Source organism: uncultured Stenotrophomonas sp. (assembly GCF_945952405.1).
GTDB lineage: Bacteria > Pseudomonadota > Gammaproteobacteria > Xanthomonadales > Xanthomonadaceae > Stenotrophomonas.
On the sequence record NZ_CAMFIA010000029.1, the window covers coordinates 1 to 40,478 of the forward strand.

At 67.1% G+C, this 40,478-nt stretch carries 33 protein-coding genes; 17 read left to right on the plus strand and 16 right to left on the minus strand.

The genetic code is table 11. The features are described from left to right. A partial coding sequence (locus Q0P60_RS19290) for a DUF3011 domain-containing protein (RefSeq protein ID WP_294997174.1) occupies positions 1-342 on the plus strand: 342 nt, incomplete at its 5' end. 99 nt (positions 343-441) lie between these two features. Here Q0P60_RS19290 and Q0P60_RS19295 read toward each other — a convergent pair. From Q0P60_RS19295 to blaL2, 3 genes are all read right to left on the minus strand, one after another. Continuing rightward, complete coding sequence (locus Q0P60_RS19295) at positions 442-1,083, minus strand: hypothetical protein (RefSeq protein ID WP_294997176.1); 642 nt, start codon at positions 1,081-1,083, stop codon at positions 442-444. Positions 1,084-1,136: 53 nt separating this feature from the next. Continuing rightward, positions 1,137-2,351 carry a cation:proton antiporter gene (locus Q0P60_RS19300; RefSeq protein ID WP_294997178.1) on the minus strand — a complete coding sequence of 405 codons (1,215 nt, stop codon included), beginning with the start codon at positions 2,349-2,351 and terminating at the stop codon, positions 1,137-1,139. An 86-nt stretch (positions 2,352-2,437) separates the two neighbouring features. Then, positions 2,438-3,349, minus strand: coding sequence for a L2 family extended-spectrum class A beta-lactamase (gene blaL2, locus Q0P60_RS19305; RefSeq protein ID WP_294997180.1), 912 nt, complete (start codon positions 3,347-3,349; stop codon positions 2,438-2,440). A 177-nt stretch (positions 3,350-3,526) separates the two neighbouring features. Here blaL2 and ampR point away from each other — a divergent pair, with 177 nt between their 5' ends. Then, a complete protein-coding gene (gene ampR / locus Q0P60_RS19310; protein ID WP_294997182.1) occupies positions 3,527-4,390 on the plus strand; it encodes a LysR family transcriptional regulator AmpR in 864 nt (287 codons plus the stop codon). Between the two features lie 118 nt (positions 4,391-4,508). Here the strand turns inward: ampR and Q0P60_RS19315 are convergent, their stop codons facing one another. Further along, entirely contained in the window at positions 4,509-6,374 is a 1,866-nt protein-coding gene (locus Q0P60_RS19315; RefSeq protein WP_294997184.1) for an ABC-F family ATP-binding cassette domain-containing protein, read from the minus strand. A gap of 336 nt (positions 6,375-6,710) precedes the next feature. On the opposite strand from Q0P60_RS19315, the gene Q0P60_RS19320 reads away from it, so the two are divergent. Both Q0P60_RS19320 and ybaL read left to right on the plus strand, forming a co-directional pair. Continuing rightward, complete coding sequence (locus Q0P60_RS19320) at positions 6,711-9,098, plus strand: TonB-dependent receptor (RefSeq protein ID WP_294997186.1); 2,388 nt, start codon at positions 6,711-6,713, stop codon at positions 9,096-9,098. Positions 9,099-9,301: 203 nt separating this feature from the next. Next, positions 9,302-10,999: a YbaL family putative K(+) efflux transporter gene (ybaL, locus tag Q0P60_RS19325; RefSeq protein WP_294997187.1), complete on the plus strand. Its 1,698-nt coding sequence runs from the start codon at positions 9,302-9,304 to the stop codon at positions 10,997-10,999. Positions 11,000-11,217: 218 nt separating this feature from the next. Here the strand turns inward: ybaL and Q0P60_RS19330 are convergent, their stop codons facing one another. After that, positions 11,218-12,504 (minus strand): aminotransferase class V-fold PLP-dependent enzyme, encoded by a 1,287-nt coding sequence (locus Q0P60_RS19330; protein WP_294997189.1) that lies wholly within the window; start codon positions 12,502-12,504, stop codon positions 11,218-11,220. Positions 12,505-12,686: 182 nt separating this feature from the next. Between Q0P60_RS19330 and Q0P60_RS19335 the strand changes: the two genes are divergently transcribed. The 3 genes from Q0P60_RS19335 to Q0P60_RS19345 all read left to right on the plus strand — a co-directional run bounded on the left by Q0P60_RS19335 (position 12,687) and on the right by Q0P60_RS19345 (position 15,669). Beyond that, positions 12,687-13,424, plus strand: coding sequence for a response regulator transcription factor (locus Q0P60_RS19335; RefSeq protein ID WP_294997191.1), 738 nt, complete (start codon positions 12,687-12,689; stop codon positions 13,422-13,424). Continuing rightward, positions 13,421-14,716: an ATP-binding protein gene (locus Q0P60_RS19340; RefSeq protein WP_294997193.1), complete on the plus strand. Its 1,296-nt coding sequence runs from the start codon at positions 13,421-13,423 to the stop codon at positions 14,714-14,716. The genes Q0P60_RS19335 and Q0P60_RS19340 overlap by 4 nt, the downstream gene beginning before the upstream one ends. A 140-nt stretch (positions 14,717-14,856) precedes the next feature. After that, on the plus strand, positions 14,857-15,669 hold the full coding sequence (locus Q0P60_RS19345) for a MipA/OmpV family protein (protein ID WP_294997195.1): 813 nt from the start codon (positions 14,857-14,859) through the stop codon (positions 15,667-15,669). A 37-nt stretch (positions 15,670-15,706) separates the two neighbouring features. On the opposite strand, the gene Q0P60_RS19350 is transcribed toward Q0P60_RS19345, so the two are convergent. After that, positions 15,707-16,264 carry a hypothetical protein gene (locus tag Q0P60_RS19350; protein ID WP_294997197.1) on the minus strand — a complete coding sequence of 186 codons (558 nt, stop codon included), beginning with the start codon at positions 16,262-16,264 and terminating at the stop codon, positions 15,707-15,709. 382 nt (positions 16,265-16,646) lie between these two features. On the opposite strand from Q0P60_RS19350, the gene Q0P60_RS19355 reads away from it, so the two are divergent. The 4 genes from Q0P60_RS19355 to Q0P60_RS19370 all read left to right on the plus strand — a co-directional run bounded on the left by Q0P60_RS19355 (position 16,647) and on the right by Q0P60_RS19370 (position 20,330). Then, on the plus strand, positions 16,647-17,291 hold the full coding sequence (locus Q0P60_RS19355; RefSeq protein ID WP_294997199.1) for a hypothetical protein: 645 nt from the start codon (positions 16,647-16,649) through the stop codon (positions 17,289-17,291). Then, complete coding sequence (locus Q0P60_RS19360; RefSeq protein ID WP_294997201.1) at positions 17,288-18,478, plus strand: hypothetical protein; 1,191 nt, start codon at positions 17,288-17,290, stop codon at positions 18,476-18,478. The genes Q0P60_RS19355 and Q0P60_RS19360 overlap by 4 nt, the downstream gene beginning before the upstream one ends. 119 nt (positions 18,479-18,597) lie before the next feature. Further along, positions 18,598-19,737, plus strand: a complete 1,140-nt coding sequence (locus tag Q0P60_RS19365) for a hypothetical protein (RefSeq protein ID WP_294997203.1) — start codon at positions 18,598-18,600, stop codon at positions 19,735-19,737. A 17-nt stretch (positions 19,738-19,754) separates the two neighbouring features. Further along, complete coding sequence (locus tag Q0P60_RS19370) at positions 19,755-20,330, plus strand: relaxation protein (protein ID WP_294997205.1); 576 nt, start codon at positions 19,755-19,757, stop codon at positions 20,328-20,330. A 21-nt stretch (positions 20,331-20,351) separates the two neighbouring features. Here Q0P60_RS19370 and clpB read toward each other — a convergent pair whose 3' ends face one another. Beyond that, entirely contained in the window at positions 20,352-22,937 is a 2,586-nt protein-coding gene (gene clpB, locus Q0P60_RS19375; protein ID WP_294997207.1) for an ATP-dependent chaperone ClpB, read from the minus strand. Between the two features lie 180 nt (positions 22,938-23,117). Beyond that, positions 23,118-23,933: a DUF3014 domain-containing protein gene (locus tag Q0P60_RS19380; protein ID WP_294997208.1), complete on the minus strand. Its 816-nt coding sequence runs from the start codon at positions 23,931-23,933 to the stop codon at positions 23,118-23,120. Between the two features lie 171 nt (positions 23,934-24,104). On the opposite strand from Q0P60_RS19380, the gene Q0P60_RS19385 reads away from it, so the two are divergent. Then, complete coding sequence (locus Q0P60_RS19385; RefSeq protein ID WP_294997210.1) at positions 24,105-24,815, plus strand: glutathione S-transferase; 711 nt, start codon at positions 24,105-24,107, stop codon at positions 24,813-24,815. A 78-nt stretch (positions 24,816-24,893) separates the two neighbouring features. Here the strand turns inward: Q0P60_RS19385 and Q0P60_RS19390 are convergent, their stop codons facing one another. From Q0P60_RS19390 to Q0P60_RS19405, 4 genes are all read right to left on the minus strand, one after another. Next, positions 24,894-26,498, minus strand: coding sequence for a hypothetical protein (locus Q0P60_RS19390; protein ID WP_294997212.1), 1,605 nt, complete (start codon positions 26,496-26,498; stop codon positions 24,894-24,896). A 165-nt stretch (positions 26,499-26,663) separates the two neighbouring features. Continuing rightward, positions 26,664-28,382 carry a thiamine pyrophosphate-dependent enzyme gene (locus tag Q0P60_RS19395; RefSeq protein ID WP_294997213.1) on the minus strand — a complete coding sequence of 573 codons (1,719 nt, stop codon included), beginning with the start codon at positions 28,380-28,382 and terminating at the stop codon, positions 26,664-26,666. 129 nt (positions 28,383-28,511) lie between these two features. Then, complete coding sequence (locus tag Q0P60_RS19400; protein WP_294997215.1) at positions 28,512-29,369, minus strand: SH3 domain-containing protein; 858 nt, start codon at positions 29,367-29,369, stop codon at positions 28,512-28,514. Positions 29,370-29,405: 36 nt separating this feature from the next. Next, on the minus strand, positions 29,406-29,888 hold the full coding sequence (locus tag Q0P60_RS19405) for a DUF3574 domain-containing protein (RefSeq protein ID WP_294997217.1): 483 nt from the start codon (positions 29,886-29,888) through the stop codon (positions 29,406-29,408). A 214-nt stretch (positions 29,889-30,102) separates the two neighbouring features. Here Q0P60_RS19405 and Q0P60_RS19410 point away from each other — a divergent pair, with 214 nt between their 5' ends. The 4 genes from Q0P60_RS19410 (at position 30,103) to otsA (ending at position 36,626) form a co-directional block, all read left to right on the plus strand. Continuing rightward, positions 30,103-32,538 carry a TonB-dependent receptor gene (locus Q0P60_RS19410; protein ID WP_294997219.1) on the plus strand — a complete coding sequence of 812 codons (2,436 nt, stop codon included), beginning with the start codon at positions 30,103-30,105 and terminating at the stop codon, positions 32,536-32,538. Positions 32,539-32,684: 146 nt separating this feature from the next. Next, positions 32,685-33,443, plus strand: coding sequence for a trehalose-phosphatase (gene otsB / locus Q0P60_RS19415; RefSeq protein WP_294997221.1), 759 nt, complete (start codon positions 32,685-32,687; stop codon positions 33,441-33,443). A 40-nt stretch (positions 33,444-33,483) separates the two neighbouring features. Next, positions 33,484-35,265, plus strand: a complete 1,782-nt coding sequence (locus Q0P60_RS19420; protein WP_294997223.1) for a glycoside hydrolase family 15 protein — start codon at positions 33,484-33,486, stop codon at positions 35,263-35,265. Then, on the plus strand, positions 35,262-36,626 hold the full coding sequence (gene otsA / locus Q0P60_RS19425) for an alpha,alpha-trehalose-phosphate synthase (UDP-forming) (protein WP_294997225.1): 1,365 nt from the start codon (positions 35,262-35,264) through the stop codon (positions 36,624-36,626). The genes Q0P60_RS19420 and otsA overlap by 4 nt, the downstream gene beginning before the upstream one ends. A gap of 67 nt (positions 36,627-36,693) precedes the next feature. Here the strand turns inward: otsA and Q0P60_RS19430 are convergent, their stop codons facing one another. Genes Q0P60_RS19430 through rluD form a run of 4 tightly spaced genes read right to left on the minus strand, consistent with a single transcriptional unit; the run spans position 36,694 to position 39,392 of the window. Continuing rightward, entirely contained in the window at positions 36,694-37,131 is a 438-nt protein-coding gene (locus Q0P60_RS19430) for a thiol-disulfide oxidoreductase DCC family protein (protein ID WP_294997227.1), read from the minus strand. Continuing rightward, complete coding sequence (locus Q0P60_RS19435) at positions 37,106-37,612, minus strand: DUF4166 domain-containing protein (protein ID WP_294997229.1); 507 nt, start codon at positions 37,610-37,612, stop codon at positions 37,106-37,108. The genes Q0P60_RS19430 and Q0P60_RS19435 overlap by 26 nt, the downstream gene beginning before the upstream one ends. Before the next feature lie 20 nt (positions 37,613-37,632). Next, positions 37,633-38,403, minus strand: coding sequence for a peptidoglycan editing factor PgeF (gene pgeF / locus Q0P60_RS19440; RefSeq protein WP_294997230.1), 771 nt, complete (start codon positions 38,401-38,403; stop codon positions 37,633-37,635). Further along, entirely contained in the window at positions 38,403-39,392 is a 990-nt protein-coding gene (rluD, locus tag Q0P60_RS19445) for a 23S rRNA pseudouridine(1911/1915/1917) synthase RluD (RefSeq protein ID WP_294997232.1), read from the minus strand. The genes pgeF and rluD overlap by 1 nt, the downstream gene beginning before the upstream one ends. Before the next feature lie 113 nt (positions 39,393-39,505). On the opposite strand from rluD, the gene Q0P60_RS19450 reads away from it, so the two are divergent. Continuing rightward, positions 39,506-40,393, plus strand: a complete 888-nt coding sequence (locus Q0P60_RS19450; protein WP_294997234.1) for an outer membrane protein assembly factor BamD — start codon at positions 39,506-39,508, stop codon at positions 40,391-40,393. Positions 40,394-40,478: the final 85 nt, after the last annotated feature.

Here is a 40,478-nt window from a genome sequence, read left to right on the forward strand (position 1 = left end):
CTGGTCCGCCAGCTGTCCGGCAGTCCCTGCGACGAGGGCCGGACCTGGGGCGTGCGCAATGGCGCGGTCTGGGTCAGCAACGGCTGCCGGGCCGAATTCGCCGAAGCCCGCGGCTGGGGTGGCGGCGGCGGTGGCTGGGGCGGCGGCAACAGCAACTACTCGGTCACCTGCAGCAGCAACAACAACCGCTCGCAGACCTGCGACTGGGACGACCGCCAGGGCCGCCCTGTGCTGCAGCAGCAGCTGTCCGGCAGTGCCTGCCAGGAAGGCCGCAGCTGGGGCTATGCGCGCGGCCAGGTATGGGTGAGCAACGGCTGCCGGGCTCGTTTCGGAACGCGTTGAGGCCAGGGTCGGCCCCCTGGCCGAGGGCCAGGGCGCTGGCCCCATGATTCACACAGGGCCAGGGTCAGAGCCCTCTTCGGAAGGGCTACTGCCCCGGGGTCAACGCGCTGCCGGGGCCTCGTCGCCCCACGGCGGCGGCGGCAGGTCAACCGGCTTGCTGAGATCGAACTGCACGCGGAAACGGCGGCCGCCCGGCCGGGTCAACTCGTAGACGAAGGTCTGGTCGGGGTCGATCTCCATCGCCCACGTGTTGTGCGTGGACGCCAGCATGTCGGCCCGGCGGAACATCGCCACCGAATCGGCATCGGCCGGGAACTGCTGGCGGCCGGCGGTTCCCGGCGGCGTGCTGTCGCCGCCATACAGGCTGATCGCATCCGCGCTGCCATCTGCATGGCGATGGTCGTGCTTCAGGCGCACGCCGGTCGCGGTGCGGGTCAGCACCCAGGTACGCGAGTGGTCATCGCCGACATGGAACGGGATGCGCAGCTCGTGCGCCGGATCGGCACAGCCACGCACGTGCATGACCAGGCGCTGCCCGGCGAACGGATCCTTGCCGGTCGGTGCCGGCGTGTCCTCCACCACCTTGCCGGCGTAGGCCTGGCCGCAATGCGCGGCGATGGCGGCCATGAACGCATCGGCCGGCGCGGTCGCCAGATCGTGGGCAACCGTGTCAGAGCGCTGCGAACACGCAGCAAGGCTGAGCAGGAGGGCGGAAGCGGTGGCAACGGCGGGCAGTCTCATACCCCAACCCTAACGGCCACGGGCGAGCGGCGCAAACCGCTCGCCACCTCCGCTCAGCGTTCGGCAGCCTGTGCTTCCGGCAGCGTCTCGGTGGCCGCCACCGGTGCGGCAGCGCCCTCGCCCGCCGGCTCCTGCTCGACCGGATCGACATCGAACGGGGTGCGGAACACCAGCGAAGGCAGCAGCGTGGTCAATGCCGCGTAGAGCAGCAGCGCGCCGAACAGCACGGCCGGAATCTGGAAACGCTCGCGCATGATCGCCGCCAGCACCAGGGTGAAGATCAGCGTCGGCGCCAACGCCAGCGAGACCCGCAGGCTGCTGCGGAAACTTTCACCGAACATCACCCGGCGCTGCAGCCAGACCACGCCGATGCGCAGCGGCAGCACCACCAGGGTGATCACGATGCCCAGGCCCAGCGCTTCGAAGCTGAGAGCTTCGCTGGGCACCTTGGTACCGGCATTGAAGAAGTAGAACGGCACGAAGAACGAGGCGAACAGGCGCAGCGCATGCAGGTTCTCGTGCGAGGCCAGCAACGGCATCCGCTGGTGCAGCAGGCGCGCAACCAGGCCGGCGATGAATGCACCGACCAGGTAGTACACGCCCAGCAGGTAGGTGATGTAGGCCGCGACCATGCCGACCATCACCAGCAGCGAGAACTCCGAGCCGGGCGCATGCGGCGCCACCCAGCGGCCCAGCGCGATGAACAGCAGCGGCAGGCCGATCATCATCGCCAGCAGGGCCAGGCTGGACAGCGCCATGTGGCCCGGATCACCGGCCTGCAACACGATGAACAACGCCGCCAGCGCCAGCAGTTCGCCGGCAATGGCCTTGCTGGTGACCCAGAACCGCTCGTCGTCGCTCAGGCCCAGTCGCGACAGCGAATCCATGATGAAACCAGTGGACGGGGTCAGCAGCGCCAGTGCCAGCAGGCCGGCGGCCTGCCACGGCAGCCCCGCATAGCGCCAGGCCAGCCAGCCGACGCCGAACAACGTGCCGGTACGGATCACCAGGTGCGCCAGCAGCGGCCACATGCCGCGGCGCAGGGCCTGCAGGTCCACCTCCAGCCCGGCAAACAGGAACAGCGAGGAAATCCCCAGCGTCGCCAGCAGGCCGATTACGGCATCGTGCGCCTGATCGCCCAGCCAGAGCATGCCGATGATGCCGAACAGCAGGCAGGTCAGTGGCGCGGGCAGGCTGAAGCGCTGCAGCGCGCGCGGGATCACCAGCAGCGCGAAGATCAGCAGCAGGTAGATCAGTTCATGGCTCATGCGGGGCTTCCGTGGGGTTCGAACGCGCGCAGGATGCGCGCGCCGCACCGATCCGGCAAGCCGCGTGTGGATGGCTCCCGGTTACCTCACCCGATCAGCCGATCGGCAATCCGCCCCACCTGTGCCAGCACCGTGGCGCGCTGTTCATTGCTGATCGCCGCGGCCTGCAGGTAGGCGGTCAGCACCCACGGCGAGCCCCCGGCCAGCGGCCACAACACGGCAATGTCATTGCGTGCGTCTTCGCCGTTGCTGCCGGTCTTGTCGCCGACCCGCCAGCGCTTGCCCAGGCCGGCACGCAGGCAGGCATCGCCGGTCTCGTTGTCGATCAGCCAATCGGCCAGCTGCTGCCGCGAGGCCGGCTGCAGCACCTCGCCCAGCACCACCCGCTGCAGCGATGCCGCCATCGCCGCCGGCGTGGTGGTGTCGCGCGGATCGCCCTCGACGAAGCTGTTCAGTTCCGGCTCCAGGCGGTCGCTGCGGCTGACCGCATCGCCACTGGCGCGCAGGAAGGCGGTCACCGCGGGCGGGCCTCCGACCACGCCGAACAGCAGATTGGCGGCGGTGTTGTCACTGGTGATCAACGTTGCCCGGCACAGATCACGCACGGTCATGTCCTTGCCGGCATGGCGCCGCGCAACTGGCGCATGCGACAGCAGGTCTGCCTGGCGCACCGCCACCCGACGGTCCAGCAGCCCGGGCGTGCGCTCGGCCTGGCTGAGCACGGTGGCCGCCAGCATGCTCTTGAAGGTGCTGCACATCGGGAAGCGTTCGTCCTGCCGATGACCGATGCGACGGCCGCTGCCGGTGTCGAGCAGGGTCACGCCGAGGCGGCCGGCGCAGGCCTTTTCCAGTGCGGCAAAGTCGTTGGCGGCGGTCAGCGCGGCATCGGTGGGCGCGCGGCCAGTGGCCTTGCCCGCGGCCTGCGCCAGCAATGGCAGGGCCAGCGAGGACGCAACCGCGGCACCACTGAATTTCAGGAATCGGCGTCGAGCGAGCATGGGGAGTACTCCTGGGGAACGACCCGATTATTGAAGCGCCGGCCCGGGGCGACCAGCGCGAAATTTCAGCACCAGCCATGAGGTTAATTCATGCCTTTCGTAATCAACTCGTTGAGATGTACGTAAATTCCCGCAGGAGAGGTAGGATCACCCATCACCCTGGCTCACGGCTTCCCGATGCTGCACCCCACCCTGCCGCTGAACGCGCTGCGTGCCTTCGAGGCGGCCGCGCGCCACCAGAACTTCACCCGTGCCGCGCTGGAGCTGTGCGTCAGCCAGGCCGCGCTGAGCCACCAGATCCGCGGGCTGGAGGACCGTCTCGGCATCCGCCTGTTCCATCGCCTGCCGCGCGGCGTGGCGCTCACCGACGAAGGCGCGGCGCTGTACCCGGTACTCAACGAATCGTTCGAACGCATCTCGGCCAGCATCGCGCGCTACACCGGCGGTCCGGCACGCGAAGTGCTGACGCTGGGCGTGGTCGGCACCTTCGCCACCGGCTGGCTGCTGCCGCGGCTGGCCGCGTTCGAGGCCGCGCACCCGGACATCGAGCTGCGCCTGCAGACCCACAACAACCGCATCGATCTTGCCGGCGAAGGCCTGGACCTGGCGATCCGCTTCGGCGATGGCGACTGGCAGGGCCAGGCCTGCACGGCGATCATCGATGCGCCGTTCGCGCCCCTGTGCGCACCAGCGCTGGCGCGGCGGCTGAAACAGCCGCGCGATCTGGGCACGCTGCCGCTGCTGCGTTCCTACCGCGGCGACGAATGGCCGCGCTGGCTGCAGGCGGCCGGAGTGAGCGGCGTGGAAGCACGCGGCCCGGTGTTCGATTCGTCACTGACCGTTGCGATGGCGGCGGCCGGGGGCGCCGGCGTGGCCTTGCTGCCGCTGCGCATGTTCGAGCAGGAACTGGCCGAGGGCCGGCTGCTGCAACCATTCAGCACCACGCTGGATCTGGGTCGCTACTGGCTGACCCGGCTGCGATCGCGCACCGAGCGCGAACCGGCCAAGCGCTTCCGCGAGTGGCTGCAGACCCAAGGCTGAGGTAGCGCCGAGCCCACAACAAAAAAGGGGACGGAGGGAATTAAGTCGTTTGTGCATATACGACTTAATTCCCTCCGTCCCCTTTTTTGGTTGCCGGGCAGCGGTCGGCGCTAGCCGATCACGATTCCAGCAGTTCCATCCACGTCGCTTCGGCTTTTTCCAGCTGCGCTGCGGCGGTTTCGCGGTCACGACCGATCACGGCCATCCGGGTGGCATCGGCGTAGTTGGCCGGGTCGGCCAACTGGCGATCCAGCTCGGCCAGCGCCGCTTCCAGCTCGGCCACCTTGGCTTCGGCCGCGGCCAGCTTGTGCGGGTTCACCGGCTTCTTCTGCACCACCTGCGCCACCGGCGCGGTCTTGACCACCACCGGTTCTTCCACCTGCTCCATCCGCGCCTTGGTGCCCTGTGCCTGCGGACGGGTACGCAGCCACGCGGCGTAGGCATCGAGGTCGCCGTCGAACGGCTCGACCACGCCATCGGCGACGCGCCAGTAGGTGTCGCAGACCAGGCCGATCAGGTGGCGGTCATGCGAAACCATCACGATCGCGCCTTCGAAGGTGGCCAGTGCCTCGGCCAATGCTTCACGCATTTCCAGGTCAAGGTGGTTGGTCGGTTCGTCCAGCAGCAGCACGTTCGGCTGCTGCCAGGCGATCAACGCCAGCGCCAGGCGGGCGCGCTCGCCACCGGAGAAGCCGTCGACCGGCTCGAAGGCGCGGTCGCCCGGGAAGTTCCACTTGCCGAGGAAATCGCGGAACGACTGGTTCGGTGCGTCCGGGGCGATCTCGCGGAAATGCTCCATCGGCGACTGGCCTTCGTGCAGCGACTCCACCGTGTGCTGGGCGAAGTAGCCGATCTTCAGGTCCGGGTGCGCCATGCGCTCGCCGACGATCGGCGCGAGCTCACCGACCAGGGTCTTGACCAGGGTGGTCTTACCGGCACCGTTCGGACCCAGCAGGCCGATGCGCTGGCCCGCCTCCAGGCCGAAGCCGACGTTGTGCAGGATCACCGCGTCCTTGCCGTAACCGGCCTCGACATGGTTGAGGCGGATCAGCGAGAACGGCAGCTTGGCCGGCGGCGCGAACTCGATGCGGAACTCGCGCTCGGCACGCACCGCCTCGGTACCGGCCAGCTTGGCCAGGCGCTTCATCCGGCTCTGCGCCTGCGCGGCCTTGCTGGCCTGCGCCTTGAAGCGGTCGATGAAGCTCTGCAGGTGGGCGCGCTCGGCCTGTTCCTTCTCGTGCGCGATCTGCTGCTGGCGCAGCTGTTCGGCGCGCTGGCGCTCGAAGTCGGTGTAGCCGCCCGGATACAGCTTGGCGCCGCCACCGTGCAGGTGCAGCGTGTGGGTGGCCACGTTGTCGAGGAATTCGCGGTCATGCGAGATCAGCAGCAGCGTGCCCGGGTACTTCAGCAGCCACTGTTCCAGCCAGTACACCGCGTCCAGGTCCAGGTGGTTGGTCGGTTCGTCGAGCAGCAGCAGGTCGCTGGGCATCATCAGCGCGCGTGCCAGGTTCAGGCGCACGCGCCAGCCGCCGGAGAACGAGGACACCGCGCGGTGGTGGGTCTCGGCCGGGAAGCCGAGGCCGTGCAGCAGCTTGCCGGCGCGCGCTTCGGCGTCATAGGCATTGAGCTCGGCCATTCTGGTGTGCGCCTCGGCCACGGCCTCCCAGTCTTCGCGGGCGGTCGCCTCGGCCTCGGCGGCCAGCACTGCGGCCACCTCGATGTCGCCGCCGAGCACGAAGCTCAGCGCCGGGTCCGGCAGCGACGGAGTTTCCTGGGCCACGCTGGCAATACGCACCTTGCCGGGCAGGTCGACGTCACCCTTGTCGGCCTCCAGCTCGCCCTTCACTGCCGCGAACAGGCTGGACTTGCCAGCACCGTTGCGGCCGACCACACCCACCCGGTATCCGGCGTGCAGGGTCAGGTCGACATTGGACAACAGCAGCCGCTCGCCGCGGCGCAAGGCGAAATTACGAAGGGAGATCATCGGGGGAGGTGTCCATATAACCGAATGGAATGTGCTGGTGAGCACTGTTCCTGCGACGCAATTCTAGCGTTAACGAATACTTGACGCGCCCCGGGATGCGCGGCGGCCGGCGTTCCTCTCTCCCACGTCCTCACCGCACGCGTCCCGGGTCCCCTACCCGCCAGTGCCGGCTGCGGCTAAATGGTTGCTTCTGCAACGTTTTTTTCCGATGACCGGCATTTGACAGGCACTGAATATCCCGTTAATTCCTGCTTTGCGCACCGCAACAACCGCCGTCCGCCTCACCCCCGTGATGTCGATTCCGGTGCCACCCCCGCCAACCGGAGCCCCATCCCGATGACCCGCAAGACCAGCCTGATCGCCGCCGCCGTCGCTGTCGCACTCGGTGGCTCTCCGTTCGTTGCCGCCGCCCAGCAGGCCGGCACCGCCGCCAACACCCTGGATACGGTGATCGTCACCGGCACCCGCGTGGCCGACCGCACGGTCGCCGAGTCGCAGTCACCGATCGACATCATCACCCCCGAGGCCCTGCAGTCCACCGGCACCAGTGAACTGGCCACGGCGCTGTCGCGCGCCCTGCCCTCGCTGAACTTCCCGCGCCCGGCGCTGACCGACGGCACTAGCGGCGTGCGCCCGGCGCAACTGCGCGGCCTGTCGCCGGACCAGGTGCTGGTGCTGGTCAACGGCAAGCGCCGCCACACCTCGGCGATGATCAACGTCAACGGCAGCATCGGCCGTGGCGCGTCGGCGGTGGACATCAACGCGATCCCGATCGCCGCCATCGAGCGCGTGGAAGTGCTGCGCGACGGCGCCTCGGCGCAGTACGGCTCGGATGCCATCGCCGGTGTCATCAACATCGTGCTCAAGGGCAGCGGCAGTGGCGGCAGCCTGGCCGTGGACTACGGCCAGTACTCCGCTGGCGACGGCAAGAAGTACCAGCTGTCCGGCGACACCGGCATCGAGTTCGGCAATGGCCGCGGCCGCGTGCACGTGGCTGGCCAGATCAGCCAGCAGGACGAAAGCAACCGCGCCGGCCCGTATCGCGGCACCACCCCGAACACCGGCAATTACCCGAGCATCGGCCAGACGACCTTCATCGTCGGCGACCCGCGCGTGGATGCCACCGCCGCTTCGGTCAATGCCAGCTTCGACTTCAGCGACCACGTGACCGGCTACGCCAGCGCACTGCTCAGCAACCGCGACATCACCTCGTTCGCGTTCTACCGCTCGCGCAACCACAACGGGCAGAGTGCGCTGCTGGCGCAGACCTATCCGGACGGCTTCGTGCCGGAGATCAACCAGTATTCCAAGGATCGCTCGCTGGTGGCCGGGGTCAAGGGCAACACCGACAATGGCTGGACCTGGGACCTGAGCCTGAACCACGGCGAGAACACCCTGGATTTCCACACCCGCAACAGCATCAACTACAGCCTGGGCGCGACCAGCCCGCGCTCGTTCTACGACGGCACGCTGAAGTACCAGCAGGACATCTTCAACGCCGACCTGACCAAGTCGCTGGACTGGGGCCTGGCCTACCCGGTCACGCTGTCCTTCGGTGGTGAGTACCGAAAGGAGAAGTGGGACCAGAACCCGGGCGAGCTGAACTCGTACACCGGCAGCGGCGCACAGGGCTTCGGCGGCTTCACCCCGACCAACGAAGTGCATGCCGACCGCCACAACTACGCGGTCTATGCGGGCCTGGAAGCGGACCTGACCGAGAAGTTCTCGGCCGGCATCACCGGCCGCTACGAGGACTACTCGGACTTCGGCGACCGCTTCTCCGGCAAGCTGTCGGCGCGCTATGCCTTCACCGACAAGGTCGCACTGCGGGCCACCGCCTCCAGCGGCTTCCGTGCGCCGTCGCTGGCGCAGCAGGGCTACCAGGCGGTCACCAGCCAGTTCACCAACGGCGTGTTCGTCGAGCGCGGCACCTTCCCGACCACCAGCCAGGCCGCACAGGCACTGGGAGCCTCGCCGCTGAAGGCCGAGACCTCCACCTCCTACAGCCTGGGCCTGGTGCTGCAGCCGGTGGATCGCCTGTACATCACCGTCGACGCCTACCAGATCGACATCGACAACCGCATCGCGCTGTCCTCGAGCATCACCACCAATGCCGCCAGCAGTGCGCTGCTGAGCAGCCTGGGCCTGCCGCAGGTGACCGCGTTCTCGTACTTCACCAACGGGCTGGATACGCGTACCCGTGGCGTCGACTTCGTTTCCAGCTACACCGTGCCGTTCAGCGCCAGCAGCCTGGAACTGACCGCCGCCTACAGCTACAACGACACCGAAGTGCGCCGCGTCGGCGGCACCCCGGCGGTGTTCGGCACGCTGGGCCTGACCCAGTCGCTGATCGGCCGCGATGAAATCGGCCGCATCGAGGACAGCTACCCGCGCGACAAGGCGATCCTGAGCGGCACCTGGCGTTCGGATCACTGGGAACTGGGCCTGGCGGCGACCCGCTACGGCAAGTTCACGGTACGCAACTCCGCCACCGCGCTGCGCGACCAGACCTACGGCGATGCCTGGGTGGTGGACGCCTCGGCCAGCTACAAGCCGAGCAGCAACTGGACCCTGACCGTGGGTGCCGACAACCTGCTGGACAAGTACCCGGACCGCACCGAAGACCTGCAGAACTCCACCTTCGGCATGCTGCCCTACAGCAACTACTCGCCGTTCGGCTTCAACGGCGCCTACGTCTACGGCCGCATCAAGTACACCTGGTAAGCGCTGCCCGGCGGCTTCCTGGTGGTGCCGGCCGCTGGCCGGCAACCCCGGGGGCATCCCCCCAGCAGGGTCAGATCCCTTTTCCTTCTGGAAAAGGGATCTGACCCTGCTGGGTTGCCGACCACGGCACGTGGCCGGCGGGTTTGCCGTATCTGGCCGCATCGGTGAAAATCGGAGCATCCCCCCGACTGCTGCGAGTGCCGATGCACCATGACACCGACCTGATCAACATCGTTGCCGTTGGCCTGGGGCTCGCCTTCATCTTCGGCGCGCTGGCCAACAAGCTCCGCTTGTCTCCCCTGGTCGGTTACCTGGTTGCTGGCATCTGTGTAGGCCCGTTCACCCCCGGCTTCGTCGCCGACCAGGCGCTGGCCAACCAGCTGGCCGAGCTGGGCGTGATGCTGCTGATGTTCGGGGTCGGCCTGCACTTCTCGCTGAAGGACCTGATGGCGGTCAAGGCCATCGCCATTCCCGGCGCCATCGGCCAGATCGCGGTCGCCACCCTGCTGGGCTGGGGCGTGGCCTCGCTGATGGGCTGGCCCGCCCTGCACGGCGTCATCTTCGGTTTCTCGCTGGCCACCGCCAGTACCGTGGTGCTGCTGCGGGCGATGGAGGAACGGCGCCTGCTGGAAACCATGCGTGGCAAGATCGCGGTCGGCTGGCTGATCGTGGAAGACCTGGCCTGCGTACTGGCGCTGGTGATGATGCCGGTGATGGCCGGCGTGTTCGGCCCCGATGCGGCGAAGGAATCACATTCGCTGGGCAGCGTGCTGGCCGACATCGGCTGGACCTTCGTGCAGCTGGGCCTGTTCGTGGCGGTGATGCTGGTGGTCGGGCGCCGGGTCATTCCGTGGATCCTCGAGCGCATTGCCGGGACCGGTTCGCGCGAGCTGTTCACCCTGTCAGTGCTGGCGATCGCGCTGGGCGTGGCGTTCGGTTCGGCGATGCTGTTCGGCGTCTCGTTCGCGCTGGGCGCGTTCTTCGCCGGCATGCTGCTCAACGAATCGGAACTGAGCCACAAGGCCGCGCATGACTCGCTGCCGCTGCGCGACGCGTTCGCCGTGCTGTTCTTCGTCTCGGTCGGCATGCTGTTCGATCCCAACATCCTCATCCAGCACCCCTGGCAGGTGCTGGCCACGGTACTGATCATCATGTTCGGCAAGTCGGCCGCCGCGTTCTTCATCGTGCGCGCATTCGGGCATCCGACCAGCACCGCACTGACCATCTCGGCCAGCCTGGCGCAGATCGGCGAGTTCGCCTTCATCATCGCCGGCCTCGGTGTTGCGCTGCAGATCCTGCCGAAGGAAGGCCAGTCGCTGGTGCTGGCCGGTGCGCTGGTGTCGATCATGCTCAATCCGCTGGTGTTCGGCCTGCTGGATCGCTGGCAGGCCAAGCAGGACCAGCAGCCGCAGCCGGCCGAGCCGGAAGAGGCGATCGGTCCATCGCGCGACCTCAACGCGCATGCGATCGTGATCGGCTACGGCCGGGTCGGCAGCGAGCTGGCGCAGGTGCTGCGTGATCGCGGCGTACCGGTGCTGGTGATCGACGACAACAAGGACCACGTGGAACGTGCGCATGCCAACGGCATCGCCGCGATCCGCGGCAGTGCCGCCGCCGACCGGGTGCTGGCCGAGGCCCATCCGGAGCGTGCCAAGATCGCGGTGCTGGCGATCCCGCAGCCACTGGAAGCCGGCGAGGCGCTGGCCAAGCTGCGTGCGATCAATCCCGAGCTGACCCTGCTGGCGCGTGCGCACAGCGATGCCGAAGTGAAGCACCTGCTGGAACACGGTGCCGACGGCACGGTCATGGCCGAGCGCGAGCTGGCCTATTCGCTGGCAGAGATGGTGATGTCCACGCCGCCGTATCGCGGGCTGGGCCAGCACAGCATTCCGGTGGTGTGAGGTGGCACTGCGGGGCGGCGCCCTGCACCGGCCGGAACACGGTCAATGGGCAAGCAGGATCTGACCCCGTTGCTGCAGCCATAAAAATCCCCGGTCGACCCGCATCGACCGGGGATCGGTAACGCCACGTTGCCACGCCTTGGAGAGGCAGTTCCACCGTAGCGCATCGCGTGGCCGGTGGTGATCGCCGATGGCGATGACGACCAAGCACGTGGCTATCAGGCGCCGGCCAGGGCCTGCTCCAGGTCCGCGCGCAGGTCGCCGATGTGCTCGATGCCGATCGACAGCCGCACGGTGTCCTCGCTGACCCCGGCCTTGGCCAGTTCGGCCGCATCCAGCTGGCGATGGGTGGTCGAGGCCGGATGGGTGGCCAGCGACTTCGCATCGCCCAGGTTCACCAGGCGGGTGAACAGCCTCAAGGCATCCAGGAAGCGCGCGCCGGCCTGGCGTCCGCCGGGCAGGCCGAAGGTCAGCACGCCCGAACCGTGGCCGCCCAGATAGCGCTGCGCAGCGGCATGCTCGGGATCGTCGGCGAGACCGGCATAGCGCACCCAGGCGACCTTTGCGTGCGACTTCAGGAACTGCGCAACCGCCAGCGCGTTGGCATTGATCCGCTCCATGCGCAGCGCCAGGGTCTCGATGCCCTGCAGGATCAGGAAGGCATTGAACGGCGACAGCGCGGCTCCGGTATTGCGCAGCGGCACCACCCGCGCACGGCCGATATACGCCGCCGGCCCCAGTGCTTCGGTGTAGACCACGCCGTGGTAGCTCGGATCGGGCTGGTTGAGCCGCGCGAAGCGCTTGGGCTGCGCCGCCCAGTCGAAGCGTCCGGAGTCGATGATGGCGCCGCCCAGGCTGTTGCCGTGCCCGCCGAGGTACTTGGTCAACGAATGCACCACGATATCCGCACCGTGCTCGAAAGGGCGCAGCAGGAAGGGCGTGGCCACCGTATTGTCGACGATCAGCGGCACACCGGCGGCGTGCGCGACCTCGGCGATCGCCGCGATATCGGTCACATTGCCACGCGGATTGCCGATCGATTCGACGAATACGGCCTTGGTCCGCTCATCGATCAGGGCCGCGAACGCGGCCGGATCGGCCGGGTCGGCAAAACGCGCCTGGATGCCGTACTGCGGCAACGTGTGTGCGAGCAGGTTGAGGCTGCCACCGTACAGCGCGCTGGAGGCGACGATGTTGTCGCCAGCCTCGGCGATGGTCTGGATGGCATAGGTGATCGCCGCCTGCCCGGACGCCAGCGCCAGCGCGCCGATGCCGCCTTCGAGCGCGGCCAGGCGCTGCTCCAGCACATCGGTGGTGGGATTCATGATGCGCGTATAGATGTTGCCCGGCACCTTCAGGTCGAACAGATCAGCGCCGTGCTGGGTGTCATCGAAGGCATACGCCACCGTCTGGTAGATCGGCACCGCCACCGCGCGGGTGGTCGGGTCGGGACGGTAGCCGCCATGCACGGCCAGGGTTTCCAGTTGCCACTGCGGATCGCTCATTGCGCCAGGCTCCATCCGGGGAAACCGCCACCATAGGCCAGCCGGGAACCGCCGCTGAGAGCCGCTGGCGATGACGCCAGTACCGGCGGTTATCAGGTTGGCCGCGATTCAGGCAGTCGTCATGGACCGTTGCTAGGCTTCGCCGCCGGGCGCTCCTGCCCGGGCACGGAGGCCCAACGCGCATGCAGCCATCCCCCTGGACACCCACCCGCCGCGACACGCCGACGCCGGTCCTGCTGGTGGAAGACGACCGTCGCCTCGCAGAACTGGTCAGCGACTACCTGCACGAACATGGCTTCGCCGTGCAGCATGTGGCGCGTGGCGACCTGGCCGGCGCAGCCTGCCGCCAGCACGCACCGGAGCTGGTGGTGCTGGACCTGATGCTGCCCGGCCTCGGCGGCATCGACGTATGCCGGCAGATCCGCAGCTTTTCCGATGTACCGATCCTGATGCTGACCGCCTGCGAAGACGACATCGAGCAGGTACTGGGTCTGGAATCAGGCGCCGATGACTACGTGCACAAGCCGATCGAGCCGCGCCTGCTGCTGGCCCGGCTGCGTGCCCTGCTGCGCCGCCGGCATGGCAGCAGCAACACCGGCACTCCGTGCCGGCTGATGCATGGCCAGCTGCTGATCGATCGCATGCAGCGCGAGGTCCAGCTGCACGGCCAGCCCGTGGAACTGGGCACGACCGAGTTCGAGATCCTGTGGCTGCTGGCCAGCCAGCCGGGGCAGATCCTCTCGCGCGACCAGATCCTGCAGGCGGTGCGCGGCATCGGCTTCGACGGCCTGGACCGCAGCGTCGATGTCAGCATCGGCAAGCTGCGCCGGAAGCTCGGCGACGACGCGCGCGAACCCCGCCGGATCAAGACCGTGTGGGGCCGCGGCTACCAGTTCAACCCCTCGGCCTGGTCGGCGTGAAGCGGCTGTTCCTGCGCCTGTGGCTGGTGGTCGCGGCGAGCTTCCTGGTCACCCTGCTGCTGATCAACGTGATCTTCGACCGCATCTACCTGCCGATGCAGCAGCGTGTGTTCGCAGAGCAGGTGCGTGGCCAGCTGTATGCCTTGCGGCAGGGCCTGCAAGGCAAGGATTCCGCCGCCCAGCAACAGCAGCTGGCACAGTGGCAGCCGCACTATGGCATCGCGCTGTCGCTGCTGCCGGCGCCACCGGCGCTCGCCGCGGATGAACAGGAGCAGCTGCAGCGCAGCGGCATGGTATCCCGGCAGAAGTTCGAGATCGTGCTGGCCCCGCTCGACCCGCTGCATGCGGACGGCCCGTGGTTGCGCCTGCACCTGCCGGGCGAACCGTCGGTGACCCTGTACCTCACCCTGGCCGCGTACTCGGTGATGCTGGCCCTGTTCGGGCTGTGCCTGTACGCCTGGGTGCGGCTGCTGTGGCGTGACCTGGACGCCCTGCGCGTGCATGCCGACCGCATCGGTGCCGGTGACCTGCAGGCGCGGGCACAGGTGTCGCCGCGCTCGCAGATCCGCGTCATCGTCGATCACTCCAACCGGATGGCGGCACGCGTGGCCGAACTGGTGCAGCGCCAGCGTGACCTGACCCATGCGATCTCGCACGAACTGCGCACGCCGATCGCCCGTGTGGCCTTCGGCCTTGACCTCATGCAGGACAGCGATGATCGCGAGCGCCGGGCACGGCTGGCGCAGGGCCTGCATGGCGACCTGGCCGAACTCAATCGACTGGTCAGCGAACTGCTGGCCTATGAACGCCTGGAACACCCCAGCGAAGGCGAGCCACTGCAGCGCATCGAGGCCAACGACTGGCTGCAGGCCTGCCTGGCCGATGCGCGCCGCGACGCCGAACGGGCCGGGCTGGCGCTGCGCGTGCAGCCCAGCGCGTTGCCGCGTGTGGATGCGGAACCACGCCTGCTGCAGCTGGCACTGAGCAACCTGGTCGGCAACGCGCTGCGCCATGCACGCTCGCAGGTGGAAGTCTCGCTGGTCGGTGTTGGCGGCCGCGCCTGCCTGCGCGTGGACGACGACGGCGCCGGCATCGCCGAGGCCGATCGCGAAAAGGCGATGCGCCCGTTCACCCGCCTGGACGACAGTCGCAGCCGGGATACCGGCGGCTTCGGGCTGGGCCTGGCCATCGTCAACCGGATCGCGGTCCGGCACGGCGGCGAACTGCGGATCAGCCGCGCCTCGTTCGGCGGCGCACGCCTGGAAATGCACTGGCCGCTGGCTGCCAGCTGAACGCCCCCCGGCGTGATTACAGTTGATTACAACTCCCGCACAACTACGGACGGATCGGCCGCTGGCATATCGCCACGCTAGCGACCCTGCAGCACGCGCCGGATGCGCGTGCTGCCTTCCTCCCATTGCCGAGAGTTCCCATGTCCCAGCGTCACCGCAGCACCCTGCCCGCCCCTACCCTGCTCTGCTTCGCCCTGCTGACCCTGTTCGCGGCGCCGATCGCCCAGGCCAAGGACGACCACTGGACCTTCGAGCTCGCCGCCGGTGGTGGCGTGACCCCGCGCTACAGCGGCAGCAAGGACTACCAGGCAAGCCCGACACTGTCCTTCGATGCGCGCTCGCCCGGCGGCTGGTTTCTCGGCACCAGTGGTGTGGGTTGGGGCACGGCGATCGGCGAGCACGCCCATGTGCGTGCCTACATCGGCGCCAGCGGCAGCCGACGCGACAAGGACTCGCCGCTCGGTGGCTCGGACTTCCTGCGTGGCATGGGTGATATCCGTACCCGTCCCCTGGTCGGCCTCTCGGCTGGTTATACGCTGGGAGAAGCCGTGCTGAGCGGCTCCTGGCAGGCTACGCGCAAGGATGAAGACCGCGGCGACAACGGCCTGGCCACCCAGCAGGTACACCTGAGCCTGGCGATGCCGTTGTTCGACCTGGCCGGTGGCGTGGTCAGCGGCAGCGTCTCCACCGACTACGGCAATCGCGGTTACATGCAGACCTGGTACGGCGTCAGCCCGGCGCAGGCCGCGCGCAGCGGCTTTGCCCGGCATGCGCCGAAAGCCGGCCTGGCCAGTGCCGGCATCGGCCTGAAATGGAGCCATCGCGTCGGCCGCAATGGCAACTGGTACATCTCGGCGGAAGGTACGCGCCTGCTCGGCGATGCCGCTGACAGCCCGATCGTGCAGAAGCCCAACCAGTTCGGCCTGATGAGCGGCTACACGCATCGCTTCTGATGCATGAAGGGCACCCTGCGGTGCCCTTTTCCCACGGTCAGCGGCAGGCGGGCGCGTCACCGCTGCCGCACAACCCGACCTCGCGCAGCCAGCCGATCCATTGCACGACATCGTCCTTTTCCGGTTCGGAACGGAACGACTTCTGCACGGTGTGGAAACCCTGCGTGCCCTGGATGCCCTTGATCCAGGTGAATTCCGGTTTGCCGGTGCCCGGGTTCTCCGCACAGCTGAGCATCAACAACGCAAACGGGCGACCGCCCTCTTCGCCTTCGCGTATCCAATGGCTCTGGGCCGACGAGCAGGCGATGCGCCATCCGGCTTCAATGAGGCCGAGGAACGCGCGCGGGCTCACGTGGCCACTGTCCGGGGCATCGTTGACGGTGACCATGTCGGTCCAGTCCTGCGCGGTCTGCCCTTCCGGCACGTACTCGGCAATGCGGTTGCCCTGCGCATCGGTGTTCTGGTGGACCGGGTGGTAGCCCTTCATCGGTGGCAACTGCACCTGCTCCACCCCGGTAGCGGACGCGCTGGCGAGGCTGCTGACAGCGCCCAGCGACAGCGCAAGACACAAGCGCAGGACATACAGGGACTTCATGCAGGTTCCTTTTGCGGACGGAGACCGATCTGATCCCGGTTGATCACGATGAAACCGCACTGCCCAGGCCAGCGCAACCACAAACCGCAGATGTGGTTGATCACGCCATGTTCTCGCGGCATCAGGAGCTCAACGCGCCGCAATTCCCCGTAGCGCCGTGCCTGTGCTCGGCTTCAGCCGCAGCGACCCGGCCGGTCGCGACATCCGGCTGCCTTTGGCAGGGGACGTGTCGTGTTCCGCGCGTACGCGCTGTCGCATTCCTCCTCAATTTTCCAGCGAAACAAGACATCCGTCACAGGAAGCTGCCACAAATCGGTCCACTCCACGGTGCTGGCCAGGTGCCTCCGTATCGTCGATTGCTCCAGGGAACAGGACCGAAGTGATGACGTTGTTGGATGGATCAGCGCAGCCGGCACAGCACGTGCTGCCACTGCTTGCGCTTACAGCGGTGCTGGTAGCGTGCGGGCGCAAGGAGCCGCCAGCGCCACCTTACGAGGCCAACCCAGCGCCGACGGAGGCGTATGACGTCGTGGTCAGCGTGCAGGACGCCCCAAGCGGTATCTACGTTTCTTCAGCCTCCGTGACTTACAGGATCACCAATGAGGATTGCCTTCCTCCGATCAGGAACTTTGAAGGCATCCGCTACGAACCAGCGCGTCATAAACTGAAAATCCCGATGCAGCGCATTTCGGCAGGCTACTTCAAAGGGATCTACTTCGCCGATGGAATGCTGGAAAGGAGCTACTACGGACGCAGCGAATGCAGATGGTCCGTGCAGTTTGTGGGCGCAACGCTTCGAACTCCTGCATCAAAGGACTACACGTATTTCAATGTCTCCACCGACCCGGATGCTTCTTCAGAAACGCGCTACGCGCTGAAGGATATACGCCCATGGAAGGACGACGGGGAAATCTATCCAGCCAGAGACTGGTCTCAATGGATGTTCGACAAAGAAGTTCCAACCGCCAATCGCGATGATTTCTTCTCGTTCACCATTTCGACGAAAAGAAGGAACGATGCCCAATGAGCAGGCGTGTAGCAGCAGACCTGGCGATGGCCGCCTACCTCCCTCCCGAATATGACGCGGGGGGAGAGCCCACAAAGGTTCAGGCTGGTGACGAGATCTTCATTGCCGTCGGGCACGCAGATACGAGGAGTGGCTATCAGGGCTCCATCTACAAGAATGTAAGGACAGGCGACTACGTCATCGCCCATCGCGGCACCGAGTTCGACCGGGAATTGCTCAAGGATGGCGTGGTCGACATGGTCATGGTCATGGTCATGGTCATGGTCATGGTCATGGTCACCGGCAGGTTCAACGCACAGCTCAAGGACGCGCTGGAGCTCACCCGCATTGCCAAGGGAATGGCCGAGCGCGACGGCAAGCAGCTGTCTGTCACCGGCCACTCGCTGGGCGGTGGATTGGGACAAGTCTACGCGCATCACTACAACCTGCCCGGCGAACTGACGCACCACCACGAGCTGGATATCGGCACCAGCGCGCTTGGGAAAAACGGCAGACGTGACAGCAAGCGCACCCCCTCCGGCAGGCCAGGCTGCGTGCGCGGCAGGCGCGATACCCGAGCTCACCCGTACCTCGCACTGAACCGGCTACCGTTGCTTGCATTGATTGCAATGCTGGCGGCCTGCGGGCGCAAGGAGCCGCCAGCGCCGCCGTATGAACTGAATCCTTCCCCGAAGGATGCCTATGAAATCACCCTCACCACGCAGGATGCGCCAGACGACATCGACGCATCACACGCATACGTGAGTTACAGGATTGCGGATGAAGGCTGCCTTCCTCCCATCGATAACTTCGAGGGTGTCCGCTATGGCATGGAAATGAAATTGCTTCACATTCCACTGCAACGCGTTGATGGCCATACGTTCAAGGGAATCTTCTTCCGCGATGGACTCGCTCGAAAGGACTACTTCGGGCGCGGGATCTGCACGTGGCGTGTGTCGCTCGTCGGTGCGTCCTTGTGGACCGAACAAACAAAGGACTTCACGTACTTCTCGATCAGCACAGACCTTCAAAAGGGCCGTGAGACCCGCCTCTCCAAAAAGGACATAGAACCCCTTCTTGATGACGGCCATCGCTATCCAGCCAGTGCAATCCTGGAAAACCGGTTCGAGGACGAAGTTCCCATTGAGGAACGCGGCCGATTCTTCTCCTACAGCATATCCATCAGGAAGGCAGGCAACCGGCAATGAACCGCTCCATCCACGCGGTCCTTTCAAATGCAGCCTATGGGTCACCGGAGTTCAACCCGGACGGGACATCCGTTGAGATAGATGCAGGCTACGGACAGAAGTACAAGGCTGTTCTCCACATGGACAAACCCAGCGGCTATCAGGGCACGATCTTCCAGAACATTGCCACGCGTGACTACGTCATCGCCCATCGCGGCACCGAGATCGACCGGGAGCTGCTCAAGGATGGCGTGGTCGACATGGTCATGGTCACCGGCAGGTTCAACGCACAGCTCAAGGACGCGCTGGAGCTCACCCGCATTGCCAAGGGAATGGCCGAGCGCGACGGCAAGCAGCTGTCTGTCACCGGCCACTCGCTGGGCGGTGGATTGGGACAGGTCTGCGCGCATCACTACAACCTGCCCGGCGATGCCTTCAATCCCTACGGCGTGGTGAGCCTTGGCTACCGCATCGAGGAAGGTCAGCCTGCGCATGCGGCCCCCTTCACCAACCACGTCATGGCCGGCGATTTCGTAAGCGCCGGCAGCAAGCATTACGGCAGCGTGCAGACCTATGCGCTGCCCAGCGAACTGAAGACCCTGCGCGAGGCCGAGATTGGCACCCGCATGCTCGGCGCCGCCACCGGCATGTCCGCGCAGATGGCCGCCACGCCACTGCTGGTCGGCGCGCTGGCTGACTCGCACCGGATGAAGCACTTCGTCGACCGCGAAGAGAATGGCGTGCTCAAGCGCTCGGTACTGGACGATCCGTCCGCCCGCGTCCGCGATCCTGAAGACCAGCGACGCGTGGATGCCTTCCGCGCCGACGTGCACGCGCTGCGCAGTGGCGTCAGCCTGCTCAGCCGCGGTGGCCCCGGCCTGCTCCTGGACGGGCTCAACCACGTGCGCGGCCCCGACCAGGCTGGCGGCTACGCGCAGCGCATGGCACAGGCGGCCGAGTTGGCTGCCCACCCGTTCATCCCGTCCGAGCAGCGCAACGCAGCGGCCGCCCAGAACGGTTCGCCGCGCAGGGACCAGCCCGAATTCAATACGCGCTCACCGCTGCAGCAGCGCCTGGACGAACTGCTGGCCGCGGATCCGGAGCGGTTCCTTCAGCTCAATCGCGAGCTGGCCCACCAGGGCGCCGGCCAGCGACTGGACACGCAGGTGCGCGCCCAGCTGGACGCTGAGGAAAGGGAGCGCGAGCAGGCCCAGGAACTGGCACGGCAGCAGGCCGCCCAGCAGGAACAGCAACAAGCAGCACCGGCCATGCGCCGTTGATGGCGTGGAGCGTGAAAATGCACAAGAGTGAACTGGATGAACTGGTCAAGAGCACAGCGCTGCTGATGGAGCGCTATCAGCACCTGTGCAAGCAGATGGGACAGCAACAGGCGCAGCAGGCGGGCGCGATCAATGCGGTGGTGAAGTCACTTCCGGGCCAGCTTCGGAGCAGCATTGACGCCACCCTTGCCGGAGCCAGCCGCGAAGGCGCCGACGCCATGAAGCAGACCATGCAGGCGGCCGTGAACGACTATGAGCAGCGCCTGGCGGCCTCCGGTGAATCGCTTGGTCGAAACGTTGCGACGCTCGTCACCGAGATAGAGCGGTTGCGCCGGGCGTCGCGCGGTGTCCTGCTGAAAAGCCTGGGCCTGGTCGTGGCCGCCACCGTGTTGCTGGTGGCTGGCACGATCTGGCTTGGCGGGCGCTACCGCGCCGAAATCGAGCGCAACCAGATCCAGGCCGAGCTGCTGCGGGCCTACAACCGCGCCGACGTGGTCCTGTGCGGCAAGGAGCAGCTGTGTGCCAACGTCGACATGCGCGGCAGCGGCACAGGTGAGAAGGGACGCTATCGCCGCGTGCGCCCCCGCCCGTAGGCGGGGACGCGCGCCGCATCCTCAGGCCTTGGCGAACACCAGGTGGCCGCCGTCGTTACCGACTTCGATGGTGTCGCCGTTGACGAAAGCGCCCGACAGGATCTTCCGTGCCAACGGGTTTTCCAGCTGCGCCTGGATCGCGCGCTTCAACGGGCGTGCGCCATACACCGGATCGAAGCCGACATTGCCCAGCAGGTCGAACGCTGCGTCGGACACCACCAGCTTCAGGCCACGCTCGGCCAGCCGCTTTTCCAGGCCGCGCATCTGGATGCGCGCGATCTGCTTGATCTGCTGCTTGTCCAGCGGGTGGAACACCACGATGTCGTCCAGCCGGTTGATGAACTCCGGACGGAAGTGTGCCTGCACCACGCCCATCACTGCGGCCTTCATCTGCGTATAGGCCTCCGGGCTGTCATCGCCGCTCATGTCCTGGATCTGGTGCGAACCCAGGTTGGAGGTCATCACGATGACGGTATTGCGGAAGTCCACGGTGCGGCCCTGGCCATCGGTCAGGCGGCCATCGTCCAGCACCTGCAGCAGGATGTTGAACACATCCGGATGCGCCTTCTCCACCTCGTCGAGCAGGATCAGCGAATACGGACGGCGGCGCACCGCCTCGGTCAGGTAGCCCCCCTCTTCGTACCCCACGTAGCCCGGGGGCGCACCGATCAGGCGGGCGACGCTGTGCTTCTCCATGAACTCGCTCATGTCGATGCGGATCATCGCGTCGGCGCTGTCGAACAGGAACTCGGCCAGCGACTTGCACAGTTCGGTCTTGCCGACACCGGTCGGGCCGAGGAACAGGAACGAACCGGCCGGGCGATTCGGGTCGGACAGGCCGGCGCGCGAGCGGCGCACGGCATCGGAGACGACCTTGATCGCTTCCTCCTGGCCCACCACGCGGTTGTGCAGCACCTCTTCCATGCGCAGCAGCTTGTCGCGCTCACCTTCGAGCATCTTGTTGACCGGAATGCCGGTCCAGCGCGACACGACCTCGGCAATCTCCTCGTCGGTGACGCGGTCCTGCACCAGCTTGAAGTCCTTGTGCTCAGCTTCCTGCGCAGCAGCCAGCTGCTTTTCCAGCTGCGGCAGCAGCCCATACTGGATCTCGCTCATCTTGGCGAAATCCTGGCGGCGCTGCGCAGCCTCCAGCTCCAGCTTGGCCTGCTCGACCTGCTCCTTGATCCTGGTCGCACCCTGCAGCGCGGCCTTCTCCGACTTCCAGATCTCGTTGAGGTCGGAGAACTCGCGCTCCAGCGCATCGATGTCGTTTTCCAGGTCCGCCAGGCGCTGCCGCGAAGCCTCGTCCTTCTCCTTCTTCAGCATCTCACGCTGGATCTTCAGCTGGATCACCCGGCGCTCCAGGCGGTCCAGCTCCTCCGGCTTGGAGTCGATCTCCATGCGCAGGCGCGAGGCGGCCTCGTCCATCAGGTCGATGGCCTTGTCCGGCAGCTGGCGGTCGGTGATGTAGCGGTTGGACAGCGTCGCGGCGGCGACAATGGCCGGGTCGGTGATATCCACGCCATGATGCAGCGCGTACTTCTCCTTCAGCCCGCGCAGGATCGCGATGGTGTCCTCCACCGAGGGCTCGCCGACGAACACCTTCTGGAAGCGGCGCTCGAGCGCGGCATCCTTCTCGATGTACTTGCGGTACTCGTCCAGCGTGGTTGCGCCGATGCAATGCAGCTCGCCGCGCGCCAGCGCCGGCTTCAGCATGTTGCCGGCATCCATCGCGCCATCGGCCTTGCCGGCGCCGACCATGGTGTGCAGTTCGTCGATGAACAGGATGATCTGGCCTTCGTTCTTGGCCAGGTCGTTGAGTACGCCCTTCAGACGCTCCTCGAATTCGCCGCGGAACTTGGCGCCGGCGATCAGCGCGCCCATGTCCAGCGACAGCACGCGCTTGCCGCGCAGGCCTTCGGGCACTTCGTCATTGATGATGCGCTGGGCCAGCCCTTCGACGATCGCGGTCTTGCCGACGCCGGGTTCGCCGATCAGCACCGGATTGTTCTTGGTCCGGCGCTGCAGCACCTGGATGGTGCGGCGGATTTCCTCGTCACGGCCGATCACCGGGTCGAGCTTGCCGCTCTCGGCACGCGCGGTCAGGTCGATGGTGTACTTCTCCAGCGCCTGCCGCTGTTCCTCGGCATTCTCCGACTGCACGTTCTCGCCGCCACGCAGCTTGTCGATCGCGGCCTGCAGGCGGGTCTTGTCGGCACCGGCGGCGCGCAGCGCCATGCCCAGCGTGCCGCCGTCCTCCAGCGCCGCGAGCACGAACCACTCGCTGGCGATGAAGGCATCGCCGTGCTGCTGGGCCAGCTTGTCGGTCTGGTTCAGCAGGCGCCCCAGGTCGTTGCCCATCGAGACGTTGCCGGCCTGCCCGGACACCTTGGGCAGCGCGTCCAGCGCCTCGGTCAGGCGCTCGCGCAGTACCGGCACGTTCACCCCGGCCTGGGCCAGCAGCGGGCGCGTGCTGCCGCCCTGCTGGTCCAGCAGCGCGCTGAACAGGTGAACCGGTTCGATGATGCTGTTGTCGCGGCCCACGGCCAGCGACTGTGCGTCTGCCAGCGCCTGCTGGAAACGCGAGGTGAGCTTGTCCATCCGCATTGCGAAACCTCATCGGTCATCAGGGCCGGCCCGCGCCGGCGATGCTGGAAAGATGCGGTTGCCCCACCCCGTTTCAAGGGTGACTGCGACTGCACCCCGAGGCCAGTCAGCCTGCGGCCAGCATGCCGGAACGGGTGTGGTCGGCGCGTTGATCCCGATCAGTGGCGCGCGATGGGAGCCTCAGCGGGTGATCGCGCTGCGGATCGCCCGCAGCTGCTGCTTGACCGCCCGGGCCTGCGCCGCATCCATGCGCAACAGGGCCTTCTGGCCGATCGAACGCGCCTGCAGGCCGGGATCGACGAAGCGGTAACGGCCGCGCTCATCGCGTTCCACCCGCGGCGCCTGGGCCGGTTCCGGCGTGTCCAGCAGGTGATCGATCACCGCCACCAGGCGGTCGTTGAAATAGCCCTGGGGCCGGCCGAGATCGACATAGGCCTGCTGGATCAGCGGATAGAAGCGCTTGTAGGTGGCGGCCACCGTCGCCGGGTCGAGCGCGGTGAACGCCTGCACGTAGGGCGCATAGCGCGCCGCGTTGGTGGCAGCGATGCGCTCGCCGCCCTCCCCTGCGTCCACCCGCAGGCTGCCCGGCAACGGCCGCGCGGCCAACGCCGTGGGCGGCACGCTGGGCTTGTCCAGGGTATCAACCTGGGTGACCAGGCGCTGGATCAGGTGATCGCGCAGCAACAGGGTCAGCGGCCCCTCGCCCTGGAACAACTGGCTCAGCGCCGCCCAGGCAGCGGCATCGCTGTCAGCCAGCGTGGGCAGGGCCGGGTCGGCCTCGACCTCCAGCGGATGCCGGATCGGCGGTGGCGCCGGCGCAGGTTCTGCGGCCGCGTTCGGCTGTGCCGGTGCACTGCGGGTGACGGGGGCGGATTGCACCGGCACCGAAACACCGTCTGCCAGGCTCTTCAGCGGGTCGCGGAACAACCAACCCGCCGCGCCACCGATCACCACCACGCCCAGCACCCAGGGCCATACCGCCTTTCCACTCTGCATGATGCAGTCCCTCATTCTTCACCTGCATGGACACGGTGTGACCCCGCGGATTGCAGCGGGTTCCCCCGGCGTTCCGCTGCGGTTCGGGTTCGCGGCGGGGGCCACGCACGCTCACGCCTGCTTTGCACGCTGCGCGCGAGGCTGTGGGTCCTGTCCCGTGGAGAATCCGCCATGCAATACGCGCTGTACTACTGGACCGGGATCCAGGGTCGTGGCGAATTCGTGCGACTGGCACTTGAAGACGCCGGCGCCGATTACATCGACATGGCGCGGGTGCATGGCGATGCAGTGATGCAGCCGTTCCTGGAAGGTCACAGCGAGGGCGCACAGCCCTTCGCGCCACCGTTCCTGAAAGCCGGACGCCAGGTCATCGCGCAGGTCGCGGCCATCCTGGATTTCCTTGGCCCGACCCTGGACCTGGTGCCACAGGCGGCCTCGCGGCGGATGCAGGCGCTGCAGTTGCAGCTGACCATTGCCGACCTGGTCGCCGAAGTACATGACAGCCACCATCCGATCGCCGCATCGAAGTACTACGAGCAGCAGAAGACCGAAGCCAGGGCGCGTGCCGCCGTGTTGCGCAGCGAACGGCTGCCGAAGTTCCTCGGTTACTTCGAACAGGTGCTGGCGGCCAATGGTGGCCGCCATGCCCTGCGCGAGCATTCCTACGTGGATCTGTCGCTGTTCCAGCTGCTGAGCGGGCTGGACTACATGTTTCCCCGCCGCATGCAGGCGCTGGCGTCCACCCTGCCGTTGCTGCGCGCCCTGCAGGAGCGGGTCGCCAAGCGGCCGAACATCGCCGCCTACCTGGCCTCGGAGCGGCGGCTGGCGTTCAACACCCAGGGCATCTTCCGGCATTACCCGGAGCTTGACGGGGAGCGGTAGTGCCGGCCACCGGCCGGCACACGCAGGGGCTACGAACGCATCGCGCGGATGCCGGCCACGGGCCGGCACGACCGCAGGTCAGTTGTTTCCGCCCAACGGCTTCACCGCCTGCTTCTGCAGCGACAACAGCCCCAGCAGCACCGCCAGTGCCACATAGGCGCCGGCGAACTGCCAGCTGATGATACGGGCCAGGCCTTGCAGGTCCCACGGCAGGTAGATGCCGCCGCGCGGATCCACCGAATGGATCAGGCCGAACAGGGTCAGCACCGCAGCCACCAGCAGGAAGCCGCAGGCACGGCGCAGACGGCCATCGACCATCGCCGCCACCGCCGAGATCCACAGCATCGAGGTGATGATGAAACCGTTGCCCAGAGTGAAGATCACCGCCAGTTCCGGCAGCCCGTGGCCATCCAGCTTGCCCAGCAGCTGGGGCAGCTGCTCCGGTGCGATCCAGCCCGGCGCCTTGATCGCCAGCAGGTAAGCCACCGACGGCAGGAAACCAAACACCATCGCACCGGTATGGTGCCGAGGGGTGGCCTGGAACGCCTGGGTGGTGATGTCGATGGCCACGTAGACGATGATCGGCGCCAGCACCGCCAGTGGCAGCCACTGCACCAGCCCGGAGATGATGCCGAGCATGCCGCCGATGCCGACGAACAGGCCGGTCAGCAGCGTGTAGCCGCTGCGGGCACCCATGTGCTTGTAGGCCGGCTGGCCGATGTACGGGGTGGTCTGCGCCACGCCGCCGCAGACACCGGCCACCAGCGTGGCGACCGCTTCCACCAGCAGGATGTCGCGCGTGCGGTAGTCATCGCCGGCTGCGCGCGCGCTCTCGGAGACGTTGATGCCGCCCACCACCATCAGCAGGCCGAACGGCAGCAGCAGCGGCAGGTAGGTCATCGCGGTGGGCATGCCCTCGAGGAAGCCCAGCGTCGGCAGCGGCAGCACCACCTGCGGCGGTACCCACTCCGGCACATGGAAGCCGGGAGCGCCCAGCCCGGCAACACCGAGGCCGTAATACAGCACGGTGCCGAACACGAAGGCCAGCAGCACGCCAGGGCCACGCACCGGCAGCTTGCCTTTGGCGATCAGCACGTACAGCAGCAGGCCCAGCGTGGTGAAGCCCACCAGCGGCGAGCGCAGCGTCTCCAGCAGCGGCAACAGGCCCATCAGCACCAGCGCGATGCCGGCGATGGAGCCCAGCAGGGCGGCACGCGGCAGCGCGCGGGTGACCGCTTCGCCGAAGAACGACAGCACGAACTTGAGCACGCCCATGATGACCAGCGCGGCCATGCCCAGCTGCCAGGTGGCGATGCCGGCGGCATGCGGGTCCATGCCCTGCTGCTTGAAGGCGATGAAGGCCGGTCCCAGCACCAGCAGGGCCATGCCGATGCTGGTCGGCGCATCCAGGCCGAGCGGCATCGCGGTGACATCGTCGCGGCCGCTGCGCGCGGCCAGCCGGCGCGCCATCAGCGTATACAGCAGGTTGCCGACCAGCACGCCGAAGGCGGTGCCGGGGAACATGCGGCCGAACACCACGTCGGCCGGGAACTGGAAGATCCCGACCAGGGCCATGGCGATGAAGCCGAGGATGGAGAGGTTGTCGACGACCAGGCCGAAGAAACCGTTGAAGTCGCCGGCGACGAACCAGCGACGCGGAGCGGCGGGAGCAGGAGCGGACATGGAAGGGGCGATGGGGGTGGGGACCGCCGATGGTAGGCCCAGCAGGGCCTGCACGCCAATTCCACGCTGGAATGATGGGTTCCAGCCCGCCCCCTCAGCAAGCCAGCATCTGCTCTCGCGCTGGCTCGTGACGGGTGCAGGGCGTAACCCTGCATCGCCCTCCTCTCACTTCTTCAGGAAGTTGTCCACCAGCAGATGCTTCACGTCGTCGAAGCGGCCGTTCAGTACGGCCTTGGCTGCATACAGCGCCGTACCTGCCACCTGCTTGGCCTCGATCTGCGGCGGCATCACCAGTTCGGCGCGGCTGGTATGCACGTCCAGCAACGCCGGGCCACGCTGGGACAGGAAGTCCTGTACCGCTTCCTCCAGGTCCTCGCTGCGGGTAACGGTACGGCCGTGGAAGCCGATCACCTCGGCCAGGCGGCCGAAATCGGGGTTCTTCAGGTCGGTGTAGTTGTCCAGCAGGCCTTCCACCTTCTGCTCCAGCTCGACGAAGTTCAGCGAGCCATTGTTGAACACCACCACCTTGATCGGCAGGTTCTCCTGCACGGCGGTCAGCAGATCGCCCAGCAGCATGGCCAGGCCACCATCGCCGGACAGCGAAACCACCTGCCGGCCCGGGAACGCCTTCTGCAGGCCCAACGCCTGCGGCATCGCGTTGGCCATCGTGCCGTGCAGCAGGCTGGTCAGCGTGCGGCGGCGGCCATTGACACGGATATGCCGCAGCACCCACACCATCGGCGAGCCGCCGTCAGCGGTGAACAGTGCATCGTCGGTCGCGTACTTCGACAGCAGTGCGGTCAGGTGCTGCGGATGGATCAGCTCACCCTTGCCCGGCTGCTCTTCCTGCGCGCGCTTGTCCAGCGCCTTGTCACGACGCTCGATGCACTCGTCCAGGAACGTGCTGTCCTCGCGCGGCGCCAGCATCGGCAGCAACGCATCCAGTGTCGGTGCGATGTCACCGACCAGGCCCAGGTGCACCGGATGGCGGCGGCCGAGATGGCTGCCATCACGATCGACCTGGATGATCGTCGCCTTGTCCGGATAGAACTGGCCCCAGGCGAAATCGGCGCCGAGCAGCAGCAGCGTGTCGCACTCCATCAACGTGTGGAAGCCGGACTCGATGCCGAAGATGCCGGTCATGCCCATGTTGTACGGGTTGTCCGGCTCGACGAAGTCCTTGGCACGCGAGGTGTGCGCGATCGGCGCCTGCAGGCGCCGGGCCAGCTCCAGCAGCTGCGCATGCGCGCCTTGGCAACCCGCGCCGGCATAGATGCCGATACGCTGGCCGCGGCCGAGCAGCTCGGCGATGTGCTGCAACTCTGTGTCGGAAGGACGCAGCACCGGCTGGGTGTAGTGCACCGAGAACGGCACATCGTGCTTCACCTCGGCCTGGCTGATATCGGCCGGCAGGATCACCACCGCCACGCCGCGCCGGCTGATCGCCGCCTGGCAGGCCAGGGTCACCACGCGGCGCGCCTGCTCGGCGCTGTGCACCTGCTCGCAGAACACCGAACAGCTTGCGTACACCGCCTTGAAATCCACCTCCTGCGGGAACTCCATGCCCAGCTCGCTGGTCACCACCTGGCTGGCGATCAGCACCATCGGTGCACGGTTGCGGTTGCTCTCGAACACGCCATTGATGAAATGCAGGCTGCCGGGGCCGCAGGAACCGGCACAGGCGGTCAGCTCGCCACTCACCAGCGAATCGGCACCCGCAGCGAACGCGGCCACCTCCTCATGGCGCACGTGCACCCAGGCAATGTCACTGCCGTGCATCGCATCGGTCACGTGGTTCAGCGTATCGCCCACGATGCCATAGCAACGACGGACACCTGCCTGCTGCAGGGCGTCCACCACGATTTCGGCCACGCGCTTGCTCATCGGATACATCCTCGAACGGGGGAACGTCCGAGGCTAGACCTGATGAAGTGACGCCTCCGCAAAAAAAGGGGACGGAGGGAATTAAGTCGTTTGTGCCGCAAACGACTTAATTCCCTCCGTCCCCTTTTTTCAGTCGTTGACGTTGATCCAGCCCACCAGCGGGCCCAGCTTGGGGCTGCGGTAACGCAGTTTCACCCAGCCGTCCTGTTCATCCAGCATTTCCACACGGTCGCCCTGCACCAGGTAGCGCCGGGTACTGGATGCGCCGGGCTGGTCGAACAGGAACAGGCGCGTGGCCAGTACGGAGGCCTGCTGACCGCGCAGTGGGCCCTCCGGCGGTGCGCCAAGGCCATCGGCAATGGCGCTCTCCAGCACATGACCGGCGGCATCGTAGCTGCGCCACACCGCAAGCGGGCCCTGCTCGTCGGTCTGCACCCAGTGCAGGGCGGCGTTCAAGGTATCGCCGAGCATCAATACGCTCTCGGAGCGGTACAGGTAGAGCTTCGGGCCTGCGAACCGGTACTGGTCGGTGTACCACATCGGCCCGCTGCGGCAACTGCTGGTGAGAGTGCGGGTGGCCGCGTCCACGCTCAGCCCCATCAGGTCACCGCAGCTGTCCTTGCCGTGGGTTTCGGCCTGCAGCGCGTGGAACCCGCCACTGCCCGGATCGAAGCGGTACACCGTCACCGCTTCGTTGACCATGCCCACCGAGGCGCGTGCGACCAGTTCCGGGTAGCCATCGAAATCGACGTCTTCCAGCCCCCAGCTCGAATGGCCGTCGGCATCCGCCGCGCCCGCCAGCGTCTGCCGCCTGCCCGACGGCGACAGTTGCACCGCGATGCTGCCATCCTGCTGGGGATCGGCGTGCGCCTGCACGTGCGCGGCCACCTGGAAGCGCAGCGTTTCGCCCTCGTCCGCGCTCGCCTGCGCCGACGCTGCCAGCACGCCGACCAACACCAGGCCCCGCATGCATTCCCTGTAGTTCATCACTGCTCCCTGCGGCACCGCGACGGCACCTTCAACTCAGAACGATACCTCGACCGGCTGCCGCGACCACAGCACCGATTGATGCTTGGTCTGCTGCTTCCATGCCAAACGGATCGCTTCGATATCGGCACGGCGCTGCGGAGTGTCCTCGTGCAGCACCACCAGCACCTTGGTGCGCAGGCGGTTGGGCGAGGCATCGCCGCGGAACAGCCACTGGCCATAGGCGTCGAATACGGTCAGGCCGTCCGGAAAGCGCGGGGTCACTTCCTTGTCCAGGAAGGTGCGCCACTGCGCCTCGCTGATGGTGTCGGCCTGCGGGCGGTTGCCGGCGCCCTGCTCCTCGCCCACCCCGAAGTACAGCTCGCTGCGCACCCAGCCGTGGCCGGCGGACGGGCGTGCGGCATCGCCCTTCAGTTCGGCGGTGGCGGCCGTGGCATAGGCGCTGGGCGCCTGCGAAGAGAGGCTGGCGCAGCCGCTGGTGGCCAGCAGCACGGCGAAGACGAGGCCAAGGTGTTTCATCGATACAGCTCCGGGGAAGGGGGACAAGGCGAGCCGGCAGCGTACAGCGCCACCGGCCCGGCGTGCTGATGCCGGCAGGGCATCAGCTCATGCCGGACCGGCAGGGGCTTGCATCGGCAGCGGTCATCACGCGAAGATAATATATCGCTTCATCCGGATGGATGTAAGTGAAACTATCTCCCCCTTCCCCGTCGTCGTTGTTGCTGGAGCCCCCATGTCCGTCCGCCTGCCCGCGTCGCCGCTTGGCCTCGCCATCGCCCTCGCGCTCTCCTCCGCCGCCGTCCCGGCCCTGGGCCAGGACGCCACCCAGCTGGACACGGTGATCGTCACCGGCACCCGAGCCGCCGACCGCACCGTGCTCGAATCCACCTCACCCGTGGACGTGCTCAGCGCCGAGGACATCCGCAAGGCCGGCGTGGTCAACGGCGAGCTGGGCAGCGCGCTGCAGGCGCTGCTGCCGTCGTTCAATTTCCCACGCCAGTCCAACTCCGGCGGCGCCGATCATGTGCGCGCGGCGCAGTTGCGCGGCCTGTCGCCGGACCAGGTGCTGGTGCTGGTCAACGGCAAGCGCCGCCACCACACCGCGCTGGTCAACACCGACAGCAAGATCGGCAAGGGCACCACCCCGGTCGACTTCAACGCGATCCCGGTCAGCGCGATCAAGCGCATCGAGGTGCTGCGCGACGGCGCCGGTGCGCTGTACGGCTCGGACGCGGTGGCCGGCGTGATCAACGTGATCCTCGACAACGCTGGCGACGGTGGTGAGATCGAGGCCAGCTACGGCGCCAACCACACCGACCTCAAGCCGATCGGCCGCACCCTCACCGATGGCCAGACCGGCAACGTCAGCGCCAAGGTCGGCACCTCGCTGGGCGAAGACGGCGGTTTCCTGCGCGTCGGTCTCGAGTACAAGCACCGCAACGGCACCAACCGCGCCGGCTTCGACCAGATTCCGCCGTGGGACCAGACCCCGGACAACCTGGCGCTGCAGGGCAAGCGCAACTACGTGCTGGGCGATGGCAAGAGCAAAGACATCAACCTGTGGCTGAATACCGAAATTCCGGTGGGCCAGACTTCAACGTTCTACGCGTTCGGCACCTTCAACCAGCGTGACACCGAAGGCGCGAACTACTTCCGTTACCCCGATGGCGATGCCAACTGGAAGCAGGTCTATCCGAACGGTTACCGGCCGATCTCCGAAGGCGAGAACCGCGACGTGCAGGCCGTGGCCGGCGTGCGTGGCCAGTGGGGTGAGTGGAGCTACGACGGCAGCCTGGATTACGGCCAGAACGACTTCACCTACCGCCTGCGTGACTCGCTCAACGCCTCGCTGGGCCCGACCAGCCCGACCCGCTTCAAGACCGCTGACTACGAATACGCACAGACGGTGGGCAACCTCGATCTGAGCCGCGTGTTCACCCAGAGCGACAGCATCAGCCACACCCTGGGCCTGGGCGTGGAAGCGCGCCATGAGCGCTACCAGACCCGTCCCGGCGACCCGGCCAGCTATGCGGCCGGCCCGTACACCGACCGCCCGACCGGTTCGCAGGCCGGTGGTGGCCTGACCCCGCAGGATGCGGCGCGCCTGTCGCGCGATGTGGCCAGCGCCTATGCCAGCCTGTCCAGCCAGTTCGGTGAACACTTCTCCAGTGACCTGGCCGCGCGTTACGAGCACAACGACGACTTCGGCGGCGAGCTGACCGGCAAGCTCGCCCTGCGCTACGAATTCACCCCCGCGTTCGCCCTGCGCGGCGCCATCTCCAACAATTTCCGCGCGCCCTCGCTGGCCCAGATCGGCTACGAGTCCACCTCCACCGGCTACAACGCCGGCGGCCAGCTGGTGCAGGGCCGACTGCTGTCGGTCAACAATCCGATCGCACGCGGCCTCGGCGCGCGCGACCTGAAAGCTGAAAAGTCGCTCAATACTTCGCTGGGCTTCACCAGCCGCATCGGCGAGCACTTCGATCTGTCGCTGGACTTCTTCCAGATCGACATCGATGACCGCATCGCGCTGTCGGAGAGCATCACCGGCGATGCACTGACCCGCTATGTAGCCGCCAACTACGGCGTCAGCGGCCTGCAGAGCGCGAGCTTCTTCGTCAACGCCGCCGATACCCGCACCCGTGGTGCCGAACTGGTGAGCAACTGGCGCCAGTCGCTGGGCAACGGCCAGCTGCTGCTGACCGGCACCTACGCCTACACAAAGACCACCCTGAAGAACGTACTGGCCACGCCGGCGCAGCTGCAGGCATTGAACCCGGACTACGTGCTGTTCGGCATCGAAGAAACCAACACGCTTACCGATGCCACCCCGCGCACGCGTGGCAGCGTCTCTGCAGCCTGGAGCAACGAGCACTGGTCGCTGAGCAGCCGGGTCAACCGCTACGGCAGCGCCACCCGCGTGTTCAACTTCGGTGATGGCTACATCCCGCGCCAGACCTACCAGGCCGAATGGCAGCTGGATGCAGAAGTGGAGTACCGCATCACCCCGCGCTGGAGCGTGGCGATCGGCGGCCAGAACCTGACCGACAACTACCCGGATCGATCCAACAGCGATATCCACTACTTCGGCAACCTGCCGTATGACGTGCTGTCGCCGATCGGCAGCAATGGCGCGTACTACTACGGCCGCGTCCGCTTTACCTTCTGATCGATCCGGGTGGATGCAGATTTTCCTTGGGTGGGTGCGGACCGTTGGTCCGCACAGCGAGCCGACCAACGGTCCGCACCCACCGAAGCAAGGCCGTAGCCTGACCTCGACCCCACGTACACGCCCACGCTGGCAGGCTGGGCGTCATGGCTGAATCGCTCCCCCTGCGACCGCCACCCCCATTGCTGGACGATGCCTGCGCGTTGTTCCTCGATGTGGATGGCACCTTGATCGAATTCGCTGCACGCCCGGATGCCGTGCAGCTGCTGCCCGATGTGCGTGAAGCCATCGGCCGCATCAGCGACCGTCTGGAAGGTGCCGTGGCGCTGGTCAGTGGTCGCCCACTTGCACAGCTGGACCAGCTGTTCGCTCCCCTGCAACTGCCTGCTGCGGGCCTGCATGGCCACGAACTGCGCGGCCAGGACGGTCGCGTGCTGCGCGACGAGCATGACGACGACACCGCCGAATGGCTGCACGCACTGCACCAGCAGGCGATGCGCTTCGCCCACGGCCATCCCGGTGTGCTGGTGGAGGACAAGGGCGTCGGCCTGGCACTGCATTGGCGCGGAGCACCGCATGCCGGCAGCGACGTTCGTGCCTTCGCCGACCGCCACGTACGTGGACGTGCCAGCTATCGCCTGCAGCCCGGCGACCATGTGGTCGAGTTCGTTCCCGTCGGCACCGACAAGGGACGCGCGGTGCGGCGGATGATGCAGTACCTGCCCTTCCGTGGCCGCCTGCCGGTATTCCTCGGTGATGACCTCACCGACGAGTTCGGCTTCGACGCCGCCAACGGCCAGCATGGCTGGAGCGTGCTGGTGGGTGAACGTGAACCCAGCGCAGCGGTGTTCGCGCTGCCCGACATACGCAGCGTGCACGCCTGGCTGCGTGAGAATGCCTATTGACCCGGCCACCCCCACGGCCGCAACCGAGATGTACCGCGTGATGACCCAACCCGATCTTGATCTGGGCGTGGTCGGCAACGGCAGCTTCGGCGCCCTGGTCGACAAACATGCCCGTGTTGTCTGGAGCTGCCTGCCCACCTTCGACGGCGACCCGACCTTCTGCGCCCTGCTCGGCCCCAACCAGCAGACCGGCGGCGACTTCGCCATCGAGCTGGAGGACTTCGCCGACAGCGAGCAGGAATACCTCACCAACACCGCGATCCTGCGCACCGTGCTTCGCGATACGCATGGCGGCGCGCTGGAGATCCTCGATTTCGCGCCGCGCTGGCGCCAGAACGACCGCTTCTACCGCCCGGTCAGCCTGATCCGCCAGGTGCGCCCGTTGGCCGGCAGCCCACGCATCACCGTGCGTGCCCGGCCGCTGGCGGACTGGGGAGCGCGCGTGCCCGAGTCCACCTGGGGCAGCAATCATGTGCGCTGGGTCCTGCCCGAGCACGTGCTGCGGCTCACCACCGACGTACCGGTCCGCTTCGTCCGCGACGGTCTTCCGTTCGTGCTCAACCATCCGGTCCACCTGATCCTGGGCGTGGATGAATCACTCAACCGCTCGATCAGCGGTTACGTACAGGAAGCCTTCCAGCGCACCCGCGACTACTGGCGCGAATGGGTGCGCTACCTGTCCATTCCGCTGGAATGGCAGGACGCGGTGATCCGCAGCGCGATCACCCTGAAGCTGTGCCAGTACGAGGACAGCGGCGCGATCATCGCAGCGATGACCACCTCCATTCCCGAGGCGCCCGGCAGCGTGCGCAACTGGGATTACCGCTACTGCTGGCTGCGCGATGCCGCGTTCGTGGTGCGTGCGCTCAACCGGCTCGGCGCAACCCGCACCATGGAGCAGTTCCTCGGCTACATCTTCAACCTGGCCACCACCGACGGTACGCTGCAGCCGCTCTACGGCATCGGCTTCGAAGCCAAGCTGGACGAGGACGAAGTAGCCAGCCTGTCCGGCTACCGCGGCATGGGCCCGGTGCGCCGCGGCAACCTGGCGTGGGTGCAGCGCCAGCACGATGTGTATGGCAGCGTGGTGCTGGCCTCCACCCAGTTGTTCTTCGACCGCCGCCTGCAGGACCCGGGCGACGCGCATACCTTCGCCCGCCTCGAACCGCTGGGCGAACAGGCCTTCGCCCTGCACGATGTGCCCGACGCCGGCCTGTGGGAATTCCGCGGCCGCACCGAAGTGCATACCTACACCAGCGCGATGTGCTGGGCTGCCTGCGACCGCTTGTGCAAGATCGCGGTACGCCTGAAGCGCGATGACCGTGCCCATTACTGGCGCGAGCGCGCCGACACCATCCATGCGCGCATCATGGCCGAGTCCTGGAACGAGTCACTGGGCCACTTCACCGACACCTTCGGCGGCCATCGCCTGGATGCCTCGCTGCTGCTGCTGGCCGACATCGGCTTCATCGATGCACTGGACGCACGCTTCGTCGCCACCGTGGAAGCCATCGGCCGCGATCTCAAGCACGGCAATTCACTCTACCGCTACGTGGCCCCGGATGATTTCGGCGAGCCGGAAACCAGCTTCACCATCTGCACCTTCTGGTACATCGATGCGCTGGCCGCGATCGGGCGCATGGACGAGGCGCGCAGCATGTTCGAACTGCTGCTCAAGCAGCGCAATCACCTGGGCCTGCTGTCGGAGGACCTGGCCTTCGACAGCGGCGAGGCCTGGGGCAACTTCCCGCAGACCTATTCGCACGTCGGCCTGATCACCGCCGCGATGCGCCTGTCGCGGTCCTGGCAGGAGGCATCGTGAGTCGTCTTGTTGTGGTTTCAAACCGCGTGGCCGTACCCGGCGAAAACCGTGCCGGCGGCCTGGCGGTGGGCCTGCTGGCCGCACTCAAGGAGCGCGGCGGGATGTGGTTCGGCTGGAGCGGCAAGAGTGTGCGCGACGGCAGCGGCAGCGTGCACACGCAGAAGGACGGCGACATCGAATTCGTCACCCTCGACCTGAGCAAGCGCGAGGTCGACGGTTACTACAACGGCTTCGCCAACCGCACGCTGTGGCCATTGCTGCACTTCCGCCTGGACCTGGTCGACTATGACCGTGGCACCCGCGAGACCTACCACAAGGTCAACGCGCTGTTCGCCGACAAGCTCGCGCCGCTGCTGCGGGAGGACGACATCGTCTGGATCCACGATTACCACCTGATTCCGCTTGGTGCACTGCTGCGCGAACGCGGCATCGGCTGCCGCATCGGTTTCTTCCTGCATATCCCGATGCCGTCGGCCGACCTGCTGCAGGCCATGCCCGACCACCTGCGGCTGTTCTCCGCGCTGTATGCCTATGACCTGGTCGGCTTCCAGACCCAGCGCGATGCCGATCGCTTCCAGACCTACCTGCGCCTGTTCGGCGGCGGGCGCGTGCTCGACAACGGCGAACTGGAAGCCCCCGGCGGGCGCCGCTTCCGCGCGGCGGCGTTCCCGATCGGCATCGATACCGACCTGATCGCGCGCCAGGCCGGCACCGCCGCGACCAAGGCCGCGGTGAAGAACCTGCGCGCCAGCCTGCGCGACCGCCAGCTGGCCATCGGCGTGGACCGCCTGGACTATTCCAAGGGCCTGCCCGAGCGCTTCCTCGGCTTCGAGCGCTACCTGCAGCGCCACCCGGACCAGCGCGGCTCGCTGACCTACCTGCAGATCGCCCCGGTGTCGCGCGGCGATGTCACCGAGTACCGGCAGCTGCGCAGCCAGCTGGAACAGATCGCCGGCCATATCAACGGTGGCCACGCCGAACCGGACTGGACGCCGCTGCGTTACGTCAACCAGAACTTCACCCATGCCACCCTCACCGGCTTCTACCGGGCGGCGGCGGTAGGCCTGGTGACACCACTGCGCGATGGCATGAACCTGGTCGCCAAGGAATACGTGGCCTCGCAGGACCCTGAGGATCCCGGCGTGCTGGTGCTGTCACTGCTGGCCGGTGCCGCCGACGAGCTGAAGCAGGCATTGCTGGTGAACCCGCACGACCTGGACGGCGTGGCCGATGCCATCGCCACGGCGGCGACGATGTCGCTGCGCAGGCGCAAGGAACGCTGGCACGCGATGATGGAGCACCTGCGCACCTACGACATCAACCACTGGCGCCGCAGCTACCTCGACGCGCTGGAAGGCTGACAAAAAAGGGGACGGAGGGGATTAAGTCGTTTATGCATAAACGACTTAATCCCCTCCGTCCCCTTTTTCAATCGAGGAACCGGGGGGCGTGTTCCGGGGCCGGCAGATGGCAGGCGTCGTGGCGGCCGAACCAGCGGTATCGATTGCGCGCCAGCGTGCGATACGCCGCATCACGCCAGCTGCGTGGCACTGCCTGCAGCACCTTGCTCATACGCCACGCGCCGCCCAGCCCCGCCAGCACGCGCAGGATCGCGTCGGTGTCGGTCCAGGCTCCTTCTGCGTCCAGCAACAGGAACGATGCCGGGTCCCGCGGGTCCAGCCCGTGTGCGCGCAACATCGCGCCCCCGCGCGCGCCCTGCATCGCCGCGAAGTGGTAACGCCCGTTGCGGTCGAAACGCAGCAGGAAGCGCACCCAGCGGTTGCACAGTGCGCACACGCCATCGAACACGATCACCGCGCTGTGCTCTGCGGCGGCGGCCTCACTGCGGTTCGAGCCAGCCTTCATAGCGGATCAGGGCTCCTGCCCAGGGCAAGGTCACATCGACCAGGAAAGTGTAGCGCTGGTCGCGCCAGGCCTCGCGGCAGCGCACGCCGCCGAACCAACGCGTTGGCAACGGCAGCACCCCGAACGCCCAGACCCGCCGCACCGTCCAGTCGATGCCACCGTCATTGGCCTGCAGGTCGAACTCGAAGCGCACCGCCCCCAGCTGTTCACGCAGGTACCCGTCGTGCGCCCACAGTCGGGACACCATCGGCCAGCGGCCGAACCGCCGTGCCCAGCGCTCGCCCTGCCGGTGTGCACTGAACGCCACTTCGGTGGGCACGGCCTCGCCATCGCGCGGCAGCCGCGCCAGCGCGGCCAGCAGCGGCACCAACCAGTGCCGCCCACGCTCGATCCGCGCCTGCCCCCGGTAGCGGCAGGGCAACGCAGCGCTGTGCAGCGCCCGCACCGGCGCTGCCAGGGTCGCGAAGGACGGCCCCAGCACGCGTGCGAACAGCGGCGTGGTCAGGGCGCGATCCAGGCGAGGGTTGCCATGCGTCCGGTGCGGCGATCGCGCCGGTGCGAGTACAGGTCCGGATCGGCCATGGTCGACACGGTCCCGCCATGCACCTGGGCCGGGTCCATGCCCGCCGCCTGCAGGCGCTGGCGGGCCAGCGCGAACAGGTCCACCTTCCAGTGACCCGGACGGGTTGCCACGAAGGCCGCCGCGGCGGCCGGGTCGTGGCCGACGAAGGCGTGGTACACCTCCTCGCCGATCTCGTAGTCGGCCGGACCTGCTGCCGGGCCCAGCCAGGCCCGCAGCTGCGCGGGCGGGGTCTGCATCGCCGCCACGGTGGCCTCCAGCATGCCGTCGGCCAGCCCGCGCCAGCCGGCATGGGCAGCACCGATCTCGCTGCCATCGGCCGCGGCGAACACCACCGGCAGGCAGTCGGCGGTCAGGATCGCCAGCACGACACCGGGCACCGAGGTCACCGCGGCATCGGCCACCGGCTCGCTGGCGCCGGGCGGCGGCGGCGCGGTGAAGCGCAGCACGGTGCTGCTGTGCACCTGGCGCAGCCAATGCGGCGCGGACGGCAGCGCCAGCCCCTGCTGCAGCAGCTGGCGGTTGTGCTCGACGTTGGCCGGGGTGTCACCATCGGCCGCGTGCCGGTTGCCCAGGTTGAACTGCGCGAACGGCGCCGGCGAGATGCCCGCACCGTGCCGGCGCGTGGTCAGCGCATGGACGCCCGCAGGCGCCGGCCAGTCGGCCTGTAGCAACGGCAGCGCGGCGGCCATCACCAGCGGTCCCGCTCGCGTGCGGCGAAGGCTTCGCTGTCTTCGCGCAGCACCTTCATCAGCTGCAGCATGTCATCCGGCACCGGCGCGGTATTGCGCACCAGCTCACCGGTGATCGGGTGGGTGAATTCCAGCGTCTCGGCATGCAGCGCCTGGCGCTTGAAGCCACGCAGCGCGGCCACCAGCTCGTCGCTGGCGCCCTTGGGCAGCTTCAGCGCGCCACCGTACAGCGGGTCGCCGATGATCGGGTGGCGCACGTGCGCCATGTGCACGCGGATCTGGTGGGTACGACCGGTTTCCAGGCGGCACTCCAGCGCGGTATGCGCACGGAAGCGCTCACGCAGGCGGTAATGGGTGATCGCTTCCTTGCCGTCCTCGCGCACGGCCATCTTCAGGCGGTCGCGTGGATGGCGGTCGATCGGGGCATCGGCAGTACCACCGGCCACCAGCGCCCCCATCACGATGGCCAGGTACTGGCGATGCACATCGCGCGCGGCCAGCTGCTCGACCAGCGCGGTCTGCGCCTCCAGTGTCTTGGCCACCACCATCACGCCGCTGGTGTCCTTGTCCAGGCGATGCACGATGCCCGCGCGCGGCAGCACCGCCACCGACGGATCGCGGAACAACAGGGCGTTGACCAGGGTGCCGCTGTGGTTGCCGGCGCCCGGGTGCACCACCAGGCCGACCGGCTTGTTGATCACCAGCAGGTGCTCGTCCTCGAACAGCACGTCCAGCGGGATGTCTTCCGGCTGGGCGTCGGTCTGGGTCTCGAGCACCACCGTGAGGGTGACCACCTCGCCGCCGCGCAGCGGATCGCGCGGGCGCACCTGGGCGCCGTCCAGCAGGACGTCGCCGGCCTTGATCCACTCGGTCAGGCGCGAACGCGAGTATTCGGGGAACAGTTCGGCCACGACGGCGTCGAAACGACGGCCAGCAGCGGTGTCGGGGACGATGGCCTGGCGGGCCGATTCAGAGGGTTGTTCAGACATGGCAGGGGGCATTCTTTGAAATTTTGGGGTCCCGGCGGCCGGTTTCAGTCGCTGGACAGGACACTAGGCTATCATCGACCCTTCGTATTCCAGCCGCGTCCCGCCTCGACCCCATGATCCGACGCTCCGTCATGCTCTCTGCGCCCGTCCGCCTCACCGCCCTGCTGCTGGTGCTGGTCATCGCCGCCACCGGTTGCCACCGTGGTGCCAAGAAGGGCGATCGCCCCGATGAAGGGACGCCGGTCGAACAGTTGTACGAGAAGAGCCACAAGCTGATGCAGGGTGGCAACTGGAGCGGGGCTGAAACCAGCTTCCGCCGCCTGGTGGCCCAGTATCCGTACGGTCCCTATACCGAGCAGGCGATGATCGAAACCGCCTACGCCCAGTACAAGTCCGGCAAGCACGACGATGCGGTGTCCAGCATCGACCGCTTCATCCGTACCTACCCGACCCACCGCAACATCGCGTACCTGTACTACCTGCGCGGCCTGGCCAACTCCAACCGCAGTACGGTTTTCCTGCGCCGCGTATGGTCCCTGGACGCCAGCCGCCGCGACCTGTCCACGCCGCACCAGGCGTACTCGGACTTCAACATCGTGGTCGACCGCTACCCGAACAGCCGCTATGCCGCCGATGCGCGCCAGCGCATGCTGGAGCTGCGTGACGTGTTCGCCCAGCACGAGCTCGACAACGCCCTGTACTACATGCGCCGCGGTGCCTGGGTGTCGGCCGCCGGCCGTGCCAACTACCTGCTGGAAACCTACCCGCAGAGCGCCTTCCAGTACGACGCGGTCGCCGTCCTGGCCGATTCCTACACCCACCTGGGCAACAAGACCCTGGCCGACGACGCCCGCCGCGTCCTGCAGTTGAACCAGCCGGACCACCCGTGGCTGGAAGGCAAGTGGCCGAAGTACCCGTGGATGATCCGCAAGCTGAACCCGTTTGCCGGCGAGAAGTCCGCCAGCACCGGCCAGCGCAACGCGCGACTGGAAAAGAAGTAAGAGAAAGGGCCCCGCAAGGGGCCCTTCTTCTTTGTGGCGGTCGCCCATCCGGGGGGCATCACACAGCCGGCCAGCGGCCGGCTCT

Coding starts and splice junctions, on each gene's coding strand:
- Q0P60_RS19450 (WP_294997234.1), top strand. CDS start 39,506: ATGATCCGACGCTCCGTCATGCTCTCTGCGCCCGTCCGCCTCACCGCC.
- Q0P60_RS19360 (WP_294997201.1), top strand. CDS start 17,288: ATGAGCAGGCGTGTAGCAGCAGACCTGGCGATGGCCGCCTACCTCCCT.
- clpB (WP_294997207.1), bottom strand. CDS start 22,937: ATGCGGATGGACAAGCTCACCTCGCGTTTCCAGCAGGCGCTGGCAGAC.
- Q0P60_RS19365 (WP_294997203.1), top strand. CDS start 18,598: ATGGACAAACCCAGCGGCTATCAGGGCACGATCTTCCAGAACATTGCC.
- Q0P60_RS19430 (WP_294997227.1), bottom strand. CDS start 37,131: ATGAAGGCTGGCTCGAACCGCAGTGAGGCCGCCGCCGCAGAGCACAGC.
- Q0P60_RS19420 (WP_294997223.1), top strand. CDS start 33,484: ATGACCCAACCCGATCTTGATCTGGGCGTGGTCGGCAACGGCAGCTTC.
- Q0P60_RS19395 (WP_294997213.1), bottom strand. CDS start 28,382: ATGAGCAAGCGCGTGGCCGAAATCGTGGTGGACGCCCTGCAGCAGGCA.
- Q0P60_RS19320 (WP_294997186.1), top strand. CDS start 6,711: ATGACCCGCAAGACCAGCCTGATCGCCGCCGCCGTCGCTGTCGCACTC.
- blaL2 (WP_294997180.1), bottom strand. CDS start 3,349: ATGCTCGCTCGACGCCGATTCCTGAAATTCAGTGGTGCCGCGGTTGCG.
- rluD (WP_294997232.1), bottom strand. CDS start 39,392: ATGTCTGAACAACCCTCTGAATCGGCCCGCCAGGCCATCGTCCCCGAC.
- Q0P60_RS19385 (WP_294997210.1), top strand. CDS start 24,105: ATGCAATACGCGCTGTACTACTGGACCGGGATCCAGGGTCGTGGCGAA.
- Q0P60_RS19405 (WP_294997217.1), bottom strand. CDS start 29,888: ATGAAACACCTTGGCCTCGTCTTCGCCGTGCTGCTGGCCACCAGCGGC.
- Q0P60_RS19295 (WP_294997176.1), bottom strand. CDS start 1,083: ATGAGACTGCCCGCCGTTGCCACCGCTTCCGCCCTCCTGCTCAGCCTT.
- otsB (WP_294997221.1), top strand. CDS start 32,685: ATGGCTGAATCGCTCCCCCTGCGACCGCCACCCCCATTGCTGGACGAT.
- Q0P60_RS19355 (WP_294997199.1), top strand. CDS start 16,647: ATGACGTTGTTGGATGGATCAGCGCAGCCGGCACAGCACGTGCTGCCA.
- Q0P60_RS19350 (WP_294997197.1), bottom strand. CDS start 16,264: ATGAAGTCCCTGTATGTCCTGCGCTTGTGTCTTGCGCTGTCGCTGGGC.
- Q0P60_RS19410 (WP_294997219.1), top strand. CDS start 30,103: ATGTCCGTCCGCCTGCCCGCGTCGCCGCTTGGCCTCGCCATCGCCCTC.
- Q0P60_RS19390 (WP_294997212.1), bottom strand. CDS start 26,498: ATGTCCGCTCCTGCTCCCGCCGCTCCGCGTCGCTGGTTCGTCGCCGGC.
- ampR (WP_294997182.1), top strand. CDS start 3,527: ATGCTGCACCCCACCCTGCCGCTGAACGCGCTGCGTGCCTTCGAGGCG.
- Q0P60_RS19400 (WP_294997215.1), bottom strand. CDS start 29,369: ATGAACTACAGGGAATGCATGCGGGGCCTGGTGTTGGTCGGCGTGCTG.
- Q0P60_RS19315 (WP_294997184.1), bottom strand. CDS start 6,374: ATGATCTCCCTTCGTAATTTCGCCTTGCGCCGCGGCGAGCGGCTGCTG.
- pgeF (WP_294997230.1), bottom strand. CDS start 38,403: ATGGCCGCCGCGCTGCCGTTGCTACAGGCCGACTGGCCGGCGCCTGCG.
- Q0P60_RS19300 (WP_294997178.1), bottom strand. CDS start 2,351: ATGAGCCATGAACTGATCTACCTGCTGCTGATCTTCGCGCTGCTGGTG.
- Q0P60_RS19345 (WP_294997195.1), top strand. CDS start 14,857: ATGTCCCAGCGTCACCGCAGCACCCTGCCCGCCCCTACCCTGCTCTGC.
- Q0P60_RS19380 (WP_294997208.1), bottom strand. CDS start 23,933: ATGCAGAGTGGAAAGGCGGTATGGCCCTGGGTGCTGGGCGTGGTGGTG.
- Q0P60_RS19335 (WP_294997191.1), top strand. CDS start 12,687: ATGCAGCCATCCCCCTGGACACCCACCCGCCGCGACACGCCGACGCCG.
- Q0P60_RS19370 (WP_294997205.1), top strand. CDS start 19,755: ATGCACAAGAGTGAACTGGATGAACTGGTCAAGAGCACAGCGCTGCTG.
- Q0P60_RS19330 (WP_294997189.1), bottom strand. CDS start 12,504: ATGAGCGATCCGCAGTGGCAACTGGAAACCCTGGCCGTGCATGGCGGC.
- ybaL (WP_294997187.1), top strand. CDS start 9,302: ATGCACCATGACACCGACCTGATCAACATCGTTGCCGTTGGCCTGGGG.